General features: G+C 70.1%; 56 protein-coding genes and 1 tRNA gene (2 of these 57 running past the window's edge). 21 read left to right on the forward strand and 36 right to left on the reverse strand.

Going from position 1 to position 54,806, the window contains the following annotated elements; translation table 11 throughout:
- Together AB0H56_RS12135 and AB0H56_RS12140 are read left to right on the forward strand one after the other, a co-directional pair.
- Positions 1–269, forward strand: the 3' end of a protein-coding gene (locus tag AB0H56_RS12135; protein ID WP_357161017.1) for a QsdR family transcriptional regulator. The gene continues 337 nt to the left of window position 1, outside the view; the window shows 269 of its 606 coding nt (coding positions 338–606); its start codon lies off the left edge, out of view; its stop codon occupies positions 267–269.
- A gap of 17 nt (positions 270–286) precedes the next feature.
- A complete protein-coding gene (locus tag AB0H56_RS12140; RefSeq protein ID WP_357161020.1) occupies positions 287–1,432 on the forward strand; it encodes an acyl-CoA dehydrogenase family protein in 1,146 nt (381 codons plus the stop codon).
- Between the two features lie 52 nt (positions 1,433–1,484).
- Here the strand turns inward: AB0H56_RS12140 and AB0H56_RS12145 are convergent, their stop codons facing one another.
- From AB0H56_RS12145 to AB0H56_RS12180, 8 genes are all read right to left on the reverse strand, one after another.
- Positions 1,485–2,705, reverse strand: a complete 1,221-nt coding sequence (locus AB0H56_RS12145; protein ID WP_357161023.1) for a cytochrome P450 — start codon at positions 2,703–2,705, stop codon at positions 1,485–1,487.
- A complete protein-coding gene (locus AB0H56_RS12150; RefSeq protein WP_357161026.1) occupies positions 2,702–3,955 on the reverse strand; it encodes a cytochrome P450 in 1,254 nt (417 codons plus the stop codon). The genes AB0H56_RS12145 and AB0H56_RS12150 overlap by 4 nt, the downstream gene beginning before the upstream one ends.
- Positions 3,955–4,503, reverse strand: a complete 549-nt coding sequence (locus tag AB0H56_RS12155; protein WP_357161272.1) for an ATP/GTP-binding protein — start codon at positions 4,501–4,503, stop codon at positions 3,955–3,957. The genes AB0H56_RS12150 and AB0H56_RS12155 overlap by 1 nt, the downstream gene beginning before the upstream one ends.
- Positions 4,504–4,546: 43 nt before the next feature.
- Positions 4,547–4,891 carry a DUF742 domain-containing protein gene (locus AB0H56_RS12160; RefSeq protein WP_110036274.1) on the reverse strand — a complete coding sequence of 115 codons (345 nt, stop codon included), beginning with the start codon at positions 4,889–4,891 and terminating at the stop codon, positions 4,547–4,549.
- Positions 4,888–5,298: a roadblock/LC7 domain-containing protein gene (locus AB0H56_RS12165; protein WP_357161030.1), complete on the reverse strand. Its 411-nt coding sequence runs from the start codon at positions 5,296–5,298 to the stop codon at positions 4,888–4,890. The genes AB0H56_RS12160 and AB0H56_RS12165 overlap by 4 nt, the downstream gene beginning before the upstream one ends.
- Complete coding sequence (locus tag AB0H56_RS12170; protein WP_357161032.1) at positions 5,295–6,686, reverse strand: ATP-binding protein; 1,392 nt, start codon at positions 6,684–6,686, stop codon at positions 5,295–5,297. The genes AB0H56_RS12165 and AB0H56_RS12170 overlap by 4 nt, the downstream gene beginning before the upstream one ends.
- 173 nt (positions 6,687–6,859) lie before the next feature.
- The gene (locus AB0H56_RS12175) at positions 6,860–8,095 is read right to left on the reverse strand and encodes an SGNH/GDSL hydrolase family protein (protein ID WP_357161035.1); all 1,236 of its coding nucleotides are present in this window, start codon (positions 8,093–8,095) and stop codon (positions 6,860–6,862) included.
- Complete coding sequence (locus tag AB0H56_RS12180; protein ID WP_357161038.1) at positions 8,092–9,090, reverse strand: saccharopine dehydrogenase NADP-binding domain-containing protein; 999 nt, start codon at positions 9,088–9,090, stop codon at positions 8,092–8,094. Before AB0H56_RS12180 ends, AB0H56_RS12175 begins: the two co-directional genes overlap by 4 nt.
- Positions 9,091–9,206: 116 nt before the next feature.
- Here AB0H56_RS12180 and AB0H56_RS12185 point away from each other — a divergent pair, with 116 nt between their 5' ends.
- Positions 9,207–10,121 carry an AraC family transcriptional regulator gene (locus AB0H56_RS12185; protein WP_357161041.1) on the forward strand — a complete coding sequence of 305 codons (915 nt, stop codon included), beginning with the start codon at positions 9,207–9,209 and terminating at the stop codon, positions 10,119–10,121.
- A 3-nt stretch (positions 10,122–10,124) separates the two neighbouring features.
- On the opposite strand, the gene AB0H56_RS12190 is transcribed toward AB0H56_RS12185, so the two are convergent.
- Positions 10,125–10,532, reverse strand: coding sequence for a RidA family protein (locus AB0H56_RS12190; protein WP_357161045.1), 408 nt, complete (start codon positions 10,530–10,532; stop codon positions 10,125–10,127).
- A gap of 63 nt (positions 10,533–10,595) precedes the next feature.
- Here AB0H56_RS12190 and AB0H56_RS12195 point away from each other — a divergent pair, with 63 nt between their 5' ends.
- Entirely contained in the window at positions 10,596–11,204 is a 609-nt protein-coding gene (locus AB0H56_RS12195; RefSeq protein WP_357161048.1) for a WHG domain-containing protein, read from the forward strand.
- Here AB0H56_RS12195 and bla read toward each other — a convergent pair.
- A complete protein-coding gene (gene bla, locus AB0H56_RS12200; RefSeq protein WP_357161051.1) occupies positions 11,197–12,108 on the reverse strand; it encodes a class A beta-lactamase in 912 nt (303 codons plus the stop codon). The genes AB0H56_RS12195 and bla overlap by 8 nt on opposite strands.
- 157 nt (positions 12,109–12,265) lie before the next feature.
- Here bla and AB0H56_RS12205 point away from each other — a divergent pair, with 157 nt between their 5' ends.
- From AB0H56_RS12205 to AB0H56_RS12215, 3 genes are all read left to right on the forward strand, one after another.
- Entirely contained in the window at positions 12,266–13,141 is an 876-nt protein-coding gene (locus AB0H56_RS12205; protein WP_357161275.1) for a LysR family transcriptional regulator, read from the forward strand.
- Entirely contained in the window at positions 13,138–14,028 is an 891-nt protein-coding gene (locus AB0H56_RS12210; RefSeq protein WP_357161054.1) for a serine hydrolase, read from the forward strand. The genes AB0H56_RS12205 and AB0H56_RS12210 overlap by 4 nt, the downstream gene beginning before the upstream one ends.
- A 63-nt stretch (positions 14,029–14,091) precedes the next feature.
- Positions 14,092–18,105 (forward strand): arabinosyltransferase domain-containing protein, encoded by a 4,014-nt coding sequence (locus AB0H56_RS12215; protein WP_357161057.1) that lies wholly within the window; start codon positions 14,092–14,094, stop codon positions 18,103–18,105.
- Positions 18,106–18,320: 215 nt separating this feature from the next.
- Here AB0H56_RS12215 and AB0H56_RS12220 read toward each other — a convergent pair whose 3' ends face one another.
- Both AB0H56_RS12220 and AB0H56_RS12225 read right to left on the reverse strand, forming a co-directional pair.
- Complete coding sequence (locus AB0H56_RS12220; protein WP_357161060.1) at positions 18,321–19,460, reverse strand: alpha/beta hydrolase family protein; 1,140 nt, start codon at positions 19,458–19,460, stop codon at positions 18,321–18,323.
- 168 nt (positions 19,461–19,628) lie between these two features.
- Entirely contained in the window at positions 19,629–21,260 is a 1,632-nt protein-coding gene (locus tag AB0H56_RS12225; protein ID WP_357161063.1) for a serine/threonine-protein kinase, read from the reverse strand.
- Positions 21,261–21,465: 205 nt separating this feature from the next.
- On the opposite strand from AB0H56_RS12225, the gene AB0H56_RS12230 reads away from it, so the two are divergent.
- The gene (locus AB0H56_RS12230; protein WP_357161066.1) at positions 21,466–22,635 is read left to right on the forward strand and encodes a metallophosphoesterase; all 1,170 of its coding nucleotides are present in this window, start codon (positions 21,466–21,468) and stop codon (positions 22,633–22,635) included.
- On the opposite strand, the gene AB0H56_RS12235 is transcribed toward AB0H56_RS12230, so the two are convergent.
- From AB0H56_RS12235 to AB0H56_RS12245, 3 genes are all read right to left on the reverse strand, one after another.
- Positions 22,613–23,650, reverse strand: coding sequence for a hypothetical protein (locus tag AB0H56_RS12235; protein WP_357161068.1), 1,038 nt, complete (start codon positions 23,648–23,650; stop codon positions 22,613–22,615). The two genes, AB0H56_RS12230 and AB0H56_RS12235, sit on opposite strands and share 23 nt — an antisense overlap.
- Before the next feature lie 25 nt (positions 23,651–23,675).
- Positions 23,676–24,377: an LppP/LprE family lipoprotein gene (locus AB0H56_RS12240; RefSeq protein WP_357161071.1), complete on the reverse strand. Its 702-nt coding sequence runs from the start codon at positions 24,375–24,377 to the stop codon at positions 23,676–23,678.
- Between the two features lie 225 nt (positions 24,378–24,602).
- Positions 24,603–25,073 (reverse strand): hypothetical protein, encoded by a 471-nt coding sequence (locus tag AB0H56_RS12245; RefSeq protein WP_357161074.1) that lies wholly within the window; start codon positions 25,071–25,073, stop codon positions 24,603–24,605.
- A gap of 142 nt (positions 25,074–25,215) precedes the next feature.
- On the opposite strand from AB0H56_RS12245, the gene AB0H56_RS12250 reads away from it, so the two are divergent.
- Together AB0H56_RS12250 and AB0H56_RS12255 are read left to right on the forward strand one after the other, a co-directional pair.
- Positions 25,216–25,578 (forward strand): PadR family transcriptional regulator, encoded by a 363-nt coding sequence (locus AB0H56_RS12250; RefSeq protein WP_357161077.1) that lies wholly within the window; start codon positions 25,216–25,218, stop codon positions 25,576–25,578.
- Positions 25,575–26,924: a permease prefix domain 1-containing protein gene (locus AB0H56_RS12255; RefSeq protein WP_357161080.1), complete on the forward strand. Its 1,350-nt coding sequence runs from the start codon at positions 25,575–25,577 to the stop codon at positions 26,922–26,924. The genes AB0H56_RS12250 and AB0H56_RS12255 overlap by 4 nt, the downstream gene beginning before the upstream one ends.
- Here AB0H56_RS12255 and AB0H56_RS12260 read toward each other — a convergent pair whose 3' ends face one another.
- The 3 genes from AB0H56_RS12260 to AB0H56_RS12270 all read right to left on the reverse strand — a co-directional run bounded on the left by AB0H56_RS12260 (position 26,925) and on the right by AB0H56_RS12270 (position 29,999).
- On the reverse strand, positions 26,925–27,308 hold the full coding sequence (locus AB0H56_RS12260) for a DUF1304 domain-containing protein (RefSeq protein ID WP_357161083.1): 384 nt from the start codon (positions 27,306–27,308) through the stop codon (positions 26,925–26,927).
- 68 nt (positions 27,309–27,376) lie between these two features.
- Positions 27,377–28,396, reverse strand: a complete 1,020-nt coding sequence (locus AB0H56_RS12265) for an acyl-CoA desaturase (protein ID WP_357161086.1) — start codon at positions 28,394–28,396, stop codon at positions 27,377–27,379.
- Between the two features lie 58 nt (positions 28,397–28,454).
- Entirely contained in the window at positions 28,455–29,999 is a 1,545-nt protein-coding gene (locus AB0H56_RS12270; RefSeq protein ID WP_357161278.1) for an MFS transporter, read from the reverse strand.
- 176 nt (positions 30,000–30,175) lie between these two features.
- On the opposite strand from AB0H56_RS12270, the gene AB0H56_RS12275 reads away from it, so the two are divergent.
- Positions 30,176–30,910, forward strand: coding sequence for an SDR family NAD(P)-dependent oxidoreductase (locus AB0H56_RS12275; RefSeq protein ID WP_357161089.1), 735 nt, complete (start codon positions 30,176–30,178; stop codon positions 30,908–30,910).
- Positions 30,911–30,944: 34 nt separating this feature from the next.
- Here the strand turns inward: AB0H56_RS12275 and AB0H56_RS12280 are convergent, their stop codons facing one another.
- Positions 30,945–31,622: a class I SAM-dependent methyltransferase gene (locus tag AB0H56_RS12280; protein WP_357161092.1), complete on the reverse strand. Its 678-nt coding sequence runs from the start codon at positions 31,620–31,622 to the stop codon at positions 30,945–30,947.
- Between the two features lie 450 nt (positions 31,623–32,072).
- Between AB0H56_RS12280 and AB0H56_RS12285 the strand changes: the two genes are divergently transcribed.
- Both AB0H56_RS12285 and AB0H56_RS12290 read left to right on the forward strand, forming a co-directional pair.
- Positions 32,073–33,056, forward strand: coding sequence for a helix-turn-helix domain-containing protein (locus tag AB0H56_RS12285; RefSeq protein ID WP_357161095.1), 984 nt, complete (start codon positions 32,073–32,075; stop codon positions 33,054–33,056).
- A 125-nt stretch (positions 33,057–33,181) separates the two neighbouring features.
- On the forward strand, positions 33,182–33,598 hold the full coding sequence (locus AB0H56_RS12290) for a hypothetical protein (protein WP_357161097.1): 417 nt from the start codon (positions 33,182–33,184) through the stop codon (positions 33,596–33,598).
- 101 nt (positions 33,599–33,699) lie between these two features.
- On the opposite strand, the gene AB0H56_RS12295 is transcribed toward AB0H56_RS12290, so the two are convergent.
- The 13 genes from AB0H56_RS12295 to AB0H56_RS12355 all read right to left on the reverse strand — a co-directional run bounded on the left by AB0H56_RS12295 (position 33,700) and on the right by AB0H56_RS12355 (position 46,718).
- A complete protein-coding gene (locus AB0H56_RS12295; protein WP_357161100.1) occupies positions 33,700–34,416 on the reverse strand; it encodes a histidine phosphatase family protein in 717 nt (238 codons plus the stop codon).
- Positions 34,417–34,457: 41 nt separating this feature from the next.
- Positions 34,458–35,408, reverse strand: a complete 951-nt coding sequence (locus tag AB0H56_RS12300; protein WP_357161103.1) for an RNA polymerase sigma-70 factor — start codon at positions 35,406–35,408, stop codon at positions 34,458–34,460.
- A 100-nt stretch (positions 35,409–35,508) separates the two neighbouring features.
- Complete coding sequence (locus AB0H56_RS12305) at positions 35,509–37,242, reverse strand: FAD-dependent oxidoreductase (protein ID WP_357161281.1); 1,734 nt, start codon at positions 37,240–37,242, stop codon at positions 35,509–35,511.
- Positions 37,243–37,304: 62 nt separating this feature from the next.
- The gene (locus AB0H56_RS12310; RefSeq protein WP_357161106.1) at positions 37,305–38,045 is read right to left on the reverse strand and encodes an SDR family oxidoreductase; all 741 of its coding nucleotides are present in this window, start codon (positions 38,043–38,045) and stop codon (positions 37,305–37,307) included.
- A 96-nt stretch (positions 38,046–38,141) separates the two neighbouring features.
- Positions 38,142–39,188, reverse strand: coding sequence for a ferritin-like protein (locus AB0H56_RS12315; protein ID WP_357161110.1), 1,047 nt, complete (start codon positions 39,186–39,188; stop codon positions 38,142–38,144).
- Positions 39,189–39,460: 272 nt separating this feature from the next.
- Positions 39,461–39,754 carry a hypothetical protein gene (locus AB0H56_RS12320; protein ID WP_357161113.1) on the reverse strand — a complete coding sequence of 98 codons (294 nt, stop codon included), beginning with the start codon at positions 39,752–39,754 and terminating at the stop codon, positions 39,461–39,463.
- Between the two features lie 385 nt (positions 39,755–40,139).
- Positions 40,140–40,212: transfer RNA gene (locus AB0H56_RS12325), tRNA-Ala, on the reverse strand.
- Between the two features lie 179 nt (positions 40,213–40,391).
- Complete coding sequence (locus AB0H56_RS12330) at positions 40,392–41,132, reverse strand: thioredoxin domain-containing protein (RefSeq protein WP_357161116.1); 741 nt, start codon at positions 41,130–41,132, stop codon at positions 40,392–40,394.
- A gap of 70 nt (positions 41,133–41,202) precedes the next feature.
- Positions 41,203–42,531, reverse strand: a complete 1,329-nt coding sequence (locus AB0H56_RS12335) for an MFS transporter (RefSeq protein ID WP_357161119.1) — start codon at positions 42,529–42,531, stop codon at positions 41,203–41,205.
- Entirely contained in the window at positions 42,528–44,165 is a 1,638-nt protein-coding gene (pgm, locus tag AB0H56_RS12340) for a phosphoglucomutase (alpha-D-glucose-1,6-bisphosphate-dependent) (RefSeq protein ID WP_110036303.1), read from the reverse strand. The genes AB0H56_RS12335 and pgm overlap by 4 nt, the downstream gene beginning before the upstream one ends.
- A 47-nt stretch (positions 44,166–44,212) precedes the next feature.
- Positions 44,213–44,575, reverse strand: coding sequence for a CrcB family protein (locus AB0H56_RS12345; protein ID WP_357161123.1), 363 nt, complete (start codon positions 44,573–44,575; stop codon positions 44,213–44,215).
- A 49-nt stretch (positions 44,576–44,624) separates the two neighbouring features.
- Complete coding sequence (locus tag AB0H56_RS12350) at positions 44,625–45,047, reverse strand: CrcB family protein (protein WP_357161126.1); 423 nt, start codon at positions 45,045–45,047, stop codon at positions 44,625–44,627.
- A gap of 168 nt (positions 45,048–45,215) precedes the next feature.
- A complete protein-coding gene (locus tag AB0H56_RS12355) occupies positions 45,216–46,718 on the reverse strand; it encodes an MFS transporter (RefSeq protein WP_357161129.1) in 1,503 nt (500 codons plus the stop codon).
- Positions 46,719–46,849: 131 nt separating this feature from the next.
- On the opposite strand from AB0H56_RS12355, the gene AB0H56_RS12360 reads away from it, so the two are divergent.
- Positions 46,850–47,527: a helix-turn-helix domain-containing protein gene (locus AB0H56_RS12360; protein ID WP_357161132.1), complete on the forward strand. Its 678-nt coding sequence runs from the start codon at positions 46,850–46,852 to the stop codon at positions 47,525–47,527.
- A 60-nt stretch (positions 47,528–47,587) separates the two neighbouring features.
- Positions 47,588–48,889 carry a D-arabinono-1,4-lactone oxidase gene (locus AB0H56_RS12365; RefSeq protein WP_357161135.1) on the forward strand — a complete coding sequence of 434 codons (1,302 nt, stop codon included), beginning with the start codon at positions 47,588–47,590 and terminating at the stop codon, positions 48,887–48,889.
- A gap of 2 nt (positions 48,890–48,891) precedes the next feature.
- Here AB0H56_RS12365 and AB0H56_RS12370 read toward each other — a convergent pair whose 3' ends face one another.
- The gene (locus tag AB0H56_RS12370; RefSeq protein ID WP_357161139.1) at positions 48,892–49,521 is read right to left on the reverse strand and encodes a TetR/AcrR family transcriptional regulator; all 630 of its coding nucleotides are present in this window, start codon (positions 49,519–49,521) and stop codon (positions 48,892–48,894) included.
- Between the two features lie 100 nt (positions 49,522–49,621).
- Here AB0H56_RS12370 and AB0H56_RS12375 point away from each other — a divergent pair, with 100 nt between their 5' ends.
- From AB0H56_RS12375 to AB0H56_RS12385, 3 genes are all read left to right on the forward strand, one after another.
- On the forward strand, positions 49,622–50,023 hold the full coding sequence (locus AB0H56_RS12375) for a Dabb family protein (RefSeq protein ID WP_357161142.1): 402 nt from the start codon (positions 49,622–49,624) through the stop codon (positions 50,021–50,023).
- A 143-nt stretch (positions 50,024–50,166) separates the two neighbouring features.
- Positions 50,167–50,580, forward strand: a complete 414-nt coding sequence (locus AB0H56_RS12380) for an arsenate reductase ArsC (protein WP_357161145.1) — start codon at positions 50,167–50,169, stop codon at positions 50,578–50,580.
- 50 nt (positions 50,581–50,630) lie between these two features.
- A complete protein-coding gene (locus AB0H56_RS12385) occupies positions 50,631–51,029 on the forward strand; it encodes a VOC family protein (RefSeq protein WP_233000233.1) in 399 nt (132 codons plus the stop codon).
- Here AB0H56_RS12385 and AB0H56_RS12390 read toward each other — a convergent pair.
- Together AB0H56_RS12390 and AB0H56_RS12395 are read right to left on the reverse strand one after the other, a co-directional pair.
- The gene (locus tag AB0H56_RS12390; protein WP_357161149.1) at positions 51,005–51,493 is read right to left on the reverse strand and encodes an NUDIX hydrolase; all 489 of its coding nucleotides are present in this window, start codon (positions 51,491–51,493) and stop codon (positions 51,005–51,007) included. The genes AB0H56_RS12385 and AB0H56_RS12390 overlap by 25 nt on opposite strands.
- A gap of 118 nt (positions 51,494–51,611) precedes the next feature.
- Complete coding sequence (locus AB0H56_RS12395; RefSeq protein WP_357161152.1) at positions 51,612–52,307, reverse strand: AraC family transcriptional regulator; 696 nt, start codon at positions 52,305–52,307, stop codon at positions 51,612–51,614.
- Between the two features lie 116 nt (positions 52,308–52,423).
- Here AB0H56_RS12395 and AB0H56_RS12400 point away from each other — a divergent pair, with 116 nt between their 5' ends.
- From AB0H56_RS12400 to AB0H56_RS12410, 3 genes are read left to right on the forward strand one after another with little or no spacing between them, the layout of a single operon-like run.
- Positions 52,424–52,885 (forward strand): YiiD C-terminal domain-containing protein, encoded by a 462-nt coding sequence (locus AB0H56_RS12400; protein ID WP_357161154.1) that lies wholly within the window; start codon positions 52,424–52,426, stop codon positions 52,883–52,885.
- Between the two features lie 17 nt (positions 52,886–52,902).
- On the forward strand, positions 52,903–53,241 hold the full coding sequence (locus tag AB0H56_RS12405; RefSeq protein WP_357161157.1) for a YnfA family protein: 339 nt from the start codon (positions 52,903–52,905) through the stop codon (positions 53,239–53,241).
- Positions 53,242–53,296: 55 nt separating this feature from the next.
- Positions 53,297–54,154, forward strand: a complete 858-nt coding sequence (locus AB0H56_RS12410; RefSeq protein ID WP_357161160.1) for a DUF1266 domain-containing protein — start codon at positions 53,297–53,299, stop codon at positions 54,152–54,154.
- Here AB0H56_RS12410 and AB0H56_RS12415 read toward each other — a convergent pair.
- On the reverse strand, positions 54,132–54,806 hold the 3' portion of the coding sequence (locus tag AB0H56_RS12415) for a hypothetical protein (protein ID WP_357161163.1). 153 nt of this gene lie beyond the right edge of the window; only the last 675 of its 828 coding nucleotides appear in the window; the start codon falls outside the window, past its right edge; the stop codon is at positions 54,132–54,134. The two genes, AB0H56_RS12410 and AB0H56_RS12415, sit on opposite strands and share 23 nt — an antisense overlap.

The raw sequence follows: 54,806 nt of genomic DNA on the forward strand, positions 1-54,806 counted from the left end.
GCCGCGAACCCGAACGCGCGCTGCGGCTGCTCACCACCCAGGCGGGCTCGGTGCAGCGCCGTTTCGTCGCGTTCATCGCCGAGCTGCTCACCACCGAGATCGCCGCGGGCACTGTCGATCCCCCGCTGCCGGTGCCGGAGGCGGCCCTGTTGCTGGCCCGGATCACCGAGACCTTCATCTACGCCGATGTGATCAGCGGCGAGGAACCCGACGCGGCCAAGGTCGTCCAGGCGTCGCTGGTTCTGCTGGGCGAACGGCCCGAACAGTAGGAACCGAAAGGAAACCCATGCAGCGCACCATCTACTCCGAGGACCACGAGGCCTTCCGCGCCTCGGTCGCCGAATTCGTCAAGCGCTCGATCGAGCCGAACGCCGAGCGGTTCGCCGAGGAGCGGGCCATCGACCGCGAGACCTGGCTGGCGGCAGGCGAACTCGGCTACCTCGGGCTCGGCGTGCCGGAGGAGTTCGGCGGCAGCGACGCGGGCGACTACCGGTTCGCCGCGGTGCTCGGCGAGGAACTGGCCAAGGCGAGCGCGGCGCTGTCGTCCTCGTTCGGCATCCACTACGACGTGTGCGCGCCCTACCTGGTGGAGCTGACCACCGACGAGCAGAAGCGGCGCTGGCTGCCCAAGTTCTGCACGGGCGAGATCGTCACCGCGATCGGCATGACCGAGCCCTCGGGTGGCTCGGACCTGGCCGCGCTCAAGACCACCGCGGTCCGCGACGGCGACGACTGGATCGTGAACGGCTCGAAGACGTTCATCACCAACGGTTTCAACGCCGACCTGGTGATCGTCGCCGCCCGCACCAGCCCGGAGAAGAAGGCCAAGGGCATCACCCTGTTCGCGGTCGAGAACGGCATGGACGGCTTCACCCGCGGGCGCAAGCTCGACAAGGTCGGTCAGCCCGAATCCGACACCGCCGAACTGTTCTTCGACAATGTCCGCGTCCCGGACGCCAACCGGATCGGTGAGGTCGACCGCGGCTTCATCGCCATGATGGAGCGCCTGCCGCAGGAGCGCATCGGCGCCGCGATCTCCAACACCGCCCACGCCGCGGCGATCCTGGAGGAGACCCTGGCCTACGCCAAGGAGCGCAAGGCCTTCGGCCAGCAGATCGGCAGCTTCCAGTACAACAAGTTCCTCTTCGCCGAGCTCGTCACGAAACTCGAAGTGACGCAGGCGTTCGTCGATCAGGGCATCGCGGCGCACGCCGAGGGCAAGCTGTCCGCGGTCGACGCGGCCAAGGCCAAGTGGTGGTCGGCGCAGGTGCAGAACGAGGTGCTCGACGCCTGCGTGCAGCTGCACGGCGGCTACGGCTACATGCGCGAATACCGGGTGGCGCGGGCGTGGATGGACGCCAGGGTCACCAAGATCTGGGCCGGCTCGAACGAGATCATGAAGGAACTCATCGGGCGCGATCTCGGGTTGTAGGCATAGGTGCGTCGCGCCCGGCGAAAGACCACCGGGCGCGACGCGACGCCGGTCAGTTCAGGATGATCGGCAGCGCGGCCAGATCGTTCTGCGTCAGCACCGGCAGATTGCCGAGCTCGCTGTCGGGCACGGCCAGCCGCAGGTTCGGGAAGCGGGCGAACAGCGCGGGCAGCGCGATCGCGGCCTCCAGTCGCGACAGGGCGGCGCCGGGGCAGATGTGCGGACCGTAGCCGAAGGCCAGGTGGCGGTTGGCGGTCGCGCGGGTCACGTCGAAGTCGTCGGCGGTCTCGCCGTGCACGGCGGTGTCGCGGCCGATGGCGCGGTAGGACATCACCACGCCGTCACCCTTGGCGATCACGGTGTCGCCGACGGTGATGTCCTCGGTGGCGAAGCGCATCAGCAGATGCGAGACCGGGCCGTCCCAGCGCAGCGACTCCTCGATCACCTGCTTCCATTCCACGTCGCCGGCAAGCACTTTCGCCAGCTGCTCGGGTTCGTTGAGCAGGGCGCGCACGGTGTTGACGATGAGGCTGACGGTGGTCTCGTGCCCGGCGGCGACGAGGGCCTTGATGTTGCCGATCGCCTCCTCCTCGGTGAGCGGCTCGCCGCCCTCGTCGGCGACGATGAACGCCGAGGTGAGGTCGTCACCGGGGTTCGCGATCTTCTGGCGGACCTGCTCGGTGAAGTACACGTCGAGCTCGCCGATCACCCGCAGGCGCTCGTCCTGCGGAGTCATCACCGAGAAGAACTTCTTGTACCAGTCGAGCAGCTGGGCGTGATCCGCGCGGGCGACGCCCATCAGGTCGCCGACCACCCGCATCGGCAGCGGGTAGGCGAAGACCTCCTTGAGGTCCACCGGCGTCCCGTCGGCGCCCGCGGCCGCGAGGTCGTCGAGCAGTTCGAGGGTGAGCTGTTCGATCACCGGGCGCAGTTCCTCGAGCCGGCGCGGGGCCAGGGCCTGCGCGGTCTTGAGCCGCAGCCTGCGGTGTTCGACGCCGTCGACGTTGAACATGGAGCGGTCCACGTCGACCATGCCGATCAGCGGCCACTGGTTGGTGACCACCCCGTCGGTCCACAGCTTCCAGGCGTGGATGTCCTTCACCAGGCGGGTGTCGGTGGTCAGCTGGCGGGCCACGGCGTGGTCGGTGACGGTCCAGGCGGTGACGCCGAGCAGGTCGATCTGGGTGATCGGGCCCTGGGCGCGGAGTCGGGCGGTCTCTCCGTCGAGGTCACCGACCATCGGGTCGATGGAGAAGGGGCATTGCGAACTCACGAAGAACCTCCGACGGGTCGAACAGGTGTGAAACGAACGGGCAGTGCGGTCATGCCCCGAAGGAAAGCCGAAGGTCGCCGGGTGAGCTGGTCGGCGGGTACGGCCAGGTCGACATCGGGGAGCCGGTCGAGCAGCACCTCGATCCCGGTCCTGGCGATGATCTCGGCGATCTGCTGCGCCGGGAACGGGCAGCGGTATTCGCCGTAGCTGAACGCGAAGTGGGCGTTGTTGCCGGTCGGCACCGTGTCGCCGTCGCTGAACGACTGCCGGATGTGCGGGTCGAGATTGGCGGCGGCCAGTCCGAGCAGCAGCATGTCGCCCGCCCGGATGGTCTGGTCGGCCAGGCGGGTGTCGCGCGCGGCCCACCGGCCCGCCAGGATCGAGGTCGGGCCCTCTTCCCAGAGAACCTCGCTCATGGCCTGCCCTACGCTGCGCCTGCCGCCGCCGAGCGCGGCCGCGAACCGGTCGTCGACGAGCATCAGCCGCATGGAGCTGCCGAGCCAGTCGGCGGTGGTGAGATGACCCGCGGCGGTGATCGCCATCAGGTCGTTCATGTACTCCTCGTCGGTGAACGGTTCCGGGTCGGCCAGCATCAGCGACACCAGATCGCCTGCGGGCCTTGCCTTCTTGGCCGCCACGAGGCGCGCCATGTGTTCGGCGAAGCGCATGTGGCCGGCCTGGGCGTCGGCGCCGCCGTCGGCGAGCTGCTTCATCGTCAGGGCGAGGTCGGCGGCCTCGCTGTCGGGCAGGCCGAGGATGCGGCCGAGCGCCAGCACCGGCAGCGGCTCGGCGAACTCGGCGACCAGGTCGGCGCTGCCGCGACCGCAGAACCGGTCGATCAGGCCGTCGGCGAGTTCCTCACAGGCACGGCGCAATTCGTAGTGATCGACGGCGTCGAGCGCGGGCTCCACCATGGCCAGGTGCCTGCGGTGTTCGGCGCCCGCGGTGAAGTAGATCGAGGGCATCGGCCTGCCGACCATCGGCAGCAGCGGCCAGTCCTCGGGCACCCGGCCCCACTGGTTCCACAGCGACACATCGCGCGGGAACAGCAGCGGATCGCTGGTCACCTGGTGCAGTTCGCGATAGCCGATGATCAGCCACGCCGGAAACCCGCCGGGCAGCTCCACCGCGACCACCGGGCCGTGGTCGCGACGCATCCTGCGGTAGACCTCGTGCGGCTCGATGTGGAACTCGGGACCGCTCAGCGGCACCGCGCCGGTGATCGGGCAGGCGCCGGTGGGTGTGCTCATCAGACGGTTTCCCCTTGCGGAACAGCGGAATACAGGTGTTCGACCAGCGCGATCAGCACCTGCTTGCTGGATTCGCGCGAGCGCGCGTCACACATCAGCAGCGGTACCGCGGGGTCGAGATCGAGTGCGTCGCGCACCACCTCGGGCGCGTGCGAGTCACCGAAGTCGTTGCAGGCCACCACGAACGGTGTGCCCTGGTGTTCGAGCCGGTCGATCGCGTACCACGAGTCGCTGATCCGGCGCTGGTCCACCAGCACGATGGCGCCCAGGGCACCGGTGAACAGGCGGTCCCACAGGAACCAGAACCGCTGCTGGCCGGGCGCGCCGAACAGGTACAGCACGTGCTCGTCGTCGAGGGTGATCCGGCCGAAGTCGAAAGCCACGGTGGTGGTGGACTTTCCGGGGACGGCGGTGGCGTCGTCGACACCTTCGGAGACGTCGGTCATGGTGGCCTCGGTGTCCAGCGGGCGGATCTCGCTCACCGAGCGCACCAGCGTCGTCTTGCCGACCCCGAATCCGCCGATGACCACGATCTTCAACCCGTGCATGGCCGTGCTGTGCAGCGGGGCCAGCGACCGCGTGGGCGCGGTCTCAGAGCTTGCGAAGTCCAACGAGCACCTTCTCGAGGGTGGAGGCATCCAGTGTCATCGCCGCGGACAGCGGCGGACGGATCGTGATCTTGCCCGCGTGCAGCAGGTCGGCCAGCAGCACGGTGGCGACGCCGACCGGCAGCCGCAGTTCGGCCGCCACCTCGACGACCGCCGTCGGCGCGCGGCACATCTCCAGGATCGCCACCTGCTCCGACGACATGCCCGCCGACGGCCCGGACTCGGTGACGATCAGGGTGACCAGGTCGAAATCCTCGGTGGCCGGGGCACGCCCGCCGGTGAGCGTGTAGAACCGGTCGGGATCGTCGTCGCGGCCGGGCCTGTTCAATTCGGCGCTCCGCGTCGGGGCTGGGCGGACATATGCTCGCCGAGCTGTTCGACCAGCTCGTGCATCGTGTGCCCGACCAGGCCCGCGTCGGCGTCCTCGGCGGCGACCACCGCCAGGTGCGCGCCGCGTCCCGCCTCGACCACGAACAGGATGCCGCCGTAGAACTCGGTCATCGACTGGCGCACGCCGCCACGCCCGTCACCGAACTCGACGGAGGCCCCGTGCGACAGGCTCTGGAATCCGGCGGCGATCGCGGCGAGCTGGTCGGCGCGATCGACGTCGAGTTCCGGTGTGTGGCAGATCTTCAGGCCGTCGCCGGAGAGCAGCAGGGCGTGCCGGGTCCGCGGGGTGCGGGCGAGCAGCTTTTCGAGCAGCCAGGCGAGGTTCGTCGAGGCGGTGGTGGTCATCGGTCCTCCATGTGGTCGGGAGCGGGGGCGGCCGCGCGGCCCGGTGCCGACCGCTGGAACGCGCCGAGGGCGGCCGGCTTGGCCGGTGAGGTGTCGGCGGCCTGCGTGCTCGCCAGGCCATCGGGATGGACTTTGGCCAGGGTGTCGCCCCTGCGTCGCTTGGGCAGCGCGGGTGAGGTGGACACCGTCGGCATGTCCGAGGTCCTGGCGTGTTGCGCACGCGGGGTCGGCGCGTCGAACTGGCTCAGCGAGTCGAACTGCTCCAGCGTGGTGAGCTGGGGTTCGGTGGGTCGCGGTGTCGGCGCCTGCACCTGGGTGGTCCCGCGGCTGCGGCGCTCGGCGCGGGCGGTGAGCTCGCGCGGGATCACCACGACGACGGCGGTGCCGCCGATCGCGGAGGGGCGGTAGGAGACGGTGAGCTCGTGCTTGCGGGCCAGGTGCCCGACGACCGCGAGGCCGAGCCGGGTGCCCGAGAGCGAGGTCAGGTCGGCGCCCTTGCCCTTGGGCTCGCGCCCACTCACCGCGGCCTCGGCGCGGCGCAGTGCCGATTCGCTCATCACCAGGCCGCTGTCCTCGATCGTGATCACCACGCCCGCGGGCACTTCGGCGGCGTAGACGTGCACCTCGGTGGTGGGCGGGGAGAAGTTGCAGGCGTTGTCGAGGAGCTCGGCCAGCGCGTGCATGACGCCCTCGGCGGCGTGCCCGGCGACGCCGACCTCGGCCACCGCACGCAACCGCACGCGCTGATAGCCGGCGACACGGCCCATCGCGCCGCGCAGAATCGATTCCATCGCGATCGGTTTCGCCCAGCGGCGCCCGGTCCGCGCCCCGCTGAGGACCGCGATGCTGTCGGCGAGCCTGCCGGTCTGGGCGGTGCGGTGGTCGATGTGCAGCAGGTCGGTGAGCACGCGCGGGTCGGCGTGGCGGTGTTCCATCTCGCGCAGTTCGGCCAGCATGCTGGTGGTCATGGCCTGGATGCGGCCCGCGGCGCCGGCGAAGGCGGCCAGCGCGGCGGCACCGCGGCGGCCGTTCTCCTGCGCTTCCCACGCGTAGTGGGTGGCGTGTTCCTCGGCCTGGGCGATCCGCTGACTCGCCTCGGCGATGGTGGCGGTCCGCTGTTCCTCGGCGCGGCGGGCGAGATCCTGCGCGGCCCTGGCCTTCGCGCGCTGCCGCACCGCGACGAAGATCGCGGGGCAGCCGACCAGGGCCAGCGTGAGCGCGGCGGCGAGTACCGGGATGCCGATGGCCGGTGGCGCGAAGAACGCGGTGACGCCCGCGATGGCGGCCACGGCCACGCCTGCGCCCAGCACCACGTAGCCCGTGGTCGCGCCGGTGGCTTCCGCACCTGTCGCCGCCTGCGCCATCGGCTCGACTTCCGCAGTACTCACAGGCCCCCAACCACCAATCGTCCAACCAAACACGCAGCACGGCAGCCCGTTTCGATATCGATGGGAGCATAACGAGCCCTCGCCACGCCTGCCACTCGAGCAGCGAGGGTTCATCATCTGTTCGTATGCGATTCGTTACCGAATCGGCATGAGCACCGAACGACGACCTGCGGTTATGCACAAAGCGTCTCGCCTGTCGCGATCGCCATAGCGCCATAACCGGAGTTATTGGGATGCAGGTGATCTCCGCTGTCGTAGGCCGGAGCCAGCCGCGCGCCGTCGGCCGGATCCGCCATGGCGCGAGCCAGATCGACCACGGCGTCGAACGCTCCCGCCGTGCGGATCCAGCTGTTCACCTCCTCGCGCACCCGGTCCTTGGCGGCCGAGTAGTAGGGCGATCCCGCGAACGGGAGCATGGTCGCACCGACTGCGCGGACCCCGACCGCATGCGCCTCATCGATCAGACGGCGGTACCCGGCGACGAGTTGTTCGGCCGAAACCTGCGGGGAGAGCACACCGTCCGGGCCGACCGTGTCGGCGAGCCCGATGTCGTTGATGCCGATCAGCACCACGACCGTGTCGACGCCGGGCTGCGCGAGGACATCGCGCCGGAAGCGGGTGAGCCCGCTCTCGCCGAGAACAGTCGAATCGGTGAGCAACCGGTTGCCGCTGATCCCCGCGTTGACGACCGCGCCGGTTCGGCCCGCCGCGGTGAGGTGGCGGGCGAGGTGGTCGGGGTAGCGCTGGTCGGCGTCGACGCCGGAACGGTAGCCGTCGGTGATCGAGTCACCGAACGCGACGACGACATCGCCGGCCCAATCGGTGTCGACCGCGTCGACGCCCGTCAAGTAGTACCAGGACTGAGAGGTCTCGGTGAAGGCCGCCGAGGACGGATCGGCGGTCCGGTCGCCCTGGGCGCGGTAGCTCGTGGCGGCGGCCTGGGCATGCTGGGTGGCAGGCCCGGTGAGCGCTGCGAAGTACAGCGTCACGGTGACGGCCTCTCCCGCGCTGACGGGCAGGTCCACGGCGTCGCTGGAAACCTCGGCGCCCGAAGCGATCTCGAACGCACCCGAACCGGCGAGTGTGAGGGGGCGCACCGAGTCCGCCACTACGGCCGCGCCCCCCGCGCTGCGTGCGAGGGTCACGCCCGCGACGGCGAGGGGCGCCGCTCCGTACCGATTGGAAAGCCGGATCCGGACCGCGGGGCCGCCTTCGGACAGCCGCACCACCTGCCGGACGGTCTGATCGGCGAACCCCGTCATCGACCAGTTCGGCATCGCCGCCGTGGCCGGATGCTGGGCGGCGGCCGCCCACGCCGCCGACCATTCCCGCGTCGCGGTGGTGTCACCGCAGGCGACCAGGGCGAGGGCGGCGAGCAGCACGGCGGCCGCACGAGCGAGTGTCTTCATCCCAGGGACCAGGACATGCCGAATCGGGCAAGGGTGTCGAGGAACTCGACCGGTTCGAACAGCTCGGCGGGTGCGTGCGCGCCCGGCGCACCCGCGCCGGCGGCGAGCCGGGTCGCGACCTCCACGGCCAGCTGGGCACTGTTGCGATAGGCGTCGGGTCCGCTGCCGATGCCGCGCAGGAGCTGTCCGTCGTGGCGGATGTCGACGACCATCGAGTAGGCGGCGGGCGCCGACGGTGTTTCCGGTGCGGCGGCCAGGTCGGCCTCGGTGATGGTGCCGATGACCTCGAAGATCGACTCGGCGAGCACGCCTTCCACCGAGGCCGCGCTCGTGTGCCGCGGAATCGTCACCACGGAGGGCTGCGGAAACTTGCGCACGGCAATGGGTTCGGTGGTGCCGGGCAGCAGGAATTCAGCACGCCGGGGTGCCGGGCCGGCCTGGAATCGACCGTCGGAGAAGGACAGTCCGCCGCCGGCGAAGACGTCCAGGTTGCGCAGCACGGTGCGCATGCTGCCGCGCGACCCCTCCCCGCCGGGCAGCGCCACATGACTGAGGACGATCTCGTCGGCGCCGCCGAGCCGCGCCGCGCCGACGTGGGCGAGCAGGTCGCCGAAGACGCCAGCCTCGGTGGTCGCGGTGGCGAGGGTGACGCCAGCGGCCTCGGCGAGCGGGCCGTAGTCGTCGAACACCGTGCGCACGAAGAGCTGTTCGCCCGCGACGTCCACATAGTGGGCGCCCGCCGCGATCGCGGCGCGCAGTACTCCTTCGCCGGTGCCGGTGTAGTCGGGCAGCGTGCTGATCACGGCGTCGACATCGCGGAAGGCGGTGACGAGGGCGGCGTGATCGTCTGCGGCCGCCACCCTGACCTCCGTGTCGAATCCGGCCAGGCGGACTGCGTCGCGGCCGACCACGACCGTGTCGATACCGCGCTCGCGCAGTTCCCGCACCGCGAATGTCCCGACGTGGCCGCTGGCTCCGTAGACGGCGATCTTCATGTCCCACTCCTTGTTCGTCCTGCTGATGAACTCAGCGTATGCAGAAGTGGAAAGACAGAAAATCATCCAGAATCTTGTCTGGATATCCAATCGTCTGCACCAGTATGGTTTCGGATATGGATCTGCTGAGTGACGTCTTGGCCACCGCGCGCACGGGAAGCCCGGCCTCCGGCCTGTTCGTGCGGCACGCGCCGTGGGGGCGGCGGTACCCGCGGATCGAGAGCGCCGGATTCCATGTGGTCCTGCAGGGCTCGTGCTGGTTGACGCGGCCGGGCGCGGAGCCGGTCGCGCTGGGCACCGGAGACGCGGTGTTCATGCCCCGCGGCGTCGCCCACGACCTGCTCGACCAGCTCGACAGCCGGATCACCGAAACCGCGGGCCCCGAGGACATCCGGCTCGTCGAAGGGCCCGGCGCGCCCGCGACCCTGCTGTGCGGGTCGTATCAGCTCGCCACCGACCGCACCCATCCCCTGCTGTCCGAACTGCCCGAGGTCGTGCACATTCCGGCCCGGCTCGGCACCCACCCCGCCCTGCGCGCCGCCGTCGACCTGCTCGCCGCGGAACTCACCGACACCCGCCCCGGCGCCGACGCCGCCGTTCCCCCGCTGCTCGACCTGCTCCTGCTCTATCTGCTGCGCGCGTGGCTCCTCGAGACCGACGCGACGACGGGGTGGGCCGCCGCCGTCGCCGACCCCGACATCTCCCGCGCGCTGCGCGCCGTCCACGACGAGCCCGCGCATCCGTGGACCGTCGAATCCCTCGGCGCCCGAGCGGGTCTCAGCCGAGCCGCCTTCGCGAAACGCTTCACCACGCTCGTCGGCGAACCTCCGCTCACCTACCTCACCCGCTGGCGGATGCTCACCGCGGCGCGCCTGCTCCACGACTCCGATCGGCCCCTGTCCGCAGTGGCCGAGCGCACCGGCTACAGCTCCGAATACGCCTTCAGCAAGGCGTTCAAACGTGAATTCGGCACGGCGCCTGGCCGATACCGCGCCGCCGGTGCCGACGTGCTGATAGCCGGAGCCCGCTGACGATCAGGGCAGGACGGCGGTCGCCTCGACCTCCACGAGCAGATCCGGCTCGCCCAATGCCGCGACGCCGAGCAGGGTGATCGGCTTGACCGGGTCGACACCGAGCCGCGCCGCCGCCCTGGCCACGCCCTCGCCGAGGAGGGGGAATTTGTCGGCGTTCCAGTCGACGACGTAGATGGTCAGCTTCGCGACGTCGTCGAAGGAACCGCCCACCGCGGCCAGTGCCGTCTCGACATTGAGGTACGCCTGCTCCACCTGCGCGGCGAAATCCCCGGCGCCGACCGGGTTTCCGTCGGCGTCACGGGCGACCTGCCCGGCCAGGAACACCAGGCGCGAACCGGTCGCCACCGCCATCTGCCGATACACCTCCGGCTTGGGGAGTCCGTCGGGATTGATCAGTTCCACAGCCATACGCCGCTCCCATCGTCGAGGTGCCTTCGGCAATAACATAACAGTGATATGTATTCTTGCGCCATGGCGAGGACGAAGAACCCCGCGGTGCGGTCGATGCTCATCGAGCGGGCGGCACTGCTGCTGCGCGAGCGCGAGCCGGTGACGCTGCGCGGGCTCGTCCGCGGCACCGAGGTGTCGACGATGGCGGTGTACACCTACTTCGACGGGATGGACGGTCTGTGGCGAGCGGTCCGGCAGGAGGGGTTCACCCGGTTGGCGGCGCGATTGGCCGAGGTTCCCGACACCGCCGACCCGGTGCGTGATCTGGCCGCGCTCGGCGCCGCCTACCTGGCCAACGCGATGGCCAACCCCGATCTCTACCGGGTGATGTTCGACGCGGGGTTCGACCTCGAGGACGCGCGAGCCGCCGACGCGACCTTGGAGCGGCTGGTGCGCGCCGCCGACGCGGCCAGGGCGGCGGGGCGGTTCCGGGACGACATCGATCCGCTGGAGCTGGCCACGCGGAGCTGGACCATCGGGCACGGGCTGGCCGGACTGGTCGCGACCGGCCCGTTGCCACCGACCGCGCTCGGCCACGGAATCCCGCTGCTCACAGCGCTGTTCGTGGCGGCGGGCGACGAGCCCCGGCAGTGCGCGCGGTCGGTGACGGCGGGCTGGCGGCTCAGTTGAGCGCGGACAGCGCCGCTGTCGTCGCCTCGGCGACGAGTTCGTTGGACGGCTCGGCGTGCTGGTCCGGCTTGGTGGTGAGGACCGCGAGGACGAGCGGGGCGCGGTTGAGTGGCCAGGCGATGGCGACGTCGAGGGCGGAGCCGTAGGCCGGTGTGCCCGTCTTGTCGCCGACGGTCCAGTCCGCGGGCAGGCCGGCCTTGATGCGCTTCGCGCCCGTCCGACTGGCCTTCAGCCAGGTGGCCAACTGGGCGCGCTCGGGTTCGCGCAGCGCGTCACCGAGGACGAGCGCGCGGTAGTCGGCGGCCAGCGCGGCGGCGGTGGTGGTGTCGCGCACGTCGCCGGGGATGGCGGTGTTGAGTTCGGTCTCCCAGCGGTCCAGCCGGGAGACGGGGTCGCCCAGGTTTCGCAGGAAGTCGGTGAAACCCGCTGGGCCACCGAGTAGTCGGAGCAGCATGTTGCCCGCGGTGTTGTCGGACTGGGTGATCGCGGCATCGCAGAGCGCGGTGACGGTCATGCCGGTGTCGACGTGTTTCTCCGTCTCCGGGGAGTTGGCGACGATGTCGGCGGCGGTGTAGTGGACGACCTGGTCGAAGTAGCCGGTGTCGAGGGGGTGCGCCTGGAGCAGGGCGCCGCACGCCAGGCCCTTGAACGTCGAGGCCATCGGGAACAGTTCGGCCTCGCGATAGCCGACGGTGCGGCCGCTGCCGGTGTCGATGACCATCAGGCCCAGGCGGGCACCGTATTTCGACTCCAGGTCGGCGAACGCGGGCGTGGCGGGCGCGGGCGTCGAGGTCTCGGGGGCAGTGGGCGGCGTCTCGCTCGAACAGGCGGTGAAGGCGACGGCGGACAGCGCCAGTGCCGCGGCGGCCAAGCGCCTGCGCAGGGGCATCACGGAGGAATTCACCGCTGCAGGACATCACCGACGGCGGCGGCCGGGCCAATACCCGGCCTCGGCGAGTCCGAGTCGGCATCGATATCAGCGCTGGTCGAGCGCGCATGAACCGCGGTTCGGTCGCTCGGTCCACGCTGATCGGGGATCTCGGCCGGTGCGCGCTGGTTCAATGACCGGCATGGATCTGCTGCGTCATCTCCGGTTCTTCGTCGCGGTCGCCGACGAGGGCCATTTCGGGCGCGCCGCCGCCGCGCTGCAGATGACGCAACCACCGCTGTCGCAGGGTCTGCGGCGGCTCGAGCAGGATCTGGGCCTCGAGCTGATCCACCGCACCAGCCAGGGCGCGCTGCTCACCGCCGCGGGCAAGGAGTTGCTGCCGCGGGCCCGCCTGCTCGTCGACGACGCCGACCGGCTGCGTGCCGAGGCCGAGCGCATCGCCCAGCGCAGTGGGACCGTGCGGTTCGCGGCCACCGCGGCCCTGCCCGACCGGCTGGTCACCGCGTGTGTCACCGCGTTGCGCGCGTCGGGCGCGACGGTGTCGACCACGCTCGGCTCGACTGTCGACGCCGTGGCGCAGGTGCGGGCGGGGGTGTGCGATGTGGCGGTCGTCGAGCATCCGGCGCTGGTCGACGGGGTCGAGGCGGGGCCGATCGTGAAGGTGCCGCGCTGGCTGGTGGTGCCCGCCGAGCATCGGACCACCACCACCGAACGGCCCACCTTCCCCATGTTGACCGGCCTGCACTTCGCGCATCCGGCGCGCGCGGCCAACCCGCCCGCCTTCGACACAGTGCGCGACCTGCTCCGGGAACGCGGGCTCGACGCGCCACCGCTGCCCGCCCCGGACGACCGTGCCGTGCTGGCCGCCGTCGCCGCGGGGACGAGTTTCGGCCTGACCACCACCCCGCCGACGCCGACGCCCGGCGTCGCCTGGCTGACCCTCGCGCCGCAGTCGGTCGCCTTGCGGGTCAGGATCATTCGCCGCCCCGACGCCGCCGGCCACGCGAGCGCGCTGGACCGGGTGCTGTACCGCGAGCGGCTGCGATGAGCTCGGCGCCCGATCGGATCCGGGCGGTCTTCGCCGACGCGGGCTGCACCGGCTGGCTGCACGCGCGCCGTTGCGACGACTCCGGCGACGAGGTGTGTGTCGGCGGGAGTGAACGCGTGGTCATCGCGTCGGTGTACAAGCTGCTGCTGTTCGTGGCGTTCTGCCGGGAGGTCGCCGGTGGCCGTGTCGACCCGCACGCGCGGATCACCGTCGACCCGGCCGAGTGCACCCCGGGGCCGACAGGGCTTGCCGCACTGCATGATCCGGTGACGCTCAGCCGCCGCGACCTCGCGACCTCCATGATGACGGTCTCCGACAACGCCGCCGCCGACGTCCTGCTCGGCGAGATCGGCCTGGCCGCGGTGATCGAGCTCGCGGTCGAGTCCGGCCTCATCGAGACCAGGGTGGTCGGCGGGACGGCCGATCAGCACCGCAGTCTGGTGCGCGACACCGACACCCACACCACCGCGGAGGCCTTCGCCGCGCTGGCCGACAACGACGAGGCGTGGACGATCTCGGCCTACGACCCCTCCTATGCCAGCGCCACCACTCCCGAGGAGATGACCCGCTTCCTCCGTCTGCTGTGGACCGGCCGTCTGCTGCCCGCCGAGCACACGGCATTCGCGCGCGCGGTGATGGGCAGGCAGATCTGGCCGCACCGGATCGCCGCCGCCTTCCCGCACCGTGACGTGCTTGTCGCGGGCAAGACCGGCACCATCGGCGTGATCCGCAACGAGGTGGCGGTGGTCGAGTTCCCTGGCGAAACCCCGGTCGCCGTGGCGGTTTTCACCCGTGCGGCCCGCGCCGATCCCACGCTGCCGGTGGTCGACGCGGCCATCGGGGAGGCCGCGCGGATCGCGGTCACCGAACTGCGCCGCCCGCGCTGACCGCCGCACCCGGTCCGGTATCGATACGCCCGAATCCGGCGAACGTGGCTAGCATCGGTGCTCGTGGGTGGAGATTCTTCCGGCTTCGGCCGGATGCGTGTGATCGGTCTGGTGGCGGGGGTCCTCGGGTTCGTGCTGGCGGTGGCTGCGCCGTTCCTGCCGGTCCGGCAGGAACGGGTGAGCCTGGATTGGCCGCAACCGCAGTCGCTGCAACTCAGCGCGCCGCTGGTGGACTACGTGCCGCTGTCACTCGAGCTGAGCGTGCCGTGCACCGCGCTGCGCGACATGACCGGTGGCACCGTGCTGTCAACGGTGCCACCGCAAGCGCCGCGCGCCGGGTCGAAGGGCCTGGTCGCCCGCATCGAGGACCGCCCCGACACCGGCCGCACCCTCGCGGTCGTCCTGCGGGACCGCCTGCTGCTGAGCGTTCCGGTCACCGATCTCGCCGGTGGTGCGGGGCCCGCCGCGACACCACCCGCCGGCCAATCCGGCGGACCCGCGAACGTGCCCGGCGGAGCGGCCCCGGCGGGAACGGCACCTCCCCCGGACGCGCCACCACCAGGCGCGACACCACCGAACAGCAGCGCGCCCACCGGCCCGGGCACGCCCGGTGGGTCGAACCCCGGCGGGTCCACTGGATCCGGGAATGCCGGTGGCGCAAGGGAAGACGTGGCCGCGGCCTGTGGGGCGTTGACGATCACGTCGACGGCGACCGGCACCACCGCCGAACTCACCGGGATGGCTCGGGACGACGGGACGCCGATGCGGACGACCGTCAATGCCGATGTGCGGCCACAGATGGTCGGCGTCTACACCGAACTGGACCGGGCGCGGATGGGCGACGCGCGGGTGCGCGCCGAGATCGATGCCCGGTTCTCGTCGAGCCCGAGCGGGTGGAAGCTCGCGGCGATGCTCGGTGCGGTGCTGTGCACCCTGATCGCCCTGATCTGCCTGCATCGCGGTGACATTCGCGACGGTCGACGTGCGCGGCGGGTGCTGCCCGCCCACTGGTGGCGGCCCACCGGCCTCGACGCGACCGTCGTGGGCACCCTCGTGGCGTGGCACGTGATCGGCGCGAACAGTTCCGACGACGGCTACATCCTCACCATGGCGCGGGCCTCGCGCGAGGCCGGGTACACGGCCAACTACTACCGGTGGTTCCAGGTCGCGGAGGCGCCGTTCGGCTGGCCGTACGAGGTGCTCGCACTGATGACGCGCGTCAGCGAGGCCGGTCTGTGGATGCGACTGCCCGCGTTGCTCGCGGGTCTGGTGTGCTGGCTGGTGCTCAGCCGGGAGGTGTTGCCGCGCTTGGGTTCCCGGGTGGCGGCGAGCACGCCGGCCCGCTGGACCGCGGCCCTGGTGTTCCTCTCGCTCTGGTTGCCCTACAACAACGGGTTGCGCCCGGAACCGCTCATCGCGGTCGGCGCGCTGCTCACCTGGTGTTCCATGGAGCGCGCCATCGCCACCCGGCGCCTGCTGCCCGCCGCCGTCGCCGTGCTGATCGCGGCGTTCTCGCTGGCCGCCGGTCCGACCGGATTGATCTGTCTCGCAGCCCTTCTCGCGGGGTCGCGGCCGGTGATCCGCACGATCGTCGCCCGGGCCGATGCCGGATCGGGACCGGCGTTGGTCCGCTACGCGGCGGTACTGGCGCCGATCGCCGCGGCGGGCACGGTGGTCCTGATCGTGGTCTTCGCCGACCAGACCTTCTCGACGGTGCTCGAGGCCACCCGGGTCCGGCAGCTCGTCGGCCCCGACATGTCCTGGTTCGAGGAACGCACCCGCTGGGATTCGCTGCTCTCGGTGAACCCCGACGGTTCGCTGACCCGCCGCTTCGGTGTCCTCGCCATGCTCCTGTGCCTGGTGGTCGGCGTCCTGACCGCCGTGCGCCACGGCGGTCGTATTCCCGCCACCGCGCGCGGCCCGGTCGCCCGCGTGCTGGCGGTCACCGTCATGGCCCTGCTGCTGATGATGTTCACCCCCACCAAGTGGACCCATCACTTCGGCGTCTACGCCGGGCTCGCCGCCGCCTTGGCCGCGGTGACCGCGATGGCGTTGAGCCGCACCGTGATCCGCGCGCGCACCGTTCGCACCCTCTTCGCCGCAGCGGTCCTGTTCCTGCTGGCCGTCAGCGCGACGGGGTCCAACGGCTACTGGTACGTCTCGGGGTACGGCGTCCCCTGGCCCGACCGCGCCCCCGCTCTCGGCGGCATAGAGGTCGCCACGCTGTTCCTCCTCGCCACCGGCCTGACGCTGCTGCTCGCTCTTTGGCAGTACCACCGAGCCGACGGCCCGACCCGCACCGATGCCGCGTCCACCGTGGTCGCCCACCATTCCTCGGCCTCGGCCGTCCCAGCCGAGACACCGGCTTCCGCCTCGGCCGGCAGTGCGCCCGGCCAGGTGACGCGCGAAGCGGGCGGTCGTGCGTCCCGGTGGGTCACGCTGCCGGTGGTGGCACCGCTGACCGCCGCCGCGGCAGCGATGGTGCTGTTCGAGGTGGGCTCGTTGGCCACCGCGGCGATCTCGCAGTACCCGGCCTATTCCGTCGGGCTGTCCAACGTGCGCACGCTGGCGGGTGATCGGTGCGCGATGGCCGACGACGTCCTCGTCGAAACCAACACAGCCGATTCCCTTCTCACGCCGTACACGGGCACAGTGGCCGACGGCCTCGCCGCGGCCAACACCGGCTTCACCCCCAACGGCGTGGGTAGCCTCGCCCCCGACCCCGGCCCCGGCCAATCCTCCGCTCCCCCCTCGGGTTCCGGTCCCGCCCCCGGCGGCTCGACCCCCGGCGGTCCGGGCGGGGCGCCTCCGAGCGGGCTAGGCGGCGGCAACTCGCCGACCGCACCGGGCGGTTCGAACCCCGGCGGTCCCGGAGCACCTCCCAGTGGGCAAGGTGGTCTAGGCCCGAGTGGCGGCTCCGCGAATGCTCCAGGGGCGGCGGCTCCGGGTGGGCCGAGTGGTACCGGCCCAGGGTCGGGCGGGGCTTCGTCACCAGGATCGGGTGGATCCGCTCCTGGTGGATCGGCCCCCGGTGGTCCGGCCGGCAGTCCTCAGGGCGGGTCTACGTCGACCCCCGGCGGCAGCACACCAGGCGGAACGGGTTCAGGCCCCGGTGGCCCGGCCGGCAGCACTCAGGGCGGGTCTACGTCGACCCCCGGCGGCAGCACACCGGGCGGAACGGCGTCGGCCCCCGGCGGCACACCGGGCGGAACGGCGTCGGCCCCCGGTGGCGCGCCGCAAGGTGTCTCCGGTGTCAACGGGAGCAGTGTCGCGCTCCCCTTCGGGCTGGTTCCGGAACGCACGCCAGTGCTCGGCAGCTACTCGACCGGCGCGCCACAGCGCAGCCAGTTGACGACGCAGTGGTATCGCCTGGATCTGGCTGCGGTGCAGCGGGATCCGGCTCACCGCGTCTTGGTGCTGACTGTGGCGGGGCGGATCGAGTCGACGGCGCCGGACGGTTCGACGATGCCGGGGCAGCGGTTGCGGGTGGAGTTCGCGCGCCGGGCCGACGACGGCACCGTCACGCCGCTGGGCGAGCTGGCGCCACCGTCGGTCGGCGGCGCACCAGGATGGCGGAATCTGCCGATCGGGTTGGACACCGTACCCGCGGGAACGACGGCAGTGCGGCTGGTCGCGGAGTCGGGCGAACCCGATCCGATGCGGTGGCTGGCCGTCACTCCCCCGCGTCTGCCGAAAATGTCGGCGCTGAACACGGTCGTCGGCACCACCGATCCCGTGCTCGCGGATTGGCATGTGGGACTGGCCTTCCCGTGCCAGCGGCCCTTCGACCACCGCAGCGGTGTCGCGGAGATGCCGCTGTGGCGGATCCAGCCCGACAAGCTCAACGCGCAGGTCTCCGAGACCTGGCAGGGCGAGACCGGCGGCGGCCCACTCGGCTGGACCGGCCTGCTCATGCAGTCGCGCACCATCCCCGCCTATCTCGCCGACGACTGGACCCGGGACTGGGGCGAACTCCAACGCCTCACCCGCCTGATCGCCGCCCCACCGGCGGAACTCACCGTCCGCACGGCGAGCACCTGGGGCTGGTCCGCCGAAAGCCCCATCAGGACAAGCTGATTCGCCAACCACGCCGCTGCCCCGCCGTCCACGGCTCGGCGGGCCAGCGGTGACGCTCGACCCGCCGGACCACCTACACCGCGGACCGCTCTGCCGAGATCCAGGCGCAGATGGCCGCGACCGGCAGGACCTGCCGCGAACTCCGAGGGACTCCACGCCCCCGGACAGCAGAAGACCGCCGCCCCGGATCAGAGCGGCGGTCTTCGGTGGGAGTCCTACTTCGCGGGCGGCTGACCACCGGCCGGCGGCTCACCCGGCGCGCCCGCCGGGGGCTCGCCGCCGCCGGGCGGGGTCGCGCCTGCGGGGAGCGGCTTGCCGATATTGCGGGCCATGTCCGGCATCAGGCGGATGGCGACCTGTTCCCAGGTGCCCCAGTTGTGGATACCGATGTCGGGAAAGTCGTAGCTGACATTGGTGTAACCCAGTGCGGTGAGGCGCTTTTCGAAGGAGCGGGTGTTGGCCAGCGCGATCGCCTCCAGCGGCATGCCCTGGGTGATCGCGTCCACCGAGGACAGGTCCTGGTCGGCGGGCTTGGCGCTGCCCGCGGAGATGTAGAGCCGGGTGTTGTTGGCGATCAGTTTCTCGGCGAACCCGTACGGGTCCATCCGCTTCCACTTCTCGCTCCCCGCCGGCGCCATCGCCTCGATGTTGTAGCCGCCACTGGCGATCATCGCCGCGCCGAGCGCCTCACGCATCCCCGGCATGGTCATGTGCAGGTAGCCCGACAGCGAACCGGCGTAGGTGAACTGTTCGGGATGGTAGGCCGCCATCATCAGCGCCGCGCCGCCACCGCTGGACAGTCCGACCACACCGTTGCGGGTCGCACTGAACCCGAGCCGCGACTGCAGCGCGTTCGGCAGGGTCTCGGTGATGAAGGTTTCCCACTGGTAGGTGTTGACCTTGCCCTGGGTGTCCTCCCAGCCGCCGATGGCCGACCCGGAATCGGCGCTCGGCAGCGCCGAGCCGTCCGGGTTGACGCCGTTGAAGCTGCTCGGCTGGTCCCAGTCGGCGTAGAAGCTGGACTGCCCGCCGACCGGCATCACCACGTTGATGTTGAACTTCGCGATCTTGGCGGGAATGTCGGTGTGCTTCTCCCAGCCGTTGAGATCGTTCTCGGCGCGTTCACCGTCGAGCAGGTAGACCACCCGGTCGGTGTTGCCGTCGGCCGCGCGCACGATGCGGGTGTTGATGGTGCCCATCGACGACTCGACGGAAAAGTCGATCGCGGACGGATCGGCGTCGGCAGTCGCCGGTGCCACCGACGCGCCCAGCGGCAACACCGCCGCGGCCACGGCCACCGCCACCCCGCGCCGGAGCCCGCGCGAGCCGTGTCGGCGCCGCAGCGCCCCTCCCATGGTTACGCCACGCATGATCGCTGTTCAGGCCTTTCCCGTTGTGCGGCAGTGCCGCTTCCCCACTCCACCCGGCCGCGGCACAGCCTGCGCGCGGGTCCTGCCGGGCAGCATAGCGCGCCCCGCGCGGCACGGACACCCTCGAAAACCGATGCGGGGCAGTTCGCTTGCTCAGCTCGCGGGTTCGACCTGGCTGACGCAGAATCCGTGCACACCGTCGTCGAGGGTCAGCACGACCTCGTGCGCGGCGCCGTCCGCACCGGTGACCGGCGCGTCGACCGTCGCGCTCAGCACCGAACGACGGGCGACACCGAGCGCCTTGTCCTCGAATCGGCGGATCCCCGACAGCGCGGAGCCGAGCCGGGCGCCCGCGCACACGAGCGGATAGTTCGGTTCCACGTCGGCCGGATTCACCGGATCGCCGACCACCCGGCTCAGGTACCGCTCGGCGGTGTAGCGGGCCTGTTCGTCGGAGAGCGCCCGCCCACCGGGAGCGGTGACGAACGGGCAGCCGTACTCGGACCGTAATTCACTGGGCGGCAAAGTGATCCGGATCGCGCCGCTCTCCCAGTAAGGGCCGGTCACCTCCGTCTTCCCCGGGCTGCGCAGCGCGTCGGCGATCCGGGTGGCATCGCCGTACATCGTGGGGATCTCGGCCGGTGGCTGGGTCCAGCACTTGCGGGTGAGCTCGGCCAGGTCGCCGTCGCGGACATCGGCAAACCAGGGACCGAGGACCGTCGCGGCGGTCGGGCTGCCGGGCACCGCACCGATCTGGGCGGCCGGAGCGGGGCTGCCGTCGCCCGCGGACCCGCGGTTGACCGCGGTCAGCACCCCGGCCGCGGTGACCCCGGCGACCGCGGCGGCGGCACCGGCGAGCAACAGGATCTTCCGTGTCCGTGACGAGCGCGGCGCCTCCGCCGGAGCGGGACGCGCCAGCACCGCGGTGTCCCCGCTGACGGTCCGGCCCGACAGCGCCGCCACCGCAGCGTCGGCCAGCTCCCCGCAGCTGGCGTACCGCTCGTCGGGGTTCTTGGCCATGGCACGCGCGATCACGGCGTCCAGCGCGACCGGCAGGACCGGGTTGCCGACCGAGGGCCGCGGCGGCGGTTCGAGCAGGTGCGCGCTGATCATCGCGCCCGGCGTCTCCCGCTGGAACGGGACGAACCCGGTGAGCAGCTCGTAGAGGGTGCCGCCCAGGGCGTAGACATCGGTGCGCTCGTCCAGCGGCGCGCCTTCGAGCTGTTCCGGCGCCGCGTAGGCGAGGGTGCCGAGCACCGACCCCGCCGAGGTGAGACTGGTGGTCTCACCCATGCTGCGGGCAATCCCGAAGTCGGTGACGAACACTTCGTCGGCGCCGTCGTCGCCGCGCGCGATCAGCAGGTTGGCCGGTTTGATGTCGCGGTGCAGCAGTCCCTGCCGGTGCGCGTAGTCCAGGCCCTTGGCCGCTTCGGCGACGATGCGCACCGCACGCGCCGGCGTGAGCACCGACAATCCCTGCCGCAGCAGGTGGGCGGCGTCGACACCGTCGATGAACTGCATCGCGATCCACAACCGGTCACCGTCGACGCCACGGTCGAAGATCTGCACGACATTGGGATGACGCAGGCGGGCGGCCAGATCGGCTTCCCGCTCGAACCGGGCCCGGAACGTCGGTTCCACCGCCAGCCGCGCGTCGAGCACCTTCAGCGCGTCCCGGCGCGGCAGCCGCGGATGCGCCGCGAGGTACACCGCGCCCATTCCCCCACCGCCGAGCCTGCGTTCGATGCGGTATCCCGCAAGGATCGCCCCTGGCTCGAACTCCATCGTCACTCCTTCGCACTCCCCGTGAGTGCCCTCAGGCTATCCGCCGCCGCGCGGCCCTGTCGCGACCCGGATTCCCCTGTGCCGGTTCACCTGCTCACGGCGGTGACCGGCGTCTCGTGGCAGCTCGCCGGCGCGGCGCTAGGCTGGATGATCTATTCCTGGCCGCGACCTCGGCGGGGCGGCCCCCTGCGCAGAACGGGACCCCGTGAGATTCGCTGTACGTCTGATCTTGATCCTGCTCGTTCCGGCGATCCTCGTCGCGCTGCCGTGGTGGACGCTGGTCGCGGCGCCGTCGGGCGGGACGGGCGCGCTGTTCTGGATCGGCTCCGCCGCGTGCCTGCTCGTCTATCTGTGCCTGCCCGCGGCGATGTACTTCGGGCACGGCCCCGCCCAGTCCGACCCGGCGGTGATCGTCGGTGACGTCTCGCTCGGGGTGCTCTGGGTGCTGTTCTCGTGGTCGGTGCTCGGCCTGTTCGCGCGCGGCGCGCTGGCCGTCGCGGGCGTCGACGGCGTCGTGGCCGCCAGGGCCGTGGCGATCGGGGTGTCGATCGTGTCGCTCGCGCTGCTGGCGTGGGGTGGGTACGAGGCGCGCCGGGTGCCCCGGGTCCGCACCGTCGACGTCGCGCTGCGCGGCCTGGCTCCCGGTCTCGACGGACTGCGCGTGGTCGTGGTCACCGACACCCACTTCGCGGCGCTGGACCGGCTGCGCTGGTCGGAGCGGGTCGTCGAGGTGGTCAATGCCCAGCGGCCCGATATCGCCTGCCACGCCGGTGATCTCGCCGACGGCTCGGTGGCGAAGCGTCGTGCCCAGGTCGACCCGCTCGCCCACGTCGAGGCCCCGCTCGGCCGCTTCTACATCACCGGCAACCACGAGTACTTCGGTGACGCGCAGGGCTGGATCGACCACATGGCCGGGCTCGGCTGGCAGCCGCTGCGCAACGAACACCGCGTCGTCGAGCGCGACGGCGATCGGCTGGTGATCGCGGGCATCGACGACCCGACCGGCACCGGCCTCCCCGGCCACGGACCCGACCTGCCCGCCGCGCTCGCCGGCGCCGACCCCGCGCTGCCGGTCGTCCTGCTGGCACACCAGCCCAAGCAGATCGTCGACAGCGCGGCGGCCGGTGTGGCCCTGCAGATCTCGGGGCACACCCACGGCGGCCAGATCTGGCCGTTCCACTATCTCGTGCGCCTCGACCAGCCGGTCGTCGCCGGTCTGAGCAGGCACGCGAACAACACCCAGCTCTACACCAGCCGCGGCACCGGCTTCTGGGGTCCCCCACTGCGGGTGTTCGCGCCGAGCGAGATCACCGTCCTCGTCTTGCACTCGGACCCCGCCCAGGGCCGCGGCCCTAGCAGCGTTCGTACCGGCTGACAAAGGGCTCGGACTCCGGGGTGACCTCGCGCCCCGGTTCGGGGCACCCGCCGCCGACGACGACGGCGAGATCGGGGCCGACGCGACTGATGATCTTGTAGTCGACCACGCCGCCGCGCTCGGACAGGTGGCGAAGATGCCTCTCGGCCAGTCGGGTCGTCTGTTCGGCGTCGAATTCCTCGCCGAGCGGGGGGAACACCGTGATCGCCAGCGTGCGGCCCGCGGTCGTCGGCGGGTCGAACACCGACACCTCGGCGACGAACGGAGCGGGTTGATCGGTCAGCAACCACTCCCACAGTTCGAGTTCGCCGTCGGTGGGAAAGCGCGGGCGACGGTCCATGTGGGTCACGCTCGGCGCCAGGGTCGAGTAGAGCTCGGACATGCTCTCCCCGTGCGTGGGCGACACCGTCCAGTTGTTGGCGGCCAGTTCCGGGAAGTCCCGGATGATGCGGCGCATCGCCGCCGTCGCGCGCTGGGGTTCGGCCTCGGATCCCGCTCGGACGCTGATGGATCCGGCCGGTCCGTCCGCGTCCGCGGTGGTCTTGACACCGCCGGACCAGTGGATCTCCGCACCGGTCTGGGCCGAGGACACCCGGGTCCAGTTAGCTGCCGCGTTCGCTTGCTCCGCCACGTTCCGCCCGAACGGCCAGCTCCCACGATAGGAGTCGGACACCCGGCGGATCGTGACGATGGTCGTGTCGCCTCGATAGTGCGGCGGCAGTTGCTGGGCAGCCATCACATGCAGGACCGACGCGGCGTCGGCCGGGGTGACGCCGTCCGCGAGCCGCACGTCGAGCAGGGAGGTGTAGTACGAATTGGGGCCGTACGGGTGGTATTCGAACGCGTGCGCGGCGCCGTCCACTCCTGGAAGGGCCTCGACGGCCGACTCGATCACCCGCGACCAGCTGTCCCGCTCGTCCTGGTCGGGCCCTTCCGCGAAGAGCGAGCAGCCGGTCAGCAGGACGGCCGCCGTCATCGACACGACGGCGGCCACGGTGAAACGCACGGCGTTCATCCTGCCAGCCGTCGCGGCGGGCAGACTAGCGCTGCGGCTGGGTCACTTCGCGCGGAAGTGGGCCGCTCATCACGACATTCGAGCCGTTCCAGGTGTAGTGGATGGCGACCGGGCCGCCCTGGGGCGTGGCGAAGGGCTCGTCACCGGCGAGCCACTTGTATTCCACGGTGACGACATTCGTGGTGTAGCCGACCACCGAGGTGAACGCGTACGGCTCGGAGGTGGCCGTGCCGAGCCACTGTCCGTCGTGGAAGAACAGCACATGGATCGGCGCGCCCGCGGAGTTGCCGCCGACCGCCTGTACCCAGAGCAGGTCGGCGCACTGGCCGGGGATGTCGTTCGAGCCGCGCTGGGCGTGCCAGCCGTCGCCCAGCCGGGCCAGCGCGTTCCGCACGCCGGTCGAGGTGATGTCGATGCACTTGCCCGGTCCGCTGATGTCGTCACCGGCCGGGGGCTGGGACACCTGCGTCGTGTCCGGCGTCGCTCCGCCGTTCTGCCCGCCCGAGGAACCCTGCCCACCGGTCGAACCCTGCCCACCGGACGAGTCCTGCCCGCCGGTCGCTCCCTGCCCACCCGTGGGCTGCGCACCACCGGTCGGGGCCGGAGTCGTGACAGCGGTTTTCGCCGAAGTCGGCGCCGAACCCGTCGAACCACCGTCACCGGTGCAACCCGCGACCGCCGCCGCGGCCGCGACGATCAGCGCGCTCATCCGCACTACGTTCTTCATGACGTCCTCGATTCCGTGTCGCCGCGCCCGTTCGCGCGTTCTGCTCACTCCATCGGGGCCCCACGAAGCCCTGTTAGGCCGTTTTCGACGATCCTCACCCTAGGGTGACAAACCATCACCCTCGCCCACGTATCAGCGAGATCTCTTGCACCCCTTGACATTACAACAAAACGGCCGAGGTCGCCCGCGACACGGGCGACCTCGGCCGAACAACGGCACGCTCGCTCAGAGAATGTCGGTGGTCCCCGAACAGTTGACCGGCGGGACCGGAACCAGGCCGGTGTTCACGATCGACAGGTCCAGGCGCACCGGGCCGGTGCCCGTGGGCACATCGGTGAAGTAGACGTTGCCGCCGGTGCCGAACATCGAGGAGATGTTCGTGTGCCCGGACAGCGAACCGGAGGCTCCGGTCGCCAGATTCGTCCAGGTGAGCGTGGGATGCGACTGGTAGCCCCAGATGCTGGCACCCGAATGCACGGTGAAGGTCGGCAGGCCCGATACGTCGCGGATATAGGAGACGATCACCTGGTTGCTGTACGGCACGTCGACGATATTGGGGCTGATCGCCATGCAGTTGATGCCCACCAGGCTGCTGGGCAGGGCGCTCGCCGTGCCCGCGCCCGCGACCATCGTCCCCGCCACCGCGGCCAGCGCGGCCGCCATCCCGGCGATCTTCGACTTGGTCAGTAGAGCCATTCGCGTTCCTTCCACTCGTGGTGAAATACCCACCTGCCGTATCGATCCGGCACCCTCGGATCGTTACTGAACACAAGCATCATCCGTCGCCATACCTAGATCTGCTAGGTTATGACCTAGAGGTTCTAGGTATAGGAGTCCGATGCGGATAGACAAAGATCTCGTAGCGGCCTCGGCGACACCGCTGGTGCTCGGCATCCTCGCCGAGGGCGAGTCGTACGGGTACGCGATTCTCGAGCAGGTCAACGAGCTCTCGCGGGGGCGGATGCAGTGGACCGACGGCATGCTGTATCCCCTGCTGCACCGGCTCGAGCGGCTCGGCCACGTCACTTCGGCCTGGCGCACGTCCGAGAGCGGCAGGCGGCGCAAGCATTATCTGATCACAGACTCGGGCCGCGCGGCCCTCGCCGAGCGGCGCGCGCAATGGGCCGTGGTCGCCGAGGCGCTGGACCAGGTGTGGCGCAGCACGGTGCTGCCACCGACCGTGGCGAAGGGATGGGCATGACGGACACCGAACCGGAACTGCAGGCCCACATCGAGCAGTGGCGCGGCTACGTCCAGCGGCACCGGGCGATCTCGGTCGCCGATGTCGACGAGATGGAAGACCACCTGCGCGAACAGGTCTCGACGCTCCAGCGGGGCGGGCTCACCGGCGACGAGGCGTTCCTCGTCGCCGTCAAGCGGATGGGCAGCCTCGACGCCATATCCCGCGAGTTCGCCCGCGAGCATTCCGAACGCCTGTGGAAACAGCTCGTTCTCGTGCCCACCGAATCCGAAGAGGCCGAGCGGCAAGGCAATCGGGAGCTGACCGTCGTGCTCGCGCTGGCCGTCGGCGCGGGACTGGCCGTGAAGGCGGGCTTCGCGCTGCTGTCGGAATCCGCGATCGGCCTGAACATCAGTCTGCTGATCCTGCCGTTCCTGGCCGCGTATTTCGCGTGGAAACGGCAGGTGAGCGCGAGAGTCGCGGCGGCGCTGATCGTTCCGTTCGCGCTTGCCGCGCTGGTGCTGAATCTCTACCCCTTCGAGCGCGACAGCGCCACCGAGGTGATCGCCGCGATCCACGCGCCGATCGCGCTGTGGTTCGCCGTCGGCCTCGCCTACGTGGGCGGTGACTGGCGTTCGGATCGCCGCCGGATGGATTTCATCCGGTTCACCGGCGAATGGTTCGTCTATCTCACCCTGCTGGCCCTGGGCGGCGGCGTGCTGATCGGGTTGACGGCAGGCGCGTTCGGCACCCTCGACATCGATATCGAGCCGGTGCTGGAGGACTGGGTGCTGCCGTTCGGCGCGGCGGGCGCGGTCGTCGTCGCGGCGTGGCTGGTCGAGGCGAAGCAGAATGTGGTCGAGAACATCGCTCCCGTCCTGACCAGGGTGTTCACCCCGTTGACGATTCTCATGCTGCTGGCGCTGCTCGTGGCGTTCGCGACCACGCGCAGCGTGCTCGACGTCGACCGGGAACTGCTCATCCTCATGGACCTGATCCTGGTGCTGGTCCTCGGCCTGCTGCTCTACACGATCTCGGCCCGCGACCCGCTGGCCCCGCCCGGCTTCTTCGACCGGGTCCAGCTCGTCCTGGTGGTGAGCGCGCTGGCCGTCGACGTGGTGATGCTGGCCGCCATGCTCACCCGCATCGCCGAATTCGGTTCGACGCCGAACAAGGTCGTCGCCCTCGGCATGAACGTGGTGCTGCTGGTCAACCTCGTCTGGTCGATGCGCCTGACCTTCGGTTTCCTGCGCGGCACCCACCGCTTCGCCGATCTCGAACGCTGGCAGACCCGCTACGTCCCGGTCTACGGCAGCTGGGCCGCCGCGGTGGTCCTCACCATCCCGCCGCTGTTCGCGTTCGCCTGATCACAGGTACGCGAGAACCAGTGCGGCACAGCCGATCAGCGGCGGAACGAGCTGGATGAGGGCGGGGCGGGCCTTGGCGGGCGAGGACGCGAGCAGCACCACGCCCGCCGCGACCATCGAGCCCGCCCCGGCCAGCACCAGCGCGAGACCGACCCCGGCGTCACCGAACATGGTGAAGCCCATGCCCACCGCGGCGACGATCGCCAGGAAGAGGTTGTAGAAACCCTGGTTGAACGCCATCTCCCGGGTCGCCTCGGCCTGCGCCGCGGAGATCCCGAAGGTCGCCCTGGTCCGCGGGTGGGTCCACCGCAGCGACTCCATGACGAAGATGTAGCCGTGCAACAGCACGGCCACGCCGACGAAGATCAGCCCGACAACCGTCATCGCTCCACCTTCCACCGGCCCGGCGAGCACCGGGCATCCCGCGATTATCACCTGACGCGGGCCGCTGATCAGCGCGGTGCGGCGGCGTGGCGGCCCACCTCGTCCAGGTGGGCGAGCGCCTGGGCATAGGACTCGAACAGGCCCGTCTCGCAATAGGGCACGCCGATCTCGCGGCAGAACTGGGCGACGATCGGCTGTGCCTTGCCCAGGTTGGCTCGCGGCATGGACGGGAACAGGTGGTGCTCGATCTGGTAGTTGAGGCCGCCGAGGGCGGTGTCGACGAGCAGACCGCCGCGGACATTGCGGGAGGTGAGCACCTGCCTGCGCAGGAAGTCGGTGTTGTCGCCCGCCGGCAGCACCTCCATGCCCTTGTGGTTCGGCGCGAAGGTGCAGCCCATGTAGAACCCGAACAGGCCCTGCTGAACGGCGATGAACGCCAACGCTTTCCCCGGGGAGAGGACGAGAAAGGGAGCGCCGAGGATCAGTACGCCGTGCGCGGCGAGCAGCGTGCCCTCCAGGACCCGATTGGGGATGGGCCAGCGCAAGACCGCGCGCACGCTGGAGCGGTGGAGGCTGCCACCCTCGAGCAGCAACATCGGGAAGAACAGCCAGGCCTGGTACCGGAAGACGAATCGGCGCCAGCCCCGGCCCGCCGCGGCGCGTTCCCCGGAGAAGGCCAGCACGCCCATGGCGTCGGGATCGGCGCCCTCGGTGTTGGGATGGGCGTGGTGGCGGTTGTGGTTGCTGGTCCACCAGCCGATGCTGAGCCCGATGGCCAGGTTGCCCGCGATCAGCCCGTAGAGGTAGTTGGCCCGCCGCGAGGAGAAGATCTGCTTGTGTCCGGCGTCGTGGCCGAGGAAGGCGCACTGCGCGAACACCACCGCCAGGAACGCCGCGACCACGAGCTGCCACCACGAATCACCGATCACCGCGAACGCCGCCCACCCGGCGACGAACGCCGCCGCGGTGAGCGCGCTCTTCCACGCGTAGTACGGCACCCGCCGATCCAGCAGACCCGCCGCCCTGATCCGGCGCAACAGAATCGAATACTCACTGCCGCGCACCGGCGCGACATCAGACACAGTCACGCGTCCAGCATGGCGGACGGAGACCACCATCAGGTGAACTCGGTCCCTCCGAAGGGGGCTAGCTCGCCTTCGCGCGTGGTCGTTCGCTGTCGAGGGCCGTGAACGCGGCGGCGGCCAGGATCATCACCGCCGACACCAGCAGGGCCACGTCCAGGCCGTGATGGAAGGCGACCTTGCCGGTGGCGAGCACCTCGTTCACCTTCGACAGGTACTGCAGATACGGCCCGATGTCGACACCCTCCGGGATGCGGCCGCGCTCGACCGCCTGGATGGCGTCGGGCTGCAGGGTGGCGGGCAGGCCCAGTTCGGTCATCCTGGCCTTCAGGTCGCCGGTGAGGAACGAGCTCACCACCGCGCCGAGGACCGCGACGCCGAAGGCCGCGCCGACCTGGCGCATCGTGTTGGTCACCGCGGCCGCCATGCCCGAATGCTCGGCGGGGACACCCGACATCACGGCCGAGGTCAACGGCACCACCGCGATGCCGAACCCGATGCCTGCCACGGCCATCGCGGCCGCCAGCGACGGATCGTGCAGCGTCCCGGACAGCTCGTAGCGGGTGAGCAGGATGCCGATCGCGCCGACGACGCAGCCGACGATCATCGGTATCCGCGCCCCGCGCCGCGCCACCCAGTACCCCGCCGCCAGGGATCCGATCACGATGGTGACGGCCATCGGCGTGAAGACCCCCGCCGTGCGCGCCGCCGAATAGGACTGCATCACTTGCAGATACAGCGCGGTGAAGAAGAAGATCGAGAAGATGCCGAAGTAGACGGCGAACGACACCACCAGCGCCCCGCGCACGACGCGCAGTCGCAGATAGGCGAATTCGAGCATCGGCGCCCGCGCGCGCCGCTCGACGAACACGAACGCCACCAGCGCGAGCGCACCGAGTGCGAACAGGCCGAGCACGGTGGGCGAGGTGTACCCCTCGTCCTGCCCCACCGTCGCGGCGTAGATCAGCGACCCGAAAGCCAAGGCCCCAAGCAGCGCTCCGGCCCAGTCGACCGGTTCCTGGCGCGGATCGGCGCTCTCCGGCACCGACCACAGCGCGACCACCAGCGCCGCCGCGCCGATCACCAGGTTGAGCCAGAAGATCGAACGCCAGCCCCAGGTGTCGACCAGCACGCCGCCGAGCACCGGGCCCGCCGCCAGCGCCAGCCCCGAGACCGCCGCCCACACCCCGACCGCCTTCGCCCTGGACCGCTCGCCCGGGAAGATGTGCCGCAGCACCGACAGGGTGCCCGGTTCCGAGGCCGCGGCGCCGAGTCCCATGATCGCGCGACCCGCGATGATCACCGCGACGCTGCTCGCCAGCGCCGAGACCACCGATCCGGCGCAGAAGATCACCAGGCCGACCATCATCACGCGTTTGCGGCCGAACCGGTCCCCGAGCGAACCACCCGCCAGCATCAACCCCGCGAAAACCACGGTGTAGGAATTGACCACCCACTGCAGCAACGTGACGTCGGCGCTCATCTCCCGCCGGATCGCGCCGAGCGCGACGCTGACCACGGTGGTGTCGAGGAAGGTCACGAAAACCACGGCGACAACCGCCGCCAGGGCGACTCCCGGCCGTGCGGGCGCCCCCGGCGCCGTGTCCATCGGTCTCACCGCCACAGGCTACTTGCCGCCGCGACCCCGCCGGCGGCCGAACCTGAACCCGTTGTCAGAAGTTTCTTTCGACGACATCTCACGAAACCGTCACCGGCGGCGTCTACCGGGTGAGGAGCCGTGCAAACCGCTCCGCACTCCGACCGAATGATGAAGGGGCACAAACCATGTCGACCGCAGTGATCACCGGAAGCAACCGTGGACTCGGCTTCGCGACGGCCGAGGCGCTGGCCGCCACGGGCACCCGCGTCCTGCTCACCTCGCGCCGCGAGGCCGACGCGAAGGAGGCCGCCGCGACGCTGACCGCGAAGGGGTACGAGGCGTACGGGATCGAGCTGGACGTCACCGACGCCGACAGCGTCGCCCGCGCGGCCGAGTGGGTGCGCCAGAATTTCGGCACCCTCGACATCCTGGTCAACAACGCGGGCATCCTGCCGGAGGCCACCGACGCCGAGGAGCACGAGTTCGCCTCGCTGCCGCTGTTCCGGGAATCCTTCGACACCAACGTGTTCGGCGCGGTCGCGATGATCGAGGCGCTGCTGCCGATGCTGCGTACGAGCGCCGCGGGCCGCATCGTCAACGTGTCGACGACGATGGGCTCGCTCGCCGAGCAGCTGAACCCGGAGTCCCCGTACTACGGGATGGTGCTGCCCGCGTACCAGAGCTCCAAGGCGGCGCTCAACGCCGTGACGATCGCCCTGTCCAAGAAGCTCGCCGAGACCACGACCAAGGTGACCTCGGTGTGCCCCGGCTTCGTCCAGACCGACCTCACCCCCATCAACCGCGACCAGGCGCCGCTCACCGCCACCGAGGCCGCCGCGGTGGTCGTCCAGGCCGCGACCCTGCCCGCCGACGCACCGTCGGGTTCGTTCTTCGACATGAACGGCACCGTCGCCTGGTGATCGGCCCTCCGGCGGTGCCCCGGTTCCGCCGGAGTCAGCGGTAGTACGAGCGGACCGAGGGTTGCCCGGTGTAGCCGGGCCCCTCGGTGTCGTCGGCGCCCAGGTAGGTGGCCGCGAAGCGTGGTGGCCGCGGTCCCGTCCCGTGTAGCCGATGTGCGCGCCGGTCGTAGGTCAGACCGCAGGCACGCAGTTCGTCGAGCACCGTGGTGCGCTCGATGCCGCGGATCTCGTCGAGGTCGACATCGGCGGCGAGAAGACCGCTCGGCGCGGTCCACTCCGCCATCGCCCGGATCATGGCGAGCTTGTCGCCGAGATAGTGCAGTCCGTGCACGCAGGTCACCAGGTCGGCCGGGCGATCGGGGGTCCAGGTCGTGGCGGAGGCGGCGATCAGGCGCAGGCGCGGTGTGCGCGGCCGGGCGGCGAAGTAGTCGACCAGATCGATGCCGATCAGCGTGACATCCGCGTCCGGAAACTCCTGGGCGACACGGGTTTCGGCTTCGAGGAGCGCGCGACCCGAGCCACAGCACACATCGATCCAGGTGACCGCCGCCGTGGGATCGTGCCGCAATCGCCCGGTCAGCCGCTCGTACGGATCGAAGCCGAGTTCACGGGCGTAGCTGTTGACGCCGGAGAGTCCGCGCTCCCGGTTCATCGCGTTGTTCGCCACCACGGCGGAGCGTTCGAGGGCGGTGTCGTCGAGAAGTTCGGTCACCTGACCATTCTGGTCGCGGCCGGGGAGCGCGGCCAGTCGCCGGATCACGGTGCGGGAGTATCTGACCGGAGGCCGTTCGGTTCCGACAGGCACGCCGGCATTGTCTGCTGCGATAGCGCGAGGATGGCGGCACCTGGTGGCGCGATCAACGGGCCGAGAGTCGGCGGCAAGAAATTCGCGCGGACGCAGTCGGCGTGCCGCTATTCTGCATGGCCGTGTCGGAGCCGACCGTCGGCGTGGTGCTGTTCGCGGGCTGGGTGGTCGGGCGGGACCGGGGTGCCGTGGCGAACGCGGGCGAACGCGTCTATGCCGCCGGCGATGTGACGCAGGGTGGCCCGGAGCGAGCCGGCGAATCGTGGGGTCTCTGTGGTGACTGGCATGACTCCACGATCGCAGTGGACGGCGCCGCGCGGGAGTGGCAGGATCGACATAAACCGATTGGATCTTGCCATGGCTCAGCACCGACCGACCATCGCGGTTCCGCTGATCGACGGGATGACCCTGTTCGAGATCGGCATGCCGCTCGAAGCGCTCGGCTACGACTGGGATCCGGGCGCGCGACCGCTCTACGACGTGGCACTGTGCGGTGACCTGCGCGGCGTCCGCACCCACACCGGCGCCCGCCTGCACCCCCAGCGGTCACTGCGCGCGCTCTCCACCGCCGACACGATCCTGGTGCCCGCCGTCCCGCCCGGACGCCCGGTCGGCGCACCCCTGCTGCGGGAGCTGCGCCGAGCCGCCGACCGCGGCGCCCGCATCGCCGCCCTGTGCACCGGCGCGTTCGCCCTCGCCGAGGCGGGCCTGCTCGACGGCCGCCGCGCCACCACCCACTGGCGCCACGCCCCCCTGCTCGAGCGGATGTACCCGGAGGTCGAGGTGGACGCCCGCGCGATCTACGTCGAGGACGGCGACATCCTGACCAGCGCCGGTTCCGCCGCAGGGCTTGACCTGTGCCTGCATCTGATCCGGCGCGATCACGGCGAACGCGCCGCCAACACGATCGCCCGCAATCTCGTCATCGCCGCCCACCGCGACGGCGACCAGGCCCAGTACGTCCACGCCGACCCCCTCACCGATGCCGCCGGCTGGCTCGACGACCTCCGCACCTGGCTCCGCGACCACCTCTCACACCCCGTCTCCCTCGCCGACCTGGCCGCCGCCGCGAACACCTCCCCGCGCACCCTCGCGCGCCAGTTCGCCCGCGACGTCGGCACCACCCCCATGCGCTGGGTCACCACCGAACGCCTCGCCGCCGCAAGGGAACTCCTCGAATCCACCACCCACCAGATCGACCGGATAGCCACCGAAGTCGGCTTCGGCTCCCCCGTCACCTTCCGCGCGGCCTTCACCCAGGAACTGGGAGTCTCCCCGCATCGCTACCGAACCCGATTCACCGCGCGCGGCTCATCGGCCCGTCAACCGTCCGCATCCTGACCTCCGCCCCTGCTTTTCGGGCTACCGGCCCGGCGACGGCTGTGGAACGCTTCCGCTTCAAGTGGTTCCCGAGCGAGTGCCGGGGGCCGGCCGACACCGACACAGAGGACACCGACACCATGCGAATGGCAGGACTGACCGCCCTCACTGCGGGCGCCGTGATCCTCCTGGCACCCCTGGCTCCCGCAGCTTCGGCGGAGGTCGAGGACATCACCATCTACGCCTGGGGCAACAGCGAAATGCCCGTCGCCTGCGATTATGTGGGCGCCAACTGCAGCATCATGGCCCGGATGTTCGGCGCCGACTACGACTTGCCCGCCACCGTGACGATCAACGGCCGCGAGCTGAGCTCGCCCGAGCGCCTCGACTACCCGGACCGGGAGCGCAGCGCGATCCGCGGCACCTGGCGTCCGCCGGCCAAGGGCACCTACACGATCGTGGCCACCCAGGGCTCCTCCACGAAGACCCTCGTCGTCGAGATCACCGGCGACGCCCAACTGGGCAGCGGCTCAGCGAGCCTGCTGCCCAGCGGTTCCAGCTGACCGGTCGACCGTAGATTTCCCACCCAGCTCACGACCATCGCCGGGCCCGGTGTCCTGTCGACGCGACGAACACCGGCGCCCGGCGATGACGCCTGAGCAGATCAGGAGACGGCGTGGCCGTCCCAGGAGACGAGCTTCCAGCCCTTCGCCGGGCTGCCCTTCACGACCACGCGGCCGGTGTTGTGCAGCGGATCGGACTGCAGCTTGCTCATGTCCGGGTTCTTCACCGACATGAGTGCCCAGATCATGATGGTGCCGCCGTGGGAGAAGATCACCGCGCGCTTGTCGCCGCGGTCCTGGACATCCTGAATGGAGTCGTCGACGCGCTTCTTGAACTCGTGGCCGTTCAGGGAACCGGGGATCCGGGCGTCGAGGTTGCCCTGCATCCACTGGATGGGGGCGGCGAGATAGCCCTTGGTCGCGTCCGCTTCCGGAGTGCCCTCGTAGTCGCCCGCCTCGATCTCGTGGAAGCCCTCCTCGACGATGGTGGACTCGCCGCACCGCGCCGAGGTCGGCTCCGCCGTCTGCTGGGTCCGGATCATCGACGAGGCGTACACACCGTCGAACTTGCAGTCGCCGAGGAACTCCGCGACCGCCGCGGCCTGCTGCCGACCGAGGTCGGTCAGGCCGGGCCCCGGGATCGACGTGTCGATCAGCCCCGAGGCATTGCCCGCCGACTGGGCGTGCCGGACGAAGGTGAGAAACATTTCACCGGTCTGCGGCTCGGCGACCGCACTTCCGCTTCCGGCCGCGACGAGCGCGGCCACCGAGACGATCGCACCGGCGATCGCGGACAGGCGAGACTTCATGAGACGCATCGGGGGTGACTCCTTAGTGGCGGATCGTGTGATCCGGGACACTAAGCCCGGCTCGCCGGCTCCCCTCGCCGCTCTCCCGGTGATCGGGAGGCCGGATGCAGCGCCTGGGCGATGCGGCCGAGTTTCGCGGGGTTGAACACCCAGTAGAGCCGGTCGATCGTCTCGTCGTCGGCGGCACCGACTCCGAGCCAGGCGATCGGGCTGCCGTCGCGGCTGATCACCACCGACGCGCGACCGTTGGCGTCGATCCAGTCGATGGCGACCCCGGTCCAGAAGTGGGAGGAGAACGCGGCCACGTACTTCGCGACGCGCGTCCGTCCGAACACCGGAATGCGCGAGGCATTGCGCACCACGCCGCCGCCGTCGGAGTAGCTGGCGACATCGGTCGCGAAGAGCGCTTCGAGGTCATCGAATTCACCGGCGCGCGCGGCATTGAGAAAGGCCGCGAGCAGGCGTCGCTGATGCACGGTGTCGACGGATACCTGCCGGTCGGACTCGATGGCCTGGCGAGCCCGGCTCACCAGCTTCCGGGCGGCTGGTTCCTTGATGTCGAGCACTTCGGCGATCCGGCCGTAGGGGTAGTCGAACGCTTCCCGCAGGACGAACGCCGCCCGCTCGGTCGGTGTCATCTTCTCCAGGACGACCAGCACCGCGGTCTCGAGTGCCGCGGCGCGCTCGGCGCCGAGCGAGGGATCGGCGCTGGTGTCCACCGGCTCGGGCAGCCACGGACCGATATAGGTTTCCCGGCGGACCCGCGCCGTCTGCGTGGCATTGATCGCCTGCCGGGTGGTCATCGTGACGAGGAACGCCTCCACATCACGCACGGACTCGCGGTCGGCGTAGGACTGCCATTTCACCCAGACGTCCTGGACGATGTCCTCGGCGTCGGCGACGGTGCCGAGCATCCGGTAGGCGATGCCGAACAGCCGTCCTTTCTGCGCGGAGAAATCGTCGACCGCTTTGTCCAGATCAGTCCCCGCGGGTCCGCTCATCGCGCGGTCGTTCCGACGCCGCAGGCAATCGCGTGATTCATATCCCCGCCTCTGTTCGGACACCATCCGCCACGACATTACTCGCGCCAACGCGACGCCCTCATTCCACCAATTTTCCTTCCGTCGAGACGTCTCGCATGAGCCGGGCGATCTCGTCGGGGATCGCGGGGATCTCCTCGCGTTCGAGTTTGCCGGGCCCGGACCACACGAGGTTCACTCGCAGCGCCGGATCCAGGTCGGGGTAATCGGACCGATTGTGGCAGCCACGGGTTTCGCGGCGCTCCAGCGCGGCCTCCAGGGTGGCGCGTGCCGCGAGCACCGCGGACTTCAGGTCGAAGGCGTGCGCCAGATCCTGGAACCCCGCGGCGTCGGGGTGCACGCCGATATCGGTCATGCGGTCCTCGATCTCGTCGAGTTCGGCCAGGCCTGCCCGGATCCCGGTCTCGTCGCGTACCACGCCCGCGTGCTCGGTCATGGTGTCGCGCACGGCGCGTTGCAGGGCCCGGACGTTCTCCCGCCCGTCGACCGCAAGCAGCTCATCGATCTCGGCGCGAGCCTCGGCCAGCGCGCTGTCCGACCGGCGCTGCGCGTCCAGCTCGGCCGAGTACCGCGCCGCCGCCTCGCCGACTATCCGGCCGTAGACAAGCAATTCGATCAGCGAGTTTCCCCCGAGCCGGTTGGCGCCGTGCAGTCCGCTCGATGCTTCGCCGATCGCGTACAGCCCCTCGACGCCGGTCCCGTGATCGTCGGGGCGAACCCACACTCCGCCCATGGAATAGTGCGCCGTCGGCGCGATTTCGATCGGCTCGCGCGTGATGTCGAGCATCTGCAGTTCCAGCAGCGTCTGGTAGACGCGCGGCAGCCGTCGCATGATCGTTTCGCGGGGCAGGTGCGAAACATCCAGCCAGACAGCGCCGTTCGGTGTTCCTCGGCCCTCCTTGATCTCGGTATAGGCGGCCAGGGCGACCCGGTCGCGAGTCGAGAGCTCCATGCGCTGCGGGTCGTAGCGCCGCATGAAGCGCTCTCCCTCAGCATTGCGCAGGATGCCGCCTTCGCCCCGTGCGGCTTCCGATACCAGTGTCCCGGCGGCGTTCCCGGGCTCGATGAGCCCGGAGGGGTGGAACTGCACGAGCTCCGGGTCACGAATCCGGCCACCCGCGAGGACGGCGAGGCGGAACGAATCACCGGTGTTCTCGTCACGCCGGGAGGAGGTGCGCCGCCAGATGCGAGTGTGCCCGCCTGCGGCGAGGATCACCGCGTCCGCTCGGAAGACGTAGCGCTCGCCACTGTCGAGGTCGAAACCGTAGGCGCCGAAGACCACGTTGTCACGCACCAGGATTCGGGTCACGTAGCAGGTGTCGACGATCTGGATGCCGAGCTGCGCGGCCCGGTTCACCAGGGTCCGCTGGATTTCCAGGCCGGTGTAGTCCCCGGCGAACGCGGTGCGCCGGTAGGTGTGCGCGCCGAAGAATCGCAGCGAGATCCGGCCGTCGGATTCGCGCGCGAACGGCATCCCCCACCGCTCGAGGTCCGCGATTCCACGCGCGGCGTTCTCGGCGACCACCTGGACGGTGTCGGGCCGCGCGAGCAGATAGCTCTCGGTGATCGTGTCCGCCGCGTGCTGCTGCCAGCTGTCCTGCGCGTCCATGGTCGACAGCGCGGCATTGATGCCGCCGGCAGCGAGGGTGGTGTGCGCGTCCGCCTTCGGCCGCTTTCCCACCACCACGACATCGATTCCGCGCTCGGCCAGTTCGATCGCCGCACGGAGGCCGGACCCGCCGGTGCCGACGACGAGTACCGACGTCGCGATCTGGCGTTCGTCGGATGTGAGCATCGCTTCGTTCCCTTCGAGGGGCAGTTCGCGCGGGCGGGCAGCGCACCGCCCGCGCGAAGTGCTCAGTTGCTGGTCAGCCACTCCGACAGCCGCGTCTGCGCCAGTTGCGCACCGCTGCCGGGCAGCAGCTCGTGCTGCGGCACCGCCCCGAAATAGCGGGCCTCGGGATCGGTGACCACCGTGCGCGCGTCCGACCGCGCGCTCAGCACGGTGCGGATCCACGCGTCGAGAGCGATGACCTCGGGGCCGCCGACCTCGATGGTCCCGTTCTTCGGCTCGCCCGCCGCCGTACGCCCGACAGCGGCGGCCACATCGTCGGCGGCCATCGGCTGCATACTGGAACCAGGAAGCCGCACCTGACCGTCCACGGTCGCGGAATCCGCGATACCACCGGCGAATTCGAAGAATTGCGTGGCGCGCACGATCGAGAACGGCAGGCCCGATTCCGCGATCAACTTCTCCTGCGCCACCTTCGCGCGCAGGTACCCGGAATCCGGCAACCGTTCCGAACCCACCACCGACAGCGCGACGTAATGCCCGACACCGGCCGCGGCGGCGGCCTCGAGCAGGTTCGTCGTGGAGGTGCGGAAGAACTCCAGCACGTCGTTGTCGGCGAACGACGGCGAATTGGAAACGTCGATCACCACGTCGGCGTCCTGCAGTACTTCTTTCACTCCCTCGCCGGTGAGGGAATTCACGCCGGTATTGGGTGCGGCCGGAACCGCCTGGTGGCCGTGCTCACCGAGTCGTGCGACGAGCTTGGAGCCGATCAGGCCGGTACCGCCGATGACGACGATCTTCATGCTCATTCCTTTCGTTCGAACGTTGCCGCGGGGCCGGCGAGACTCCGCTGTACCAAGGACAGGGCGGGCGGTGATTCTGTGACAGACCCGGTTCGCCTAGGCCCGATCCTGCGGCGCCACGTATTCGAATGTCGGCCCCGCGGTCGTGCGACCGTCACCGCTGGGCATCTTCATGAGCGCTCGAGCTTGGGACTTCAACGCGTACATCGTCCCCACCGCCTCCCGCATCTGCGACGGGCTGCCGTTGAACGTCTCCTCCAGCAGATACAGCAGCAGGCAGTAGGTGTTGTTGAATTCCACCTGCGCGCGACGGACCGCGCTGCCCTCCGGATAGTCGGCGGTGCGAGGGTTGGGGCGCATCGGCAGCACTGTGCCGGGGTCGAACGGGATCGGTTCACCGGTGGGCCCGGACTGCGGGGTGTCGCCGAGCTGGAACCGCCTGCCTTCCTTCAGTTCGAGGAAGCGATAGTAGTGGGCGACCTCGTCGCGATCGGGATGGAAGACGTCCTTCTCGCCGTCCCACACCTCGGTCCGCGCCGCGCCCTCGCCCTGCTCGACGATCTCGGCCAGCGCCGCCAGCGCCGACTTCAGATCGTGCACCGGAACGACCTGTCCGCCACCACTGTTGAAGTGCATCTCGTCGAGCTGCCGGGCGGGGTCGCCGCAGAAGACGGCCTCCTCGCCGAGGGTGTCGACCAGCGAGACGAGACCGAGTTCGACAGCCGCGTAGAACTGCCCGATCGTGTGATAGCCGTCGGATTCGGGTGGCGCATCGACCGAGGCGGGCCGTTCGATGGCCAAGAACAGGTCGAGAGCTTCGGAACCGAACGGCGCCAGCTGTATTTCCACGGATCGATCACCGTGCGGCAGCGGGTGCGGATACGCGGGGAGCAGTTCGGGCGCGTCGAACCTGGGCTCGCCACCGACCGCGTTGAGCAGATTCGCCGCCAACGCCAAATGCAGCATCTCCTCGACGAACACGCTGCTGATGACCTGTGCCGCTTCGGCATTGGTGCCCGGCTCCAGCGAATACAGCGCGCACAGGTACGGCGGTATGGTCGCGTGCTCGAGCTCGATCGCCCACTGCAGATGGCGCCGCAGATCCGCCATGGTCTCGATGCCGTGCCCCGTACTGATGTCCATGCTCGAACCTCGTCTCGACAGGTGTTCCTGTGGTGTCGAGAACAAGGACAGTGCGCGGGGCCGAATTGTGACAGGGGGAGCCTGGGTACCGCGGGTCGGACACGTCCTACGAATCGTTGCCGAACTCGGCTCGGAGCCGTCGTGTCAACTCGCGATAGTCGCGGCCGAAGGTGCACAGCGCAGAGTGCAGGGCTGTCAGTGTCTGCCAGGGTTCGATCGCGGGATTGCCGATGTAGTTGTATACCCCGATCGCCGAGTACTGCGGGATCAGGTCACCGACTCCTTCGAATCCGGGAATCACCGTCAGCGGGATATCCGGGTCGGTTTCCAGACGACGGTTCAGCAGAGAGAAGTTCGCTCCGGTCCAGGGCGAGCACCTCATCGACCAGATCACGATCCAGATGAGCGATCCCCTGCGCCGCGCCCTTGACGGAAAGGTTCAGCAGTGCCAGCCCGGTCGGCGGCCGGCTTCCGAACCGTTCGCGGCGATCGTAGAAGGCGTAGGCCTCGGGCCCGAACCGGTCCACTTCCACATAGTGTCCGTCCTCACCTTTGAGGTAGATCATGCTGGCGTCGAGCTCGGGCCGTTGTTTCGGCGCCGTGGCGGTCTTGATGTTCGCCTCGTCGCCGGGTCCTCGCAGGCTGACGATCCCGTCGACCGGTTCTCGGGTGGACCTCGAGCTCAGGAGATAGGTTTCGGTGGGTTCGGCGACCGCAAGGTCGTAGTGGGTGTCACAACCCCGAGCACAGAACCCACAGAACCTATCGCCATCGAGGGCGACGCGAGCGACCGCCTTGCACTCGCGAAAAGCGGTCCGCGGCCGTGGTCACGACTGTCTCTGCCACACCACCCGCAATAACAGAAAACACAAGCAATACGGGGGTGAACGAAGCGACGGACACAAAAAACAGGTTAGCCCGGTCATCGACCGGGCTAACCTGTTATTTCTGTGGAGCTAAGGGGACTCGAACCCCTGACCCCCACACTGCCAGTGTGGTGCGCTACCAGCTGCGCCATAGCCCCTTGTTCTGTTGTTTCAGCCGCTCTCGCTGCTGCCTGAATGAAGTTACACCATGGTTCTCGGCGACTACAAATCGGCTGGTAGGGGGCGAAAAAGTGGGGTTTGGGGCGGGGGTGGTGGGTTGGGTGGGGCGGGCGGGAGAGGTGATGGCGGACTAGAATGTGCCGAACCTCACGCGGGGTCAGGGGGCGAGGGTGGTGACCCAGGTGTCGTCGCGCCAGTCGATGGCGGTGGTGCCGTCGTAGATGGCGGGGGTGGCGGACTTGTTGCCGGTGCGGGCGTCGAGGTCGGCCAGGTTCTTGCCCGCGACTGTGCGGGCCGCGTCCAGCTGGGCGCCGCCGGTGATGCAGGAGGCGACGGATTCGGGGGCGCCGGATTCGGTGGCGAGGGTGGCCAGGGCGGGGTTGCTCAGGTCGGCGCCGCCCTCGTCGGGCTGCTTGGTGGTGAACAGGGCCTCGTGGAACTTGCCGAAGGTGGGGCCCGAACCGGTCTGGGCGACACAGAGGTTCGCGGCGACGGCGCGGGTGGAGTAGTCCTTGCTCTTGGACTGCTCGTCGAGGAAGGCGACGAAGTGGTAGTTCACCGCCAGTTTGCCCTCGTCGATCTTCTGCGCGAGTTCCTGGCCGAAGGCGGTCTCCATCGCGCCGCACGCCGGGCAGAGGGGGTCTTCGAAGATGTCGACGGTCTTCGCGGCATCGGGGCGGCCGAGGCGGATGACGCCCTCGGGCGTGGTCGTGACCTGCACCGCGGCCTCGCGCACCGCGCCGTAGCCGTCGTTGCGGACCTCGGTCGGCGTCTGCTTGTTCCACTTGAACGCGGCGAACACGAGGAGCCCGATCACGACGACAGCCACCGCGGCCAAGGCGTAGGTGCTGTTGCTCGAAACGGGACGGGGATTGTGCTGGGAACCGGCGCTGCTCACCCGTCCACTTTGCCTCGAGATGACGAGGCCCTGTCGCCTGGCCCGCACAAACAGGCTCTGACCTGGGGATCTACTTTCTGAGTGTGTCGAAGTCGACGGGCCGCGGCGCCAGTCCGTTGCGCACCACCGGCACGCCGTCGGGACAGCCGTCGCCCGTGCACTGCGGGTCGATGCCGTCGCCGGCGTGATCGGGGTGCTCCGGGTCATCGGGATGCCTGATCCGCGACGGTTCGGGCGTCACCAGCCACAGGGCCGCCGACACCGCGAGCACGCCGCCGGTGACGGCCATGCCGATGCCGAACGAGGTGCGCTCGGCGATCCAGCCGATCACGATGGGACCGAGGACGGTGCCCAGGTCGGCGGCCATCTGGAAGGCCGCGAGCACCGGTCCGCCGCGGGCCCGCGCGCCGATCACGTCGGCCAGCGCGGCCTGCTGGGCGGGGCTGAACATGCCGGAACCCACCCCGGCCACGAACGAGGCGACCAGGAACCAGGGCAGTGAGGGCGCGAAGCCGAGCACGCCGGTGCCGACCGCGCAGATCGCCGACCCGGCGATGAGGAACGGTTTGCGGCCGAACCGGTCCGACAGCCGGCCGGAGGCGAACAGCACGGCGGCGTTGCCCGCGGCGAACACCGTCAGAGCCACGCCCGCCATGCCGGATTCCTGCTTCAGGATCTCCACCACCAGCAGCGGGACGAACGCCATGCGCACGCCGAACACGGCCGCGCCGCCGGCGAAACTGGACAGCAGCACCGCCCGGTACGCGGGTTCGGACCAGGCCTGACGGAAGGTGAACACCGGTGCGTCCGAGCCCTCCTCGACGCGCAGCACCGGTGATTCGCGCAACCCGGCGAACACGATCACGCACACGATGAGCAGCGCCGCGGCGTAGATGAGGAAGGGCGCGCGCAGGCCGAGGCCCGCCAGGCCGCCGCCGACCAGCGGGCCGAGCAGCGAACCGATCAGGAAGCTGGTCGAGTAGATCCCCGAGACGCGCCCGCGCGCAGCGGGCGGGGACACCCGGATGATCAGCGCCATCGACGACACCGTGAACATGGTCGACCCGACGCCGCCGAGCGAACGCAGTACCAGCAGTTGCCAATACGTCTGCGCGAGCGCGCACGCGCCGGTCGAGAGCGCGACGATCAGGATGCCCGCCAGATACACCCGGCGCTCGCCCAGTTTCTGCACGAGCCGGCCGCTGGCCGGCGCGAAGAGCAACCGCATCAACGCGAACGCGCTGACGATCGCCGAGGCCGCCGCGATGCCGACGCCGAACTCGCGGGCGTACTGCGGCAGGACCGGAGCGACGAGACCGAAGCCGAGCGCGATGACGAAAGCCGCCGCGATCAGGACCCAGATCTCGGCGGGTAGCCGTACCTTGGCCGGAGCGCTCACTCGCTCAACGCCTGATTCACCATCTCCTCGGCCGCGGCCTGCACCTGGGTGAGGTGCTCGGGGCCGAGGAACGACTCGGCGTAGATCTTGTACTTGTCCTCCGTGCCGGACGGGCGCGCGGCGAACCAGGCGTTCTCCGTGGTGACCTTCAAACCGCCCAGCGCCGCGCCGTTGCCGCGCGCGGTGGTGAGGATGCCGGTGATCTCCTCGCCGGCGATCTCGGTGCCGGTGATGGCGTCGGGGGTCAGGGCGGCGAGCTTGGCCTTCTGGGCGCTGGTGGCAGCGGCGTCGACGCGCGCGTAGGCCGGGCTGCCGTACTGACGCTCCAGTTCGCCGTAGCGGGCCGACGGGGTCTGCCCGGTGACGGCGGCGATCTCGGCGGCCAGCAGGGCCAGCAGGATGCCGTCCTTGTCGGTGGTCCACACGGTGCCGTCCATCCGCAGGAACGACGCGCCCGCGCTCTCCTCGCCGCCGAATGCCAGGCTGCCGCTGAACAATCCGGGCACGAACCACTTGAAGCCCACCGGGACCTCGTAGACGTCGCGACCGAGCACGTTGACGACCCGGTCGATCATCGACGAGCTGACCACCGTCTTGCCGATCTTGGTGAGCGCGTCCCACCACATCCGGTTCGCGACCAGGTATTCGATCGCGACGGCCAGGAAGTGGTTGGGGTTGAGCAGACCGCCGTCGGGGGTGACGATGCCGTGCCGGTCGGCGTCGGCATCGTTGCCGGTGGAGATGTCGTAGTCGTCCTTGATGCCGACCAGGGCCGCCATGGCGTGGCGCGAGGACGGGTCCATCCGGATCTTGCCGTCGCTGTCGAGCGTCATGAAGCGCCAGGTCGGGTCGACGAACGGGTTGACCACCTCGAGCTCGAGATCGAACCGCTGGCCGATCTCCTCCCAGTAGTCCACGCTCGCCCCGCCCATGGGGTCGGCGCCCATCCGGATGCCCGCGCCGCGAATCGCGTCCAGGTTCAAGGCGTTCGGCAGGTCGGCGACGTAGTGGTCGAGATAGTCGTAGCGCTCGACGTGCGTGCTCAGCGCCTGCGTCAGCGACACCCGCTTGACCGCCGCCAAGCCACCGACCAGCAACTCGTTGGCACGGGCCGCGATCGCGTCGGTGGCCTTGGTGTCGGCGGGACCGCCGTGCGGTGGGTTGTACTTGAAGCCGCCGTCGCGCGGCGGATTGTGCGAGGGGGTGACCACGATGCCGTCGGCCTGGTGCTTGGTGCCGCCCCGATTGTGGCGCAGCACAGCGTGACTCAGCGCGGGCGTCGGGGTGTAGCGGTCGCGGGCGTCGATCACCGCGGTGACGTCGTTGCCCGCGAGCACCTCGAGCGCGGTGGTCCACGCGGGCTCGGACAGGGCATGGGTGTCGCGCGCGAGGTAGACGGGGCCGGTGATGCCACGGGTGGCGCGGTACTCGACGATCGCCTGGGTGATCGCCATGATGTGCGCCTCGTTGAAGGCGCAATCCTCGCTGGAGCCACGGTGGCCGGAGGTGCCGAAGACCACCCGCTGCGCCGGTTCGGCCGGATCGGGGACGTGGCTGTAGTACGCGGTGACCAGGTGGGCGATGTCCACCAGGTCGGTCGGGCGTGCTGGCCGTCCGGCGCGATCGTGGGCCATGGTGGGGGTTCCCTTCCGTGTCGGCTGCGCGCGGCTGGTCATGAGGATCATGCGCACAACCACTGGGTGAGGGACGCCGCGGCGTATACCGCGGCCAGGCTCGCCGCGACACTGATCACGACGTTGCCCACGGCATACACAGCGGCGCCCTCGGTCACCAGACGAAATGTCTCGTAACCGAACGTGCTGAATGTGGTCAGCGCACCGCAGAAGCCGATTCCGGCGAACGCCAGCAGCGAACTACTCGCGCTCGCGCCGATCAGACCGCCGAGCAACGCCGAACCGACAATATTAACGGCAAGCGTGCCCCACGGCAGCCCCGCCGGAAACCGGGCGGACACCGCCCGATCGAGCAGGTAACGGGCGGGAGCGCCGAGCATTCCGCCCGCCACCACCAGTGCGGTCGTCATCGGCATTCTCCCCTCTCGACCATCGGATGGCACCCTTCCGTCCTCGGATTCATGTCCGCCGCCATCGCGCGCCCGCCGCCCATCTGGTCGCGCTCACCGCCACGACCACGGCACCCAGCCCGGCGAGAACCGACAGGCCGAGATAGGTCAGTGCCGAGGCCGTCGCACCGGTATCGAACAGTGTACGAAGCTCGAGACTGTAGGTGGAGAAAGTCGTGAACCCGCCCAGCACACCGACTCCCAGGAACGGGCGCACCAGCTTCGGCGCCTGCCAGAGTTCGGTGACCGCCACCATCAGCACGCCGATCGCGAAGCAGCCCGTCACGTTGATCACAAAGGTCGACCACGGGAACGCGCCGGGGCGCACCGGCCACCAGTGCCCCACGCCGAACCGGGCGCAGGCGCCGAGCCCGCCACCCACCGAGATCGCCGCGAGGACCGCCGGATCGAGTGCCGCGGGCCGCGATGTCATGGCGCTGCCCTCCCCTGCCGATCCGATGATGGTCGTTGCTCATGGTATCGAGACGCACCGACAACCGGGGACCCAGGCAAACCTTCAGCACTTGGCGCCGCGCGGCGAGCGCCCCGCAGACGCCGATGGCCCGGACCGAGTTTCCGGTCCGGGCCATCGGGGCGTTCATCAGTGCGCGAGCACCGGCTCACCTTCGGCCGGGGCAGGCACCGTGTTCGGCATCAGCACGCCGATCACGATCGCGCCCAGGACGAATGTGGCTGTCGCCCACCAGAAGCTGGTGGTGTAGCTCTCGATCGCGCCCTGGGCCATGGTCAGCGGGCCCGGCTGGTGCGAGGAGACGTAGTCGGTCATCGCCGAGGCCGCGATCGTGCTCAGCAGCGCGGTGCCGATGGAACCGCCGACCTGCTGACTGGTGTTGACCATCGCCGAGGCGACACCGGCGTCCTCGTGCTGCACACCGGCGGTCGAACCCTGGAAGGCCACCGACATGGCGCCACCGAGACCGAGGCCGAGCAGCACCAGCGCGGGCAGGATGTGCGTGACGTAGCTGGTGTCGAGGCCGATGCGGGTCAGCCAGAGCATGCCCGCCGCGGCGACGAGGAAGCCACCGCTGATGACGACCTTGGGTCCGACCTTCGGCAGCAGCAGCGAGGGCGCGGTGGTCGAGGAGACCACCATGCCCGCGACCATCGGCAGGAACGCGACGCCGGTGATGATCGGCGTGTATTCCAGGGTCAGCTGCATGTAGTAGGTGAGGAACAGGAAGATCGCGAACATGCCGATGCCCATGATGAACACGGTCAGGTAGGCCGCGCCGCGGGTGCGGTCACCGACGATGCGCAGCGGCAGCAGCGGATGCGCGACCCTGGTCTCGATCCAGCCGAACGCCGCGAGCAGCACGGCGCCGCCGATCAGGAACGCCAGGGTGGACGGCGCGGTCCAGCCCTCGGTCTCGGCCTGCGAGAAGCCGTAGACGATGCCGAACAGCGCGGCGGTGACGGTGATGGTGCCCGGCCAGTCCAGCTTGGGCCGCGCGGCCGAGGTGGTGTGCTTGGCCAGCAGCAGCACCGCGCCGACGAGCGCGACGGCGGCGAAGATCAGGTTGACGTACATCGCCCAGCGCCACGAGGCCCATTCGGTGAGCGCGCCACCGAGCAGCAGGCCGATCGCGCCACCGGCGCCCGCGACGGCACCGAAGATGCCGAAGGCCTTGGCACGTTCACCGGGTTCGGTGAAGGTGACCGTCAGCAGCGAGAGCGCGGCGGGGGCGAGCAGCGCGCCGAAGACACCCTGGCCGACGCGGGCCGCGACGAGCATCTCGAAGGACGTGGCCGCGCCGCCGACGGCGGAGGCCACGGCGAAGCCGACCAGGCCGATGATGAAGGTGTTGCGGCGGCCGAACAGGTCACTGAGCCTGCCGCCGAGCAGCAGCAGGCTGCCGAAGGCCAGCGCGTAGCCGGTGATGACCCACTGCCGGTCGGCGTCACCGAAGCCGAGGTCGGCCTGGGCCGCGGGCAGGGCGATGTTCACGATCGTCGCGTCGAGCACGACCATCAGCTGGGCGATGCCGAGCACGGCAAGCACCCACCAGCGCAGGGCGTGGGACCCGCGGCGGCCGGTCTGCGCGGCCGCGGGACTCTTCGTCCCGGTGTCGAGTGTGGTGGTCATAACTCCCCTTGTGAGAAGGCCGGCGGTCGAAGTGGTGGCACAATCGGAGGTAAGCCCTCCGCTTCCATCGAAGCTACCAGAGTAACGGAGAAAGCACCTCCACTTAATCCCCGGATTGATAGGATGTAGTTGTGAATCACGCCACGACGACTGCCACACCGCCCCGCCGACTGCGCGCCGACGCCGCGCGCAATCAGGCGCGCATCGTCGCGGCCGCCCGCGAGCTCTTCGCTGATCACGGACTGGAAATCACCCTCGACGACGTCGCCGAACGGGCAGGCGTCGGCGTCGGCACGGTCTATCGGCGCTTCGCGAACAAGAAGGAGCTCATCGCCGAGGTCTTCGACCAGCACATCGTCGACTTCGCCGACGCGGCCGACGCGGCGATGGGCAACCCCGATCCCTGGCTCGGCCTGGTCGAGTTCTTCGAGCACGCCTGCCAGCACATGGCGACCAATCGCGGCTTCGGCGAGGTGATGCTCGAGCTCGAGGAAGACCCGGCCCGCTTCGCCGAACTGCGCGACCGGATCCGCCCCACCGTGTCCGGGATCGTCGAGCGCGCCCGCGCGGCGGGCGCGGTGCACCCCGACGTCACCACCACCGACTTCTTCGCGCTGATCCACATGGTCGCGTCCTTCGCGGAGTTCGCCGCGCCGGTGAATTCGCAAGTGTGGCAACGGTATATGGCCATCACGCTGAACGGCGTCCGCACCGACTCGGTGCCCCGCGTCCCCCTGCTCGTCGAGCCGCTGACCGACACCGAGGTCGAGCAGGCCAAGGCCGCGGGCTGCCTCGGCCGACGGCGCTGAGCAGCACTTCTCCCCCGGTTCAGTAGCGCGCGTCACAGCCGATCCTCTACAGTTGGACGCATGACCAAGAACACCTGGGTGAACTGGGCAGGCGAGCAGCGCTGCGCACCCGCCGTCGTCGCCGCCCCGCGCGACGTCGAGGAACTGGCCGAGATCGTCACCGCGTCCGCCGCCGCGGGCCGGACCGTGCGCGTCGCGGGATCGGGCCATTCGTTCACCGATGCCGTCCTCACCGACGGCACCCTGCTCGACCTCGGCGGCCTCGACCGCGTGCTCGACGTCGACACCGCCACCGGCCGGGTGCGGGTGGAAGCGGGCCTCACCCTGCACGCGGCCAGCCCGCTGCTGCACTCGCACGGTCTGGCCTTCCCCAACCTGGGCGACATCGACACCCAGTCCATCGCGGGCGCGACCGCCACCGGCACCCACGGCACCGGCGCCCGGCTGCGCAACATCTCCGCGGCACTGCACGCGGTGGAGGTGCTGCGGGCCGACGGCACCCGCGTCGAACTCGACGCGCAGACCGATCCCGACGGCTGGCGGGCCGCGCGGGTCAGCATCGGCGCCCTCGGCGTGGTCACCGCGGTGACCCTGCAGCTCGAGCCCTCGTTCGTGCTCGACCTCGTCGAGCGGCCGGTCCCGCTCGCCGACGTCCTCACCGATCTCGACGAATTCGTCGACGGCAACGACCATTTCGAGTTCTTCGTCTTCGCGCACAGCGGCGTGGCGATGACCAAGGCGGGCAACCGCACCGACGAGCTCGAACAACCGCGCGGACAGTTCAGCGCCTGGCTCAACGACGTCCTGCTGTCGAATCACGTGTTCGACGGAATGTGCAAGGTGGGCAAGCTGATTCCCGCCGCCATCCCCACCGTCCACCGCATCGCGACGCAGGCGGGCAGCCACAACCGCAAGGTCGACCGGTCCTACCGGGTCTTCGCGTCACCGCGGCTGGTGAAGTTCACCGAGATGGAGTACGCGATCCCGCGCGCGCACGCGGCCGCCGCGGTCCGCGAGATCGTCGAGATCACCAAAGATTTCGGTACGCCGATGCCGATCGAGGTGCGCTGGGTGGCCCCCGACGACGCCTTCCTGTCCCCCGCGGGCGGCCGCGACACCTGCTACATCGCCGTACACCAGTACCAGGGCATGGAGTGGGAGCCGTACTTCCGCGCCTGCGAGGCGGTGTTCGACCGGTACGCGGGCCGTCCACACTGGGGCAAGCGGCACTTCCAGACCGCCGAGACCCTGCGCGCCCGCTACCCCGAGTGGGATCGCTTCACCGAGGTCCGCCGCCGCTTCGACCCGACCGGCGTGTTCGCCAACGACTACGTGCGTCGGGTCCTCGGCACCCTGGACTGAGGTCAGACCGCCGCGTAGGCGGCCAGGAAGGTGCGCACCGCCGCGTCGGCGATGACTTTCAGTTCGCTCACCGGCGTGGCCTTGGTGCCGAGGTGGCTGCGCGCCTCGAGCGGCCCGGAGAGCAGGGCCAGGAATTGTTCGGCCGCGATCTGCGGATCGTCGGTCCGTAGCCGGCCCGCCAGCGTGAGCCGGGCCAGGCGGTCGGCCAGCGCTTCGGCGAGGCGGCGGGAGGTGCGCTCGCCGACGGTCTCGGCCAGGTCGGGGAAGGCGCTCAGCTGCGCGAAGGTCAACGCGCGCAGGGCGCGGGCCCGCTCGCTGTTGCAGACCTTCAGCATGCGCAGCGCCGAGGCGCGCAGTGCCGCTTCGCAGTCGGCGTCGGTGTCACGCAGTCCCGCGATCGCGTCCAGGCAGTCGGCGCCGACGATGCCCGCGGCGGCCTCCACCGCGTGCCGCAGCAGCGTCTCCTTGTCGTTGAGGTGGTTGTACACCGTCGGTTTGGCGACTCCGGCCACATCGGCGATCTCCTGCACACACGCCTGCGCGTAGCCGCGCCGCGCGAACACCGTGAACGCCGCGTCGAGAATCGCGCGGCGCTTGTCGATCCGACCGCGTCCGGTCGCTGCTGCCGTCATGAGCCGATGATAACCGGCGCACTGAACTCACCGGTTCAACCTTGCCGACTTACTGGTGTGTCCACTAACTTGAACTTATCGGTTCAAATTGGAGGTAGAGATGATCGTTCACCAGCTACGTTTCAAGTTCCGGGACGGCACCACGGAGGCCCAGCAGGAGACCGTGCTCGCGCTCATGCGACGGACGGGATCCGTGGAGTCCGCGTCGTTTTCGGTCGTCGGCCGTCATCTCGGCGACTCGGCCGAAGGTCTCACCCACGCCTACTGCGTCGGCCTGGCCGACCTCGACGCCGTCGCTCGATACATGCGCGATCCGGTCCACCTGGCGGGCGACCCGCAGATCATTCCCCATCTCGACACGCTCGTCATCGGGCCGGACGCGTCCGACGATCCGGATCCCGACCTCGCCACGAAACTGGTCGACCTGCACGAGCGCAAGCTGGCCGACTTTCCCGACTGGGCTCGGCTGATGGACTCCATCCCAACCGTCCGGATCGCCTAGGCCGCTCGGCGGTGCGGACATCGCCGGACAATTGTGCCGCCGGTTGTTCCGCACCGCCCGCGCGGGTGGCGGTGCGGATGGAATGATGGTGGCGATAACCCGAAGCGCCACAAGCACTTCGCTCCCGCACCGAAAGGGCGACCATGGCCCACACTCCCAGCGTGTTGTTCGTCTGCGTCCACAATGCGGGTAGATCGCAGATGGCTGCGGGATTCCTCCGGGCGATGGCCGGTGACCGGATCGAGGTGCGCACCGCGGGCAGCGAACCGGCACCCGCGCTGAACCCCGCCGCCGTCGCCGCGATGGCCGAGATCGGCATCGACATCTCCGGCGAACGGCCGAAGCCGCTCACCGACGACGCGGTCGGGCTCTCCGACGTGGTCGTCACCATGGGATGCGGCGAGGTGTGCCCCTACTTCCCCGGCATCAGCTACCGCGACTGGGTGCTCGCCGACCCGGCCGGGCAGCCGATCGAGGTGGTCCGCGGTATTCGCGACCATCTGCGGATCCTGATCGGCAATCTCATCGCCGAACTGGTGCCCGTCCCGGCCCGCTGAGGTCCGATTTCTTCAAGACGACCGCGCCACGGTCCGCCTACGCTGCGGATATGACTCCACAGCTTGATGCGATCTCCGTCGTCGTCTCCGATATGGCCGCCTCGATCGCCTTCTACCGCAAGCTCGGGCTCGTGTTCCCGGAGGGCGCGGAGAACGAAGGTCACGCGGAGGCCCAGCTCGCCGGCGGCCTGCGGTTCCTGCTGGACACCGAGCAGGTCGTGGCCTCCTTCTCCCCCGGCTGGCAGCCGCCGACCGGCCACGGGCGCAGCGGCATCGCGTTCCGCTGCGCCGACGCGGCCGAAGTCGACAAACTCTGGCACGAGCTCGTCGACGCCGGATACCACGGTGACCTGGCACCGTGGGACGCCGTCTGGGGCCAGCGCTACGCCACACTCGCCGACCCCGACGGCCAGGGCATCGACCTCTACGCGCCGTTGCCGAACGAGTAGGCCGACCAGCCGCGCGGATCACGCTGCCGCCGCTGATAGCGGCCCAGCATCTCGCCCACCTCGTCGCTGACCGGCGGTTCGCCGTCCAGCCTCGCCCACAGGTGCGTGTCGTGCTCGGTGAGCGTCACCGGGCCCGGCGCGGCCACCTCGACAGCGAAGGTGAACTGCCTGGTGCGGGCGCCGCCGCCGGACAGGTAGTCGAACTCGCCCAGGTAGTCGCCGATGCCGGTGACCTCCAGTCCCGTCTCCTCGGCGACCTCGCGGACCACCGCGTCGTCGAGTGCCTCACCGGGCTCGACGACGCCACTCGGCAGTTCCCAGTGACCGCTCAGCGAATCGGATCGTCGACGGCGCAGGATGAGGACCCGGTTGTGCCGGACGATGACGGCGCCGACCACAAGTCGACGGACTTCGTCTCGTTCGGCCTCGATGCGGAGCGTGGAGTACAGCGATACGTCGATCATGGGGGTCACATCCTCTCGTCGGTGTTCGGGCTTGCCTGCTGCGACGGGGCGTGCACTGTGAGCATAACTTTCCGGCGCGGCGTTGCCGAATGAGACTTTCCGGGCGCCGACCGGCCGCTCAGCCTGGTCGGAGCGCTCGAATCGAGCATCCGCCCAGGTCACGGAACTCTCTGGACAGATGGGCCTGGTCGGCGAACCCGGTGACGGCCGCAGTCTCCGCCGCAGGCACGCCCGCGCGCAACGCGGCGAGCGCGCGCTGGAAACGCAGAATCCTGGCCAACATCTTGGGGCCGTAGCCGAACGCCGTCAGCGACCGCCGGTGCAGCAGCCGAGCCGACATCCCCACGCGGGCAGCGGTTTCCGCGACCGAGGCGCCCGCGTCCAAGGAGTCGGTGATCGCGACGAGCCGCGGATCGGCGGGTCCGCTCGTCACCGCGAAATCCCGCGCGATCGTTTCCAGTGCGGTGACGCGGTCGGGCGCGTCGTCGATCCGTTCGACGAGTTCGCGCGCCCGGCGTTCGGGGAGCAGTTGAGCCAGCGGCACCCGTTGGTCCAGCAGTTCCGTGGCCGGGACACCGAGCAGGGTCGGCGCGGTGCCGGGCGCGAACCGGATACCCACGAATTCCTGAGCCCTCGGCGCGGCCGCGTGGAAGGCGCGGCTGTCCGGACCTGCCACCATGAGCGCGCCCTCGGTCCAGATCAGGTCCATGCAGCCGTCGGGGAACACGGTGACCGGACCCGCGTCCGGCGCGACCGTGCGCGACCAGACCACGGCTCGGTCGAGCCGTGCCGCGCGTTCCCGGTATTCCGCCACGCTCTCGACGGTAGACCGCCCCACCGACAGCGCGCCGAAGCGGCCATGGCGGGCTCGGCCCGCCGCTACCCTGGGCTCACCGTCCACCCGGGCGGCGGATCGAAAGGACGTATCCCATGCCCGACGAGGACACTTCGCTGGTCGAGACCGTGAACGGCGCCATCGCCCTCACCATTCCCGCCGCGGCGAAGATGGGGGTCCGCGCGCTCGAGGTGCGCCGGGGCTACGCGCGCACCACCGTGCCGGTCGAGGGCAACGGCAACCACTTCGGCGCCATCTACGCCGGCGTGCAGTTCACCGTCGCCGAGGTCCTCGGCGGGGCGATCACCGCGGGCAGTTTCGACACCTCGGCCTTCTATCCGCTGGTGAAATCGTTCGACATCTCCTTCCGCAAGATGGCGCGCACCGACCTGACCGCCGAGGCCACGCTCACCGAGGACGAGATCGCGCGGGTCGCGGCCGAGGCGGCCGAGCACGGCAAGGCCGATTTCGTGCTCGAGGCGGTGGTCACCGATGCCGAGGGCACCGCCGTCGCCACCAGCCGTGGGCTCTACCAGCTGCGGGCGTTCGAGCGCTGAGGTTCTAGGGTCGGGCCATGTCCGTGCTGCGCTCCGCTGTGCTGTTCCTGCTCGCCGCCGTCGCCGAGATCGGCGGCGCCTGGCTGATCTGGCAGGGTGTGCGCGAGCAGCGCGGCCTGGTCTGGGCGGGAGCGGGTGTCGTGGCGCTCGGTGTCTACGGATTCGTCGCGACTCTGCAGCCCGACGCGCATTTCGGGCGCATCCTCGCCGCGTACGGCGGGGTCTTCATCGCCGGGTCGCTGCTGTGGGGCATGGCGCTCGACGGGTTCCGGCCCGACCGCTGGGACGTGCTCGGCGCGGTGGTGTGCCTGGTCGGCGTCGGCATCATCATGTACGCACCGCGCGCCGTGGGCTGACGCGGCAGTCGTAAGATCCGGCCACGACATTTCGGCTCGGCGGAGGGGTGGCTCCATGCAACCGGCAGGTTCGGCGCAGCGTCCGCGCGTCGCGGGCTTTCCCGGCCCCGACATCGACGAGGAGCCCGACGTCTGGTCGGGCGCGGCCATCGACGACGACCGGATCAGGGCACTGGCCGTCGGCGCCTACTACGGGCGCAGCTGGGGTGCGTTCTGCGACGGCGTCGCCTTCCTGCCCGAGGAGGACGACAGCACCGCGACCCGGCGCGAAACCGCGATCGAGGGGTTGCACGAGTCGTGGGGCGTCGACAACGCCGAGGACGCGCGCGACACCATCCGCAGGCTGCTCGTCGGCATGCACGCACCGCTGTTCGAGCTGGTCCATCCGCTGGCCGTCGCGGCCGCGACCGAGCAGGGCCGCGTCGACCGCTCCGGCCTGGCCGACGAGCACCGCGAGTTCCTGCACACCCTCTCCGGTTTCCGCGGCTATCGCGGGCCCGCGGGCATCGACCGCGACTACGACGCGTGGCTGCAGGCCATCAAACTCGGCATCACCGACAGCCTGCCGAGCCCGCTGCAGACCGACGCCGCCGCATGGGATCTGGCACGCCTGGTGTTCATCGCCCGCGCCGCCCACACGGCCGGATATCTCACCGAGGACGAGGCGTGGGAGCACATGCTCGGCGGCCTGGATCGCGCCAGGCAGCACTACCGCAACTGGCGTCAGCTCGGCGACGGGTTCCTCACCGGCGCCATCTTCTGGGCGGCCACCCAGGACCTGTCCTCGGCCAGGACCCAGATCGCCGAACGCCGTCGCATGCTCGCCGGCTTGCACCTGCGCCCGTCGAGCCCGTGGCGGCGGGTGGCGCTGCATCCCGGGGCGCCGGTGTTCAGCCCGGCATCGCCAGCATGATGCCGACCGCCTGACGGCGGAACGGCTCGTCGGCGACCATCCCCAGCTTGCGGCGCTCGACCAGCAGTTGCCATTCGCCGAACAGGTCCGCCGAGGACGGCAGCGACGCGGCGATCGACCCGTCGACGTGCTCGATCTCGCACGCCAGCCGCAACGCCTCGGTGACGCGGCCGAAATCGTCGGGCTCCCAGTCGAGGAAGTCCAGTTCGGTGCCTGCGCCGGCGATCCGCAGCGTCACCACCTGGCCCGGCGCGGTGCGCACCTCGGCGCCGGTGACCACCGCGACCGGCAGCTCGTAGACCGCCCACGCCGAGACGAACAGCAGCCGCAGCGTGGTGATCGCGACCAGTCCCGGCGCGCCTTCGTGCCCGGCCTGGGCCAGCTCGAGCACGTACTCGTCCGGCCGGGCGCAGCCGTGCAGGATCTCGATCTCGCGCACCGAATTCCCCGCGTTGCGCATGCGCGCCGCCGCGGCCGACACGTCGGCGCGCTGTGCGCCGTTCGGGCCAGGGACTGCCGGCGGCGGGGTGAGATCCGGCCGCGGCGGGAACACCCGGCGCAACCCGACCAGCTCGCGTTCCACCGCCCGGACCAGCACCTGCGCCTGCACCCGCACCCCGGTCTCGAGGAACACCGGCACCGGATGCCGATC

The sequence above is a fragment of the Nocardia sp. NPDC050717 genome, from assembly GCF_040654275.1.
Taxonomy (GTDB): Bacteria; Actinomycetota; Actinomycetes; order Mycobacteriales; family Mycobacteriaceae; genus Nocardia.

Excerpts from the sequence above, each read along its gene's own strand:
- AB0H56_RS12140 (WP_357161020.1), top strand. The coding sequence starts at position 287 with ATGCAGCGCACCATCTACTCCGAGGACCACGAGGCCTTCCGCGCCTCG.
- AB0H56_RS12150 (WP_357161026.1), bottom strand. The coding sequence starts at position 3,955 with ATGAGCACACCCACCGGCGCCTGCCCGATCACCGGCGCGGTGCCGCTG.
- AB0H56_RS12155 (WP_357161272.1), bottom strand. The coding sequence starts at position 4,503 with ATGCACGGGTTGAAGATCGTGGTCATCGGCGGATTCGGGGTCGGCAAG.
- AB0H56_RS12165 (WP_357161030.1), bottom strand. The coding sequence starts at position 5,298 with ATGACCACCACCGCCTCGACGAACCTCGCCTGGCTGCTCGAAAAGCTG.
- AB0H56_RS12175 (WP_357161035.1), bottom strand. The coding sequence starts at position 8,095 with ATGAAGACACTCGCTCGTGCGGCCGCCGTGCTGCTCGCCGCCCTCGCC.
- AB0H56_RS12180 (WP_357161038.1), bottom strand. The coding sequence starts at position 9,090 with ATGAAGATCGCCGTCTACGGAGCCAGCGGCCACGTCGGGACATTCGCG.
- AB0H56_RS12185 (WP_357161041.1), top strand. The coding sequence starts at position 9,207 with ATGGATCTGCTGAGTGACGTCTTGGCCACCGCGCGCACGGGAAGCCCG.
- AB0H56_RS12190 (WP_357161045.1), bottom strand. The coding sequence starts at position 10,532 with ATGGCTGTGGAACTGATCAATCCCGACGGACTCCCCAAGCCGGAGGTG.
- AB0H56_RS12195 (WP_357161048.1), top strand. The coding sequence starts at position 10,596 with ATGGCGAGGACGAAGAACCCCGCGGTGCGGTCGATGCTCATCGAGCGG.
- AB0H56_RS12205 (WP_357161275.1), top strand. The coding sequence starts at position 12,266 with ATGACCGGCATGGATCTGCTGCGTCATCTCCGGTTCTTCGTCGCGGTC.
- AB0H56_RS12210 (WP_357161054.1), top strand. The coding sequence starts at position 13,138 with ATGAGCTCGGCGCCCGATCGGATCCGGGCGGTCTTCGCCGACGCGGGC.
- AB0H56_RS12220 (WP_357161060.1), bottom strand. The coding sequence starts at position 19,460 with ATGGGAGGGGCGCTGCGGCGCCGACACGGCTCGCGCGGGCTCCGGCGC.
- AB0H56_RS12225 (WP_357161063.1), bottom strand. The coding sequence starts at position 21,260 with ATGGAGTTCGAGCCAGGGGCGATCCTTGCGGGATACCGCATCGAACGC.
- AB0H56_RS12235 (WP_357161068.1), bottom strand. The coding sequence starts at position 23,650 with ATGAACGCCGTGCGTTTCACCGTGGCCGCCGTCGTGTCGATGACGGCG.
- AB0H56_RS12240 (WP_357161071.1), bottom strand. The coding sequence starts at position 24,377 with ATGAAGAACGTAGTGCGGATGAGCGCGCTGATCGTCGCGGCCGCGGCG.
- AB0H56_RS12245 (WP_357161074.1), bottom strand. The coding sequence starts at position 25,073 with ATGGCTCTACTGACCAAGTCGAAGATCGCCGGGATGGCGGCCGCGCTG.
- AB0H56_RS12250 (WP_357161077.1), top strand. The coding sequence starts at position 25,216 with ATGCGGATAGACAAAGATCTCGTAGCGGCCTCGGCGACACCGCTGGTG.
- AB0H56_RS12255 (WP_357161080.1), top strand. The coding sequence starts at position 25,575 with ATGACGGACACCGAACCGGAACTGCAGGCCCACATCGAGCAGTGGCGC.
- AB0H56_RS12260 (WP_357161083.1), bottom strand. The coding sequence starts at position 27,308 with ATGACGGTTGTCGGGCTGATCTTCGTCGGCGTGGCCGTGCTGTTGCAC.
- AB0H56_RS12270 (WP_357161278.1), bottom strand. The coding sequence starts at position 29,999 with ATGGACACGGCGCCGGGGGCGCCCGCACGGCCGGGAGTCGCCCTGGCG.
- AB0H56_RS12275 (WP_357161089.1), top strand. The coding sequence starts at position 30,176 with ATGTCGACCGCAGTGATCACCGGAAGCAACCGTGGACTCGGCTTCGCG.
- AB0H56_RS12285 (WP_357161095.1), top strand. The coding sequence starts at position 32,073 with ATGGCTCAGCACCGACCGACCATCGCGGTTCCGCTGATCGACGGGATG.
- AB0H56_RS12290 (WP_357161097.1), top strand. The coding sequence starts at position 33,182 with ATGGCAGGACTGACCGCCCTCACTGCGGGCGCCGTGATCCTCCTGGCA.
- AB0H56_RS12295 (WP_357161100.1), bottom strand. The coding sequence starts at position 34,416 with ATGCGTCTCATGAAGTCTCGCCTGTCCGCGATCGCCGGTGCGATCGTC.
- AB0H56_RS12300 (WP_357161103.1), bottom strand. The coding sequence starts at position 35,408 with ATGAGCGGACCCGCGGGGACTGATCTGGACAAAGCGGTCGACGATTTC.
- AB0H56_RS12305 (WP_357161281.1), bottom strand. The coding sequence starts at position 37,242 with ATGCTCACATCCGACGAACGCCAGATCGCGACGTCGGTACTCGTCGTC.
- AB0H56_RS12310 (WP_357161106.1), bottom strand. The coding sequence starts at position 38,045 with ATGAAGATCGTCGTCATCGGCGGTACCGGCCTGATCGGCTCCAAGCTC.
- AB0H56_RS12315 (WP_357161110.1), bottom strand. The coding sequence starts at position 39,188 with ATGGACATCAGTACGGGGCACGGCATCGAGACCATGGCGGATCTGCGG.
- AB0H56_RS12320 (WP_357161113.1), bottom strand. The coding sequence starts at position 39,754 with ATGATCTACCTCAAAGGTGAGGACGGACACTATGTGGAAGTGGACCGG.
- pgm (WP_110036303.1), bottom strand. The coding sequence starts at position 44,165 with ATGGCCCACGATCGCGCCGGACGGCCAGCACGCCCGACCGACCTGGTG.
- AB0H56_RS12345 (WP_357161123.1), bottom strand. The coding sequence starts at position 44,575 with ATGACGACCGCACTGGTGGTGGCGGGCGGAATGCTCGGCGCTCCCGCC.
- AB0H56_RS12350 (WP_357161126.1), bottom strand. The coding sequence starts at position 45,047 with ATGACATCGCGGCCCGCGGCACTCGATCCGGCGGTCCTCGCGGCGATC.
- AB0H56_RS12355 (WP_357161129.1), bottom strand. The coding sequence starts at position 46,718 with ATGACCACCACACTCGACACCGGGACGAAGAGTCCCGCGGCCGCGCAG.
- AB0H56_RS12365 (WP_357161135.1), top strand. The coding sequence starts at position 47,588 with ATGACCAAGAACACCTGGGTGAACTGGGCAGGCGAGCAGCGCTGCGCA.
- AB0H56_RS12370 (WP_357161139.1), bottom strand. The coding sequence starts at position 49,521 with ATGACGGCAGCAGCGACCGGACGCGGTCGGATCGACAAGCGCCGCGCG.
- AB0H56_RS12375 (WP_357161142.1), top strand. The coding sequence starts at position 49,622 with ATGATCGTTCACCAGCTACGTTTCAAGTTCCGGGACGGCACCACGGAG.
- AB0H56_RS12380 (WP_357161145.1), top strand. The coding sequence starts at position 50,167 with ATGGCCCACACTCCCAGCGTGTTGTTCGTCTGCGTCCACAATGCGGGT.
- AB0H56_RS12385 (WP_233000233.1), top strand. The coding sequence starts at position 50,631 with ATGACTCCACAGCTTGATGCGATCTCCGTCGTCGTCTCCGATATGGCC.
- AB0H56_RS12390 (WP_357161149.1), bottom strand. The coding sequence starts at position 51,493 with ATGATCGACGTATCGCTGTACTCCACGCTCCGCATCGAGGCCGAACGA.
- AB0H56_RS12400 (WP_357161154.1), top strand. The coding sequence starts at position 52,424 with ATGCCCGACGAGGACACTTCGCTGGTCGAGACCGTGAACGGCGCCATC.
- AB0H56_RS12405 (WP_357161157.1), top strand. The coding sequence starts at position 52,903 with ATGTCCGTGCTGCGCTCCGCTGTGCTGTTCCTGCTCGCCGCCGTCGCC.
- AB0H56_RS12410 (WP_357161160.1), top strand. The coding sequence starts at position 53,297 with ATGCAACCGGCAGGTTCGGCGCAGCGTCCGCGCGTCGCGGGCTTTCCC.